51 protein-coding genes are annotated in these 57,671 nt (G+C 36.9%); 29 read left to right on the forward strand and 22 right to left on the reverse strand.

What is annotated here, in order from left to right; translation table 11 throughout:
• Nucleotides 1-754, reverse strand: a 754-nt coding sequence (locus tag ACTF48_RS04450) for a GTP-binding protein (protein WP_438961938.1), incomplete at its 3' end; no start/stop codon positions are given.
• 362 nt (nucleotides 755-1,116) lie between these two features.
• Here ACTF48_RS04450 and ACTF48_RS04455 point away from each other — a divergent pair.
• The 11 genes from ACTF48_RS04455 (at nucleotide 1,117) to ACTF48_RS04505 (ending at nucleotide 13,387) form a co-directional block, all read left to right on the forward strand.
• Nucleotides 1,117-1,449 carry a hypothetical protein gene (locus ACTF48_RS04455; RefSeq protein WP_438961939.1) on the forward strand — a complete coding sequence of 111 codons (333 nt, stop codon included), beginning with the start codon at nucleotides 1,117-1,119 and terminating at the stop codon, nucleotides 1,447-1,449.
• Nucleotides 1,450-1,493: 44 nt separating this feature from the next.
• Entirely contained in the window at nucleotides 1,494-1,850 is a 357-nt protein-coding gene (locus tag ACTF48_RS04460; RefSeq protein ID WP_438961940.1) for a hypothetical protein, read from the forward strand.
• 872 nt (nucleotides 1,851-2,722) lie between these two features.
• On the forward strand, nucleotides 2,723-3,790 hold the full coding sequence (locus tag ACTF48_RS04465; protein WP_438961941.1) for a hypothetical protein: 1,068 nt from the start codon (nucleotides 2,723-2,725) through the stop codon (nucleotides 3,788-3,790).
• A gap of 268 nt (nucleotides 3,791-4,058) precedes the next feature.
• Nucleotides 4,059-4,325, forward strand: a complete 267-nt coding sequence (locus tag ACTF48_RS04470) for a hypothetical protein (protein ID WP_438961942.1) — start codon at nucleotides 4,059-4,061, stop codon at nucleotides 4,323-4,325.
• A 191-nt stretch (nucleotides 4,326-4,516) separates the two neighbouring features.
• Entirely contained in the window at nucleotides 4,517-7,894 is a 3,378-nt protein-coding gene (locus ACTF48_RS04475) for a gliding motility-associated C-terminal domain-containing protein (RefSeq protein WP_438961943.1), read from the forward strand.
• Between the two features lie 61 nt (nucleotides 7,895-7,955).
• Nucleotides 7,956-8,891, forward strand: a complete 936-nt coding sequence (locus ACTF48_RS04480) for a PorP/SprF family type IX secretion system membrane protein (RefSeq protein WP_438961944.1) — start codon at nucleotides 7,956-7,958, stop codon at nucleotides 8,889-8,891.
• 18 nt (nucleotides 8,892-8,909) lie between these two features.
• Nucleotides 8,910-10,892 carry an OmpA family protein gene (locus ACTF48_RS04485; RefSeq protein ID WP_438961945.1) on the forward strand — a complete coding sequence of 661 codons (1,983 nt, stop codon included), beginning with the start codon at nucleotides 8,910-8,912 and terminating at the stop codon, nucleotides 10,890-10,892.
• A 132-nt stretch (nucleotides 10,893-11,024) separates the two neighbouring features.
• Complete coding sequence (gene idi, locus ACTF48_RS04490) at nucleotides 11,025-11,540, forward strand: isopentenyl-diphosphate Delta-isomerase (protein ID WP_438961992.1); 516 nt, start codon at nucleotides 11,025-11,027, stop codon at nucleotides 11,538-11,540.
• Entirely contained in the window at nucleotides 11,537-11,947 is a 411-nt protein-coding gene (locus tag ACTF48_RS04495) for a 6-pyruvoyl trahydropterin synthase family protein (protein WP_438961946.1), read from the forward strand. Before idi ends, ACTF48_RS04495 begins: the two co-directional genes overlap by 4 nt.
• Nucleotides 11,947-12,918 (forward strand): type I phosphomannose isomerase catalytic subunit, encoded by a 972-nt coding sequence (locus tag ACTF48_RS04500; protein WP_438961947.1) that lies wholly within the window; start codon nucleotides 11,947-11,949, stop codon nucleotides 12,916-12,918. Before ACTF48_RS04495 ends, ACTF48_RS04500 begins: the two co-directional genes overlap by 1 nt.
• A 202-nt stretch (nucleotides 12,919-13,120) precedes the next feature.
• The gene (locus ACTF48_RS04505; protein ID WP_438961948.1) at nucleotides 13,121-13,387 is read left to right on the forward strand and encodes a hypothetical protein; all 267 of its coding nucleotides are present in this window, start codon (nucleotides 13,121-13,123) and stop codon (nucleotides 13,385-13,387) included.
• Here the strand turns inward: ACTF48_RS04505 and ACTF48_RS04510 are convergent.
• From ACTF48_RS04510 to ACTF48_RS04530, 5 genes are all read right to left on the reverse strand, one after another.
• A complete protein-coding gene (locus ACTF48_RS04510; RefSeq protein WP_438961949.1) occupies nucleotides 13,382-14,095 on the reverse strand; it encodes a DUF4369 domain-containing protein in 714 nt (237 codons plus the stop codon). The two genes, ACTF48_RS04505 and ACTF48_RS04510, sit on opposite strands and share 6 nt — an antisense overlap.
• A 47-nt stretch (nucleotides 14,096-14,142) precedes the next feature.
• Nucleotides 14,143-15,471, reverse strand: coding sequence for a DUF819 family protein (locus tag ACTF48_RS04515; protein ID WP_438961950.1), 1,329 nt, complete (start codon nucleotides 15,469-15,471; stop codon nucleotides 14,143-14,145).
• A gap of 93 nt (nucleotides 15,472-15,564) precedes the next feature.
• Complete coding sequence (locus ACTF48_RS04520) at nucleotides 15,565-16,512, reverse strand: alpha/beta hydrolase (RefSeq protein ID WP_438961951.1); 948 nt, start codon at nucleotides 16,510-16,512, stop codon at nucleotides 15,565-15,567.
• Between the two features lie 156 nt (nucleotides 16,513-16,668).
• On the reverse strand, nucleotides 16,669-16,965 hold the full coding sequence (locus tag ACTF48_RS04525; protein ID WP_438961952.1) for a TIGR03643 family protein: 297 nt from the start codon (nucleotides 16,963-16,965) through the stop codon (nucleotides 16,669-16,671).
• Nucleotides 16,966-17,123: 158 nt separating this feature from the next.
• Nucleotides 17,124-17,729 (reverse strand): alpha-ketoglutarate-dependent dioxygenase AlkB family protein, encoded by a 606-nt coding sequence (locus tag ACTF48_RS04530; RefSeq protein WP_438961953.1) that lies wholly within the window; start codon nucleotides 17,727-17,729, stop codon nucleotides 17,124-17,126.
• Between the two features lie 75 nt (nucleotides 17,730-17,804).
• Between ACTF48_RS04530 and ACTF48_RS04535 the strand changes: the two genes are divergently transcribed.
• The 3 genes from ACTF48_RS04535 to ACTF48_RS04545 all read left to right on the forward strand — a co-directional run bounded on the left by ACTF48_RS04535 (nucleotide 17,805) and on the right by ACTF48_RS04545 (nucleotide 19,933).
• Nucleotides 17,805-18,812 (forward strand): 3-oxoacyl-ACP synthase III family protein, encoded by a 1,008-nt coding sequence (locus ACTF48_RS04535; RefSeq protein WP_438961954.1) that lies wholly within the window; start codon nucleotides 17,805-17,807, stop codon nucleotides 18,810-18,812.
• Between the two features lie 220 nt (nucleotides 18,813-19,032).
• Nucleotides 19,033-19,287: an IS200/IS605 family transposase gene (locus tag ACTF48_RS04540; protein ID WP_438961955.1), complete on the forward strand. Its 255-nt coding sequence runs from the start codon at nucleotides 19,033-19,035 to the stop codon at nucleotides 19,285-19,287.
• Between the two features lie 283 nt (nucleotides 19,288-19,570).
• Nucleotides 19,571-19,933, forward strand: a complete 363-nt coding sequence (locus tag ACTF48_RS04545; RefSeq protein WP_438961956.1) for a CoA-binding protein — start codon at nucleotides 19,571-19,573, stop codon at nucleotides 19,931-19,933.
• A 128-nt stretch (nucleotides 19,934-20,061) separates the two neighbouring features.
• Here ACTF48_RS04545 and ACTF48_RS04550 read toward each other — a convergent pair whose 3' ends face one another.
• Complete coding sequence (locus ACTF48_RS04550) at nucleotides 20,062-21,543, reverse strand: sodium:solute symporter (protein WP_438961957.1); 1,482 nt, start codon at nucleotides 21,541-21,543, stop codon at nucleotides 20,062-20,064.
• Nucleotides 21,544-21,711: 168 nt separating this feature from the next.
• On the opposite strand from ACTF48_RS04550, the gene recR reads away from it, so the two are divergent.
• The 4 genes from recR (at nucleotide 21,712) to ACTF48_RS04570 (ending at nucleotide 25,344) form a co-directional block, all read left to right on the forward strand.
• On the forward strand, nucleotides 21,712-22,329 hold the full coding sequence (gene recR / locus ACTF48_RS04555) for a recombination mediator RecR (RefSeq protein WP_438961958.1): 618 nt from the start codon (nucleotides 21,712-21,714) through the stop codon (nucleotides 22,327-22,329).
• Nucleotides 22,330-22,331: 2 nt separating this feature from the next.
• Nucleotides 22,332-23,438 carry a glycosyltransferase family 2 protein gene (locus ACTF48_RS04560; RefSeq protein WP_438961959.1) on the forward strand — a complete coding sequence of 369 codons (1,107 nt, stop codon included), beginning with the start codon at nucleotides 22,332-22,334 and terminating at the stop codon, nucleotides 23,436-23,438.
• A gap of 189 nt (nucleotides 23,439-23,627) precedes the next feature.
• Nucleotides 23,628-24,947: a dihydrolipoamide acetyltransferase family protein gene (locus tag ACTF48_RS04565; protein WP_438961960.1), complete on the forward strand. Its 1,320-nt coding sequence runs from the start codon at nucleotides 23,628-23,630 to the stop codon at nucleotides 24,945-24,947.
• A gap of 112 nt (nucleotides 24,948-25,059) precedes the next feature.
• Nucleotides 25,060-25,344, forward strand: a complete 285-nt coding sequence (locus tag ACTF48_RS04570) for a hypothetical protein (RefSeq protein ID WP_438961961.1) — start codon at nucleotides 25,060-25,062, stop codon at nucleotides 25,342-25,344.
• A gap of 387 nt (nucleotides 25,345-25,731) precedes the next feature.
• Here the strand turns inward: ACTF48_RS04570 and ACTF48_RS04575 are convergent, their stop codons facing one another.
• Nucleotides 25,732-26,691 (reverse strand): Fic family protein, encoded by a 960-nt coding sequence (locus ACTF48_RS04575; RefSeq protein ID WP_438961962.1) that lies wholly within the window; start codon nucleotides 26,689-26,691, stop codon nucleotides 25,732-25,734.
• Nucleotides 26,692-26,751: 60 nt separating this feature from the next.
• A complete protein-coding gene (locus tag ACTF48_RS04580; protein WP_438961963.1) occupies nucleotides 26,752-27,891 on the reverse strand; it encodes a glycosyltransferase in 1,140 nt (379 codons plus the stop codon).
• 30 nt (nucleotides 27,892-27,921) lie between these two features.
• On the opposite strand from ACTF48_RS04580, the gene ACTF48_RS04585 reads away from it, so the two are divergent.
• Nucleotides 27,922-28,740, forward strand: a complete 819-nt coding sequence (locus ACTF48_RS04585; protein ID WP_438961964.1) for a glycosyltransferase family 2 protein — start codon at nucleotides 27,922-27,924, stop codon at nucleotides 28,738-28,740.
• A gap of 80 nt (nucleotides 28,741-28,820) precedes the next feature.
• On the forward strand, nucleotides 28,821-29,219 hold the full coding sequence (locus ACTF48_RS04590) for a sugar 3,4-ketoisomerase (protein ID WP_438961965.1): 399 nt from the start codon (nucleotides 28,821-28,823) through the stop codon (nucleotides 29,217-29,219).
• On the opposite strand, the gene ACTF48_RS04595 is transcribed toward ACTF48_RS04590, so the two are convergent.
• The 4 genes from ACTF48_RS04595 to ACTF48_RS04610 are packed head-to-tail and all read right to left on the reverse strand — an operon-like array spanning nucleotide 29,207 to nucleotide 32,486.
• Entirely contained in the window at nucleotides 29,207-30,076 is an 870-nt protein-coding gene (locus tag ACTF48_RS04595) for a glycosyltransferase family 2 protein (RefSeq protein WP_438961966.1), read from the reverse strand. The two genes, ACTF48_RS04590 and ACTF48_RS04595, sit on opposite strands and share 13 nt — an antisense overlap.
• Before the next feature lie 5 nt (nucleotides 30,077-30,081).
• The gene (locus ACTF48_RS04600) at nucleotides 30,082-30,813 is read right to left on the reverse strand and encodes a class I SAM-dependent methyltransferase (protein ID WP_438961967.1); all 732 of its coding nucleotides are present in this window, start codon (nucleotides 30,811-30,813) and stop codon (nucleotides 30,082-30,084) included.
• A 1-nt stretch (nucleotide 30,814) separates the two neighbouring features.
• The gene (locus tag ACTF48_RS04605; protein WP_438961968.1) at nucleotides 30,815-31,498 is read right to left on the reverse strand and encodes a cell division ATP-binding protein FtsE; all 684 of its coding nucleotides are present in this window, start codon (nucleotides 31,496-31,498) and stop codon (nucleotides 30,815-30,817) included.
• Nucleotides 31,499-31,541: 43 nt separating this feature from the next.
• Entirely contained in the window at nucleotides 31,542-32,486 is a 945-nt protein-coding gene (locus ACTF48_RS04610; RefSeq protein WP_438961969.1) for a glycosyltransferase family 2 protein, read from the reverse strand.
• 119 nt (nucleotides 32,487-32,605) lie between these two features.
• Here ACTF48_RS04610 and ACTF48_RS04615 point away from each other — a divergent pair, with 119 nt between their 5' ends.
• From ACTF48_RS04615 to ACTF48_RS04625, 3 genes are all read left to right on the forward strand, one after another.
• Nucleotides 32,606-35,644 carry a tetratricopeptide repeat protein gene (locus ACTF48_RS04615; protein ID WP_438961970.1) on the forward strand — a complete coding sequence of 1,013 codons (3,039 nt, stop codon included), beginning with the start codon at nucleotides 32,606-32,608 and terminating at the stop codon, nucleotides 35,642-35,644.
• Between the two features lie 8 nt (nucleotides 35,645-35,652).
• Nucleotides 35,653-37,389 (forward strand): hypothetical protein, encoded by a 1,737-nt coding sequence (locus tag ACTF48_RS04620; RefSeq protein ID WP_438961971.1) that lies wholly within the window; start codon nucleotides 35,653-35,655, stop codon nucleotides 37,387-37,389.
• Nucleotides 37,390-37,468: 79 nt separating this feature from the next.
• Nucleotides 37,469-39,106 carry an amidohydrolase gene (locus ACTF48_RS04625; protein WP_438961972.1) on the forward strand — a complete coding sequence of 546 codons (1,638 nt, stop codon included), beginning with the start codon at nucleotides 37,469-37,471 and terminating at the stop codon, nucleotides 39,104-39,106.
• On the opposite strand, the gene ACTF48_RS04630 is transcribed toward ACTF48_RS04625, so the two are convergent.
• The 6 genes from ACTF48_RS04630 to ACTF48_RS04655 form a co-directional block, all read right to left on the reverse strand.
• Nucleotides 39,085-39,504 (reverse strand): VOC family protein, encoded by a 420-nt coding sequence (locus ACTF48_RS04630; protein ID WP_438961973.1) that lies wholly within the window; start codon nucleotides 39,502-39,504, stop codon nucleotides 39,085-39,087. The genes ACTF48_RS04625 and ACTF48_RS04630 overlap by 22 nt on opposite strands.
• 192 nt (nucleotides 39,505-39,696) lie before the next feature.
• Entirely contained in the window at nucleotides 39,697-40,242 is a 546-nt protein-coding gene (locus tag ACTF48_RS04635; RefSeq protein ID WP_438961974.1) for a ClpP family protease, read from the reverse strand.
• 75 nt (nucleotides 40,243-40,317) lie between these two features.
• Nucleotides 40,318-41,157, reverse strand: a complete 840-nt coding sequence (locus tag ACTF48_RS04640; RefSeq protein ID WP_438961975.1) for an alpha/beta fold hydrolase — start codon at nucleotides 41,155-41,157, stop codon at nucleotides 40,318-40,320.
• Nucleotides 41,158-41,166: 9 nt separating this feature from the next.
• Nucleotides 41,167-41,310: a hypothetical protein gene (locus ACTF48_RS04645; protein ID WP_438961976.1), complete on the reverse strand. Its 144-nt coding sequence runs from the start codon at nucleotides 41,308-41,310 to the stop codon at nucleotides 41,167-41,169.
• Entirely contained in the window at nucleotides 41,310-41,708 is a 399-nt protein-coding gene (locus ACTF48_RS04650; RefSeq protein ID WP_438961977.1) for a hypothetical protein, read from the reverse strand. The genes ACTF48_RS04645 and ACTF48_RS04650 overlap by 1 nt, the downstream gene beginning before the upstream one ends.
• 68 nt (nucleotides 41,709-41,776) lie before the next feature.
• Complete coding sequence (locus tag ACTF48_RS04655) at nucleotides 41,777-43,294, reverse strand: helicase HerA-like domain-containing protein (protein WP_438961978.1); 1,518 nt, start codon at nucleotides 43,292-43,294, stop codon at nucleotides 41,777-41,779.
• A gap of 93 nt (nucleotides 43,295-43,387) precedes the next feature.
• Between ACTF48_RS04655 and ACTF48_RS04660 the strand changes: the two genes are divergently transcribed.
• The gene (locus ACTF48_RS04660) at nucleotides 43,388-44,020 is read left to right on the forward strand and encodes a 7-carboxy-7-deazaguanine synthase QueE (RefSeq protein WP_438961979.1); all 633 of its coding nucleotides are present in this window, start codon (nucleotides 43,388-43,390) and stop codon (nucleotides 44,018-44,020) included.
• Here ACTF48_RS04660 and ACTF48_RS04665 read toward each other — a convergent pair.
• On the reverse strand, nucleotides 44,017-44,556 hold the full coding sequence (locus tag ACTF48_RS04665; RefSeq protein WP_438961980.1) for a DUF2911 domain-containing protein: 540 nt from the start codon (nucleotides 44,554-44,556) through the stop codon (nucleotides 44,017-44,019). The two genes, ACTF48_RS04660 and ACTF48_RS04665, sit on opposite strands and share 4 nt — an antisense overlap.
• A 171-nt stretch (nucleotides 44,557-44,727) precedes the next feature.
• On the opposite strand from ACTF48_RS04665, the gene gyrB reads away from it, so the two are divergent.
• The 5 genes from gyrB (at nucleotide 44,728) to ACTF48_RS04690 (ending at nucleotide 55,235) form a co-directional block, all read left to right on the forward strand.
• Nucleotides 44,728-46,668, forward strand: a complete 1,941-nt coding sequence (gyrB, locus tag ACTF48_RS04670; RefSeq protein WP_438961981.1) for a DNA topoisomerase (ATP-hydrolyzing) subunit B — start codon at nucleotides 44,728-44,730, stop codon at nucleotides 46,666-46,668.
• Nucleotides 46,669-47,359: 691 nt separating this feature from the next.
• Nucleotides 47,360-48,280: a malate dehydrogenase gene (gene mdh, locus ACTF48_RS04675; protein ID WP_438961982.1), complete on the forward strand. Its 921-nt coding sequence runs from the start codon at nucleotides 47,360-47,362 to the stop codon at nucleotides 48,278-48,280.
• A 147-nt stretch (nucleotides 48,281-48,427) separates the two neighbouring features.
• The gene (locus tag ACTF48_RS04680; protein ID WP_438961983.1) at nucleotides 48,428-49,033 is read left to right on the forward strand and encodes a hypothetical protein; all 606 of its coding nucleotides are present in this window, start codon (nucleotides 48,428-48,430) and stop codon (nucleotides 49,031-49,033) included.
• Nucleotides 49,034-49,198: 165 nt separating this feature from the next.
• A complete protein-coding gene (gene secDF, locus ACTF48_RS04685; protein WP_438961984.1) occupies nucleotides 49,199-52,258 on the forward strand; it encodes a protein translocase subunit SecDF in 3,060 nt (1,019 codons plus the stop codon).
• A 304-nt stretch (nucleotides 52,259-52,562) separates the two neighbouring features.
• A complete protein-coding gene (locus tag ACTF48_RS04690) occupies nucleotides 52,563-55,235 on the forward strand; it encodes a gliding motility-associated C-terminal domain-containing protein (protein ID WP_438961985.1) in 2,673 nt (890 codons plus the stop codon).
• A gap of 605 nt (nucleotides 55,236-55,840) precedes the next feature.
• Here the strand turns inward: ACTF48_RS04690 and ACTF48_RS04695 are convergent.
• Both ACTF48_RS04695 and lgt read right to left on the reverse strand, forming a co-directional pair.
• Nucleotides 55,841-56,317, reverse strand: a complete 477-nt coding sequence (locus tag ACTF48_RS04695) for a DUF192 domain-containing protein (protein ID WP_438961986.1) — start codon at nucleotides 56,315-56,317, stop codon at nucleotides 55,841-55,843.
• Nucleotides 56,310-57,269 carry a prolipoprotein diacylglyceryl transferase gene (lgt, locus tag ACTF48_RS04700; protein ID WP_438961987.1) on the reverse strand — a complete coding sequence of 320 codons (960 nt, stop codon included), beginning with the start codon at nucleotides 57,267-57,269 and terminating at the stop codon, nucleotides 56,310-56,312. Before lgt ends, ACTF48_RS04695 begins: the two co-directional genes overlap by 8 nt.
• Nucleotides 57,270-57,671: the final 402 nt, after the last annotated feature.

The raw sequence follows: 57,671 nt of genomic DNA on the forward strand, positions 1-57,671 counted from the left end.
ATACAGGCTGTTGTTTCCCAGCTAGATAGTCTTCTTTGCTGAATGGAGGATAAATTCCCGTGACTAGTTCTAGGTCTTCTCGTAACGCTTTCGCGAAAGCGGACCCCACAACATCATCCAGCTTATCATCACTTACATCATTAATAGCTACAGCTACAGCGGGTTTTTTTTGATCCTGCTGGGTAAATAATTGCACATTACTATCTATAATATTATAAATCCCTTTCAAGTCATAACCCATTCCTATAGGAAAGCTTAAGGGGCACACGCTTAAACCTAGTTTTTGTTCTATTTCATCTAGTAGGTCAAAGGCGTCTTTACCTTCTCGATCTAGTTTATTAATAAAAACGATCATAGGGATCTCACGCATTCTACAAACTTGGACTAATTTTTCTGTTTGCTCCTCCACACCTTTTGCTACGTCTATGACCACGATCACACTATCTACTGCGGTGAGTGTTCTATAAGTATCTTCAGCAAAGTCTTTATGTCCTGGCGTGTCTAGTATATTTATCTTTATACCGTTATACTCAAACGCCAGTACAGAGGTGGCGACAGATATACCTCGCTGCCGTTCTATTTCCATGAAATCACTCGCGGCGCCTTTCTTGATCTTATTAGACTTAACCGCACCAGCCTCTTGTATCGCACCACCGTAGAGTAATAATTTTTCTGTAAGGGTGGTTTTACCAGCATCAGGATGCGATATGATGCCAAAGGTTCTGCGGCGTTTTAATTCTTTATCTATGCCCATGTAAATTTTTATAGGCTACAAAAATAGCGTTCTTTCTGCGATTGTTCATGGGTGACGGTTATTTGTTAATTCTTATTTCTTAATGGTTGCCACTTATCCTTACCTCAGATCATAAAAAAAAAACTCAAAGCCCACCACTCACAAACCTAAACCTAAACTTAAATTTAAACTAAAATCAAAATCAAAACCAACCATAGAGCATTGAGGCTCTCGAAGAGCAGCATTATCAACTCAAAAACTCAAAAACTCAAAGACTCACAACTCCCAGCTCAAAGCTCACCACTCAAATCTAAACGTACATAGAGGTTCTTAAATTCAAGCGCCCTTTGCTTACATTTGCAATAGTAATTTATAGATTTTTCATGATTCATATATTAGTAAGTAAAGGAATGCGTCCTGGCTTTTGGTTTGGGCTATTGTTTGTAGCGGTAATGTCATTACATGCGGCACCTGTATGTGATGGGGTTTCAGTTAATGCTCCACAGGATGTGATATATGGCGCAACGGTAGATATAGAGATTGTAAACACTTCTCAAAAAACCGTTCGTTGGGCGATTTATGGCAGGGATCTGGAGATGATTAGGAACGGTAATGGTAGTGCTATGGGAGAAGTAGTGTTTGCGATCCCAGGTACGTATCATGTTATCGCTTCTATTGAAGAAGTTCCCGCTGTTTTCAAGAGCCTAACGAGTTAACCCATTTTACAGATTCGGCCACTATTACAGTACACCCAGTAAATATGACTTTTCTGTTTGATGAACTGCAGCTTTCTGCCTTCCCGCAAAAAGGGGTAGATACTAAAGGGATTACGGTTACGGTACCGGTAGAGGTAGAGACTTATAATGGTAAACCCATACCTTTTAATCCTGCCACTGGGATGGTGACTGCCGGTATTCAAACTTATATAAAAGGTGATTTAGTAAGGGATTTTAAGGTTCTTAAGCCTGGCATAACGCTACTCACCTATCAGTTAAGTGGTGTGGCTAAAGTAGAAGCTTATATCATGCTGGATTTTACCAATGCTAATGGACTACAGCAGAGTTATAGTTTGTTAAAAAGATTCAGTAATAGAGGTGGTTTCATCTATTTGATATAAGTCCTCTGATTATATCTCTAGTAGTTCTTTTTGGGCGGTATTCTTTTTTGCTATCGATTCTAGTATGGATGGAGTGGTATAAGATATGGTTTAGAACGCCTTTTCTTAGGGTGCTTCTAGTGCAGTTAAGGCGCTGTTCATCTGCCTTAAATAGCGGGCGCAATTCCCTGTCTAAGTGCTTTAATAGTGATTAGAACATCAGTTTTATGTTGTTCTCGTTCCTCGGCCACTTATAGGAATTTGTCTTAATACCTCAAAGGTGTAAAAAGAATACATTATTGGTTTGCAAACTCCTTCCCTCAGGGAAGGCTGGGATGGGTGTTCTGTTCTTTGTTTCGGTTAGTGTTTATGTCGGTTCGAGCGCAGCCTAGAATGGTTTAAAGAAACATATCATTTTCATTATTCCATAATCCATAATCCATATTCAAGTTCAAGTTCAAATTCAATTTCATCATTCATCATTCCATAATCGATATTCGTTATTCAAGTTTAAGTTCAAGTTCAACTCCTGTTCTTTTCATGAAATCTTCATTAGCTATAGATCTTGGGACAAGTGTTTTTAAGCGTATTTTATTGTGTTTGATCGTTTTTTAAACAGCTTGTTAGTTTTGTTTCAATAAAACACCTTATTAATTTTTTTATTGTAATATTTGTTTTTTGTTAATATTGTATAATACAATATTGAGTAAGATTACAAATTATTTATGGCTTAGTTTTTTAACTGTCAGTAATAATATATTTAAATTAGGAATAATATTTTTAAAAAAGGGTTGTTTTTATTTCTGAGTCTCATGTTTGCATATCAAACTTCGGCGCAAACATGTTCAGGTACAGTAAGTATTCCTCCAAATGGAAGTGTAACTTTGAATGGGGTGGGGATTTCAACTACTAGTACTGGTTCTGTTTCGACTTTTTCTAGTTCTTATACACGATGTTCAGGTGCTGATGAAACAACTGTATCACCTGGCTCTTTATGGGTAGGTCGATATGGTTCTTATTCGGTTACTTTTGATTTTGATCAACCGGTAAACGACTTTCTTTTTGTGATCAATGCAGGTGGTTCTGGTGGGAATGAAAACTTTATTTTTACTGTCGATGGTGCTCCTGCGTCCATTACAGAGCTATGGTCTTGTTACAGTAGTGTTAATGGTAATGAAGTTTTACAAGGCGCTGGTGCGCCGGGTAATGATAGTGGTGGTGGTGGATTTCTAATTTCAGGAGCTTCTGCTTATACCCAAGTAGTGGTTACGGGTAATGGAGGTTTTGAGGGTGGTTTTATGTCTATTTGTGAATCTTCTATTATGCCTGCGCCTCCTTGCAACGCAGGTGCTACAGCTCCTTCACTAAGCGCTGCTACAGCGACCAATTCCTGCCCTACAGGAACAGTGAATTTAAATGCCTTGCATACGGGAACTACTCCTTCTGGTACTGGTTTAGTTTGGAGTACAGATAATGATAGTAGTGATGGTTTGTCTTCTACAGAGTCTATGCCAGCTGCTATTGCGGCAAGTGGTACTTATTATGCTTATTATTTTGATAATGTAAATAATTGTTATTCTCCTGTGAGTAACTCGGTATCCGTGACTATTTTAGATTGCTGTATAGCAGGCGCAGCCGCTCCCTTGTTAAGCTTGCCTTCTTTAGGTAATGCCTGCCCTGCAACCACAGCAGACTTAACAACAGTTACGGCGATTAATTCACCTGGTGGTGGTGCCGTGTTAACCTGGCATACTGCCACTCCAGCAACTAACGCAAATAAAATTGCTACGCCTAATAGTCCTAGCGATCCTACCGCAGTAGGAGCAGGTACCTATTATGCGGCTTTTTATGACGGTTCAGTAGATTGTTACAGTGGTGTGGCTGGTGATGGTACAACGGCTATTACCGTGACTATTACAGCACCTTGTTGTGGTGCAGGTGTGGAGGCTCCAGGGTTTTAACAATTATTCTTAATCTTTTTATGTGATGGCGGTTTTTTGCTTATTTCATTTCTAGATGATTACTTGGGCGTGTGCAGGTCTTTCATTTAATTACTTAAACATCTTTTTATCGTATATTAATGTCTGTTGTCGATCAGTGATCTTTGTTGTTGTCTTTTATTTTTTGTGTAGTTGTTTCTTTTACCTTTGAATGCTGAAATTCTTTCTGTTTAGAAGGTTTTCGATTGACTTGAGATAGTCTATATGGACTATTTAAATTATTGGAATTATGAGTTATGTAAATTACGGGTCTTTATTAGTTAAACCTGTTTTTCATTTGTCCGTATTTCCCTTGTTGGGTTTGCCTCTGTTTGCTATTTCCGGTGTTACAAGGAGCGGTGCGTTTGGAGTTGTTTTTTATGCTTCGCAGACAGTTGGATCTAGTGTGGGGTCAGTGCTGAGAAATATGATAGTGGCTTCAAGTGTTTATGGTGCTTCTGGTTCTTGGGGTGTTGTTTCGTTTGATGATACAGCTTTTGATTTGTTATCTGTTTAATTTGTTTGGGCCTCGTCTTTGTGATTTGGCCTTTTGTTTTTAGAAATATAATATGTTTAATATCAACCAATTTTAAGGTTATGCGAGAAAGATTTAAAAACATTAAAGTTTTCATCCTTCTGTTTTTAGGGGTGTTTATTAGTAATGTTGTTATTGGGCAAAATGTAGATTTAACCACTGTAAATTCAGAAGTGGCTAATAGTCCAGGCCCTGGTAATGTTATCAGTTGGCATACAGGTACACCTGTTACTTCGGCTAATGAGGTGTTGGATCCTACTGATGTTGTGGCAGGAGTTGTTTATTATATGGCGTTTTACAATGCCGGAGATGATTGTTACTCACAAAGTTCAGGGGTTTATACCACAGTAAATACCTGTCCGGCGACAACAGTTGATTTAACCTCTGTTAGTATCGCTTCTGTTCCTTCAGGTACAGATCTTAGTTGGCATGATGGTGTTCCGGTGTCGTCAGGAAATGTTATCGCTGATCCAACCAGTGTTGGTCCTGGTGTTTATTATGTCGCTTTTTATGATGCTCTAAACATGTGTTATTCCCCAGCTTCAGCTGTTGTAGTGGGATCGCAAACCTGTCTGGATCCTTGTGTTCCTACGGGAGTGGTAGGCGGAGTTACTGTTGTTGATGATTTTGATGGAGATGGTGTTAGTAATGCTTGTGATGATGATGATGATGATGATGGGGTTTTAGATGAAGCTGAACAAGGTTCGTGTGCCGTACGTATTTATGTTTCAGATTCTGATAGCTTAGGTTATGTAGATTTGAATACCGGAGAATTTGTAGAGGTAGGTGATGTGACAAATGCAGATCCAACTCGAGATCTTATGGGTACAGCAGATGGTCGTATCTGGGCTACTGGAAGTGTGAGTTTGTCTCAGTTAGATTTAAGTAGCGGAGCGGTTATTGATGGCCCTTTTACCTCTCAGAATGGTTGGGGAAGTGATGCTTTACCAGATGGTAGTTTGTTTGTTTTAGCGTCCCTTAATAATATTTATACTGTTGATCCTGCAAATGGTACTACCAATTTACATAATAGTTATACAGAGTTTGATACCATAGTTGGTGATATTCAAATAGTGGACGAAGGTAGTAGTCTTACCGCTTATATAACGGCTCTTGCATACGGTACTCCTAATACTACTCTTCTTGTGGTTATCTCAGATTTTATGGGACCCAACGAATCTGTTGCTGTAGTGACTCTTGATCCTAACGATGATAGGGTTTGGGGTTTAGCTTATATTGATGGTGTTTTGTATGGTTCAACTAGTACTAACCAAATAGTTACTATCGATACAACTACAGGTGAACAAACAATTGTGTTTGATTTTTCTTCTGATCCTAATGCGAGTAATTTTAATGGGTTTAATGGTGCTTTTAGTCCTTGTAATACTACATTAGATACTGACTCAGACGGCTTTCCAGATTACCTTGATCTTGATAGTGATGGGGATGGAGTTACTGATAGTGATGAGGTAGTTGATAGTACTGACGGTACAGATCCTTGCTCATTCGAGACATCAAGCATTAGTCTAACTCCTGATGCCGCATGGAATGCGTTGGATTGTGATAATGACGGAGTAACTAACGGAGATGAACTCACTAATGGTACAGATCCACAAGATGATGACACGGATGGAGATGGAGTTACGGACGGCGATGAGATCGCTGATGGAACTGATGGAGCTGATCCTTGCTCATTCGATATTTCAAGTGCAAGTATGACTACAGATCCTGCATGGAATACTGCGGATTGTGATAATGACGGAGTGACTAACGGAGCTGAACTCACTAATGGTACTGATCCACAAGATCCAGATACTGATGGAGATGGAGTTACGGACGGTGATGAAGTAAATGATGGTACTGTAGGAACTGATCCATGTGATTATTTACAGTCAAGTGTAACTGTATCGCCAGATGCTGCGTGGAATACTGCCGATTGTGATAATGATGGAGTTACTAATATAGATGAGAATACCAATGGTACAGATCCACAAGATGAAGATACTGATGGAGATGGAGTTACGGACGGTGATGAAGTAAATGATGGTACTGTAGGAACCGATCCTTGTTCATTCCAGACGTCAAGTGCAAGTGTAACGCCAGATGCTGCATGGAATGCATTAGATTGTGATAATGACGGAGTAACTAACGGAGCTGAAATCGCCAATGGTACAGATCCACAAGATCCAGATACTGATGGAGATGGAGTTACGGATGGTGATGAAGTAAATGACGGTACTGATGGTACGGATCCATGTGATTATGAATCTGCAAGTGTTACTTTAATACCTGACGCTGCTTGGAATACTGCCGATTGTGATAATGATGGAGTAACAAATGATGATGAGCTTACCAATGGTACAGATCCACAAGATCCAGATACTGATGGAGATGGAGTTACGGACGGTGATGAAGTAAATGATGGTACTGATGGTACAGAACCATGTGACTATGAATCTGCAAGTGTAACGTTGCTAGTAACAAGTACTGTAGATTGTGATGGAGATGGAGTAACAGATGCAGATGAGGTTAACGGACCAGATGGTGATCCAACCACAGCAGATGGCTCCAATCCAAACGATCCATGTGACTTTATAGATGGTGCTGCGACAGTTCCCGCATCAAGCACAGGTGATTGTGACGGAGATGGAGTAACAGATGCTTTTGAGATTAACGGGCCAGATGGTGACCCGACAACAGCAGATGGTACTGATCCAAATGATCCATGTGATTATGATCCTGCTTCTCAAGATCTTGTCTCTGCAAATGATGATTGGGCTGCTTTGGATTGTGATGGCGATGGAGTGTCTAATTTTGATGAGTTATTCCCACCTGATGGTGGAGAACCTACAGATCCTCAAGATCCTTGTAGCTTAAATTTAGATGATCAAATTTTAGCTTTAGTTCAATCATCTTGGTTAGAAGGAGACTGTGATGGTGATAATGTGCCAAATGGTGTTGAAGGTCCTGCAGGTGATACTGATGGAGATGGTGTACCTGATTATTTGGATATAGATGATGATGGCGATGGTGTTGCTACAATTTATGAGGATTATGATGGAAATGATGACCCAACAGATCAGGATTCTGATGGTGATGGTATCCCAGATTATTTGGATACAGATGATGATGGTGATGGCCTGTTAACGATTGATGAAACTCCTAATCCTGATGGTGATTTGGATCCTAATACTGGGGATACTGGAGATTTTGATAATGATGGTATTCATGATTACCTTGATCCAGATGCGAGAAGAATAACGGTTTGGAATGCTGTTACACCAGATGATGACGGTAGAAATGACTTTTTATATTTGGAAGGAATTGAGTATTTTGAGAATAAGGTAACCATTTTTAATAGATGGGGTGTTGAAGTATACAACGCTACTAATTATGACAATGCTGATGTTAAATTCGATGGTATCTCAAATGGAAGAACGACTGTTTCTCAAGGAGAACGACTACCTTCTGGTACTTACTTTTATGTGATAGAATACGTTGATGATTTTGGTAAAGCACAACAATTATCAGGATATTTATATATTAGATAAATAAAGTTTTCTAGCTCAATGAAAAAATCGTTGAGCTAGATCATTTATAATACATGAAAAAATGAAGAAAATAATAACTATTATTTTATTGTTAGCGGTTACTTTAGGAGTAAGCGCTCAACAGGATCCTCAGTTTACACAGTACATGTACAACCCAGTTGTGATTAATCCTGCTTATGCTGGTAATCGTGGTGTGCTAAGTGTTGTAGGTTTACACCGTAGTCAGTGGGTTGGTTTAGATGGCGCTCCTAGAACACAAAGTTTGTCAGCTCATGCCCCTATAAGTAATTCCAGGGTTGGATTAGGTCTTTCAGTTTTGAATGATGAAATTGGGCCAGCTGATGAAACGTATCTTACCGCTGACTTTAGTTATACCATACCGGTGGGTGATGAAGCTAAATTTAGTTTCGGTATTAAGGCTGGAGCGCATTTGTTGAATGTTGATTTTAATCAATTGGATATATTTGATCCTTCAGATCCGAGGCTTCAAGGAGGTGGTGTTGATAATTTGCTCTCCCCTACGGTAGGTTTAGGATTATATTATCATTCTAAAAAATTCTATATCGGATTGAGTGTTCCTAATTTATTACAAACTGACCATTTTGATGAAAGCAGAAACAGTGCAACATCATTCATTGCTCAGGAGCGTATGCATTATTTTATGTCTACTGGTTATGTGTTTAATTTGAGTGACTCTGTTAAATTTAAACCTGCTACCATGTTTAAGATGGTTCCAGGCGCGCCATTGCAATGGGATGCTTCCGCTAACTTCTTATTCAACGATAAGGTTACAGTTGGTGCTGCCTATAGATGGAGTGCCGCAGTTAGTGGTTTAGTAGGGTTCCAATTAAACGATCAATTAATGATCGGTTTTGCATACGATAGAGAAACAACAGAATTAGGTAATGCCGTCTTCAATGATGGTAGTTACGAATTATTTATGAGATTTGAATTGTTTAATAATGTAGATAAAATTATTACTCCTAGATTCTTCTAATATCAATATTATAAAATTATGAAAAATAAAATATTATTACTTCTAATAGTACTTTTGACTTCGTCAATTGTTTTTGCACAAAATAGAAGTATCAAATCTTCTAATGAAGAGTTTAGTAATCTATCTTATATTGATGCACAACAAATGTATTTGAATATAGTAGAGAAAGGTTATTCAGATATTGAGTTATTTCAAAATCTTGCTGATACTTATTACTATAACAATGATTATGTTAATGCAAACAAGTGGTATTCAAAAGTGTTTGAGTTTGATAAGCATGATATAAAGAAAGAATATTTTTTCAAATATATTCAAACTCTTAAATCGGTTAAAGACTACGAGAAATCAAATGAGATTGTAGAACAATATATCGAGGTAAAAGGAGAGGATCAGTTCATTAAGAATTATTCGAATAACGTAAATTACCTGGATCAAATTAATCTCCAATCCGGAAGGTTTGAGATTAAGAAATTGGAGATGAATAGTGATGCTCAGGATTTTGGGGTGGCACTATATGAAGGAGGGGAAAAAGCAGTTTTTTCTAGTTCTAAGGACACTTCCTCTGTCTCAAAGTATGTTCATAAATGGAGTAATAGAGGCTTTTTAGATTTATACACAGCCGATGTTGACGCTGCCACAGGTGAGTTTTCAAACATTGAAAAGTTTGGTGATAAAAATATAAATACTAAATTTCATGAAAGTAATGCTGTGTTTACTAAGGATAACAAGACAGTTTACTTTACTAGAAATAATTTCTATAAAAAGAAATTTAAAACAAGTTCTGATCATATCAATAAATTAAAAATTTATCGTGCCACTAGGAAAGGTGAAGGCGATAAATGGGGTGATGTTGAAGAATTGTCTATTAATGGCGAGGGATTTTCTACGGCGCACCCAGCATTGAGTCCTAATGAAGATAAATTGTACTTTGCTTCTGATCGTCCAGATGGAATGATCGGTTTAGATGATTCAAAAGCATCTTCTGATATATGGTATGTGTCATTAGACGAGAATGGTGTTTTAGGTGCTCCTGTAAACGTTAAAGAGGTAAATACCCCAGGTAATGAGTTGTTTCCTTTCATGAGTGATAATGGTGATTTGTATTTCTCTTCTAATGGCCATCAAGGTCTTGGAGGTTTAGATGTCTTTGTTTCTCAGTCAGTTGATGGTAAATTATCTAAAGACATTATTAACGTAGGTAAACCAGTTAATGGAACTCAAGATGATTTTGCTTTTGTGTTGAACCAAGAAAAACAATTGGGATACTTTAGTTCAAACAGACTATCAGGAAAAGGTTTAGATGATATTTACTTTTTTAAACAAACAAAAGATTTGCCAGGTTTAATTGAAATTAATGGAGTGGTAACTAATCAAGAGACTGGTGAATTACTTCCAGAAGCAAAAGTTTCATTAGTGGATTCAGAGAATAAGGTGCTCAAAACTATGGTAGTAGGAGACGATGCGTTATATAAGTTTAAATTAGAGTTTGATAAGAATTATTCTATCAGAGCTGAAAAAGCTGATTTCTCAACCGTAGAAAAGTTTGTTCAAACATCAAGTGAGACTTCTGTGATGGAGCAACCTATCGCAATTAGCCCTACTATGGAAAGTAAAATTGCTAATTTGAAAGTTGGTGTTGATTTAGCAAAGATTTTTGATATTGTTATTTATTTTGATTACAACAAGGCAAATATCCGTTCAGATGCTCAGGTTCAATTACAAAAACTAGTAGAGTATATGAATAAATATCCATCTACAGTTGTGGATATTAAATCTCATACAGATAGTAGAGGACGCGATAGCTATAACTTAAAACTATCTGATCGTCGTGCTAAGAGCACTAGGGCTTATTTAATTTCTCAAGGAATTTCTCCTTATAGGTTAACAGCTGCTGGTTATGGAGAGTCACAACTACTCAATGAATGTTCTAATGGGGTGAAATGTTCTAAAGAGCAACACCAGTTAAACAGACGTTCAGAGTTTATCTTAATGAAAAAATAAATCTAAAATATTTCATTCAAAGACAGTTATAAAGATCCTTTCAATCGAAGGGATCTTTTTTGTTTACAAGATATTATGAATCTATTAATAGTTCCTAGCATCTGCTTTTGTAATTTTGATGGATACATTTGAATTATGAAAGAACAGGTAGTACTTGTAAACGAACTTGATGAGAAAGTAGGTCTCATGGAAAAGATAGAAGCCCATGAAAAAGCTTTACTCCACAGAGCATTTTCTGTTTTTATTCTTAATGATAAGAATGAGATCATGTTGCAGCAACGTGCCTGGTCTAAATATCATTCCCCTGGATTATGGACTAATACCTGTTGCAGTCACCAGCGTGATGGAGAGTCTAATATTGATGCTGGTAAACGTAGATTGATGGAGGAAATGGGTTTTAGTACTAATCTCAAGGAATTATTTCATTTCATTTACATAGCTCCATTTGATAATGGACTTACAGAACATGAATTAGATCATGTCATGATAGGGCACTATAATAATGATCCAGTAATTAATCCAGATGAGGTTGCTAGTTTTAAATGGATGACGGCACAAGATATTAAGGAAGATATGGACCAGCGACCAGAGGACTATACAGAATGGTTTAAAATCATCTTTGATAAATATTATAAACACATCTCATGAGACTAACAGCATACCGTAAAGCGCACTTTAATGCCGCCCATAGATTACATAAACCAGAGTGGAGTGATGAAAAGAATGCAGCTATTTTTGGTAAATGTAACAACCCTAATTATCATGGTCATAATTATGATTTAGAAGTAGGCGTAACGGGTGAGGTAGACCCAGAAACTGGTTACCTCATAGATCTTAAGATATTAAAGGATGTTATTAAATCTGAGGTAGAAGACGCCTTTGATCATAAAAACTTAAATATAGAAGTTCCCGAGTTTTCAACCTTAAATCCTACTGCTGAGAATATAGCTTATGTTATTTATAACAAGATAAAGGCAAAACTTGACCCTAAATACGACATTGAGATTAAACTTTACGAAACAGAACGTAACTTTGTCCTTTATAAAGGCGATTAATGAATTTATATCCTATTTTTTTTAAACCTATTCTCAAAGATAAAATTTGGGGTGGAACGGCTCTTAATGAAATTAAAAAAATCAATCCAGTAGTTCCTCAATTAGGAGAAAGTTGGGAAATATCAGTCGTAGAAAATGACATTAGTCTTGTGGATAATGGTCATTATAAAGGGTTTAATCTTAATGAGCTTATAGAAAAACACCCGTTATCCTTGCTAGGTAGTAAAGTCATACAGCAGCATGGTCGTCAGTTTCCACTACTTATTAAATACATTAACGCTGCCCAGGACTTATCGATTCAAGTCCATCCAGATGATGCAGTAGCCATTAAAAAGCACAACAGTTTTGGTAAGACTGAGATGTGGTATATTATGGATGCCTTACCAGATTCTCGATTGATTCTGGGGTTTAAAAAAGATGTTGATAAACACGCTTTCGCGAAAGCGATATCTCAAAAATCTGTGCTGGATTTATTAAATCAAATTGAGGTTCAGGAAGGAGATGCGTTTTTTATTAAGCCAGGCTTAGTTCATGCCATAGGTGCCGGAATTACACTTGCCGAAATTCAACAATCTAGTGATATAACTTATCGAGTTTATGATTTTGATCGTAAAGATCATCAAGGTAATACTCGCGAACTTCATATAGAAGATTCTATTGAAGTCAGTGATTATAAAAAGGCGACAGATCATGTGATTGATTATCAACCAGGACTGAGTGGAGCACAAAACCTTGCTGATAGTCGTTATTTCACTACAAATTATTTGAACTTTAAAGGTTGTCACAGGCTAGAAGTGGCTCCTCATCATAGTTTTATGGTTCTTATGAATGTAGGCCAGTCCTGTGATATTATTTGTGCAGGAAAATCTTATACTTTAAAAACTGCTCAAACGGTTCTTATTCCTGCCGCAGTACCTTATGTACTATTAAAAGCCACTGGTGTTGCAAAATTATTGAGCATTCACTTATAATACCAATTTACATTCCTAATGTCGCATATAATTCGTTTGTTTTTCGCCTATATTTCAAAATAAAATGAAACCGTAGCTTAGGCTATGCTTTAATTTTCTTTATCATCTAGTTAAAAAATAATTCAAATTAAGAATACGGCATTAGAAACATAAATTGGAATAAAGGCTAATTTTGGCGTATTTTTGCAAAAAATAATTTACCATGGCAAGCATTAGAGACCTTAAACAAGATATCAATTATGTATTAGGAGATATTATAGAAGCGGCATTATTACATCAAGCTACAAATCCAGATTCAGATACAAAAGCATCTGAAGCGGTAGTGGATGATAGCATCACAACTTTTGATGAATTAATCGCAAAAGTAAATGACAAAAATGTAGAAAATCGCAAAGCTCATTTAAAAAGTGTAAGAGCTGAGTTAGAATCTAGAGGTACTGAACTTATCGCTCGTATCAACAAGTTATAAGTTTTTCTTCCTTTCTTTTATAAATTCAGAGAGTTGTTTTCCATAACGACTGCTCTGAATTTTTTTTGGCATCATATGATACGCACTATCTAAGTAAACCGGATTTGCCTCATATCCTTCTTGGAGCAATGCAAATGGTGCTACCTCATAGTCTTTATGGCGCATCGCAAAATTAATCACATATCCTACTTTTTTCTTTATGTGCTTGTCTATGTCCTTAGATAAAGCATTTATAGAATCTTGATCAGGTGTTTCGGCCTGAGAAAGTAAGAGGCTTCTTTTAAAAAGGTCTGTATAACGATTAGATAATTGTTTATTAATGGCAGTAAATTCTTGAAAGAGCTTTTGATTTACAGATCCAGTTATAGTCGCACCAGTTTCAAATTGATCTAATGAGGTATGAATGGTGATGACAGTGTCTTCAGCAAAGAATTTTAATCGATCATCATAGATGGTTCCGTCTTTTTTATCTAAGTAAAAATACATAAGCTGTGGCTCATCTATAGTGGCTGTCATTTTAAATGGTGCCTCTCCATCCACGATAACAGAATCTACGTTTACTAGAGTAGTGTCCTGTAATTTTTGTAAATAAAGCTTGCCTATTTTAAGTCCGTCTACGGTTCCAGTAACGATAAGGTTGCCTTGTTGTTCTTCACTACAAGAAGTTAAAATAGCAATAGTGAGTAAAGTGACTATTATGTTTTTCATGAGCTTGTTTATAAGGCTACAAATATGATATATAACTTTTAAATAATCTAAGAAGTCGCTACCATTTGCATGAGGACAGTACATGCTATAGCTCCTATAGTTCCTACTACGTAACCAAAAACAGCTAGCAATACACCAACACTGGTGAGCGATGGATGAAATTCTGATGCTACAATAGGAGCACTAGCTGCTCCACCTACATTTGCCTGAGAACCTACCGCAAGGAAAAAATAGGGAGCCTTTATAAGTTTTGCCATAAGAATAAGCAGTCCGGCATGAATGGCCATCCATATAATACCTACCAGAATCAATAATGGATTCTCAACTATTTGTGTTAAGTCCATTTTCATTCCTATCGTAGCGACTAGAACATAAATAAAAATACTTCCTATTTTACTGGCGCCAGTTCCTTCATAACTTTTAGCAGGAGTAAATGATAATAAAATCCCTATAAATGTTGCGATAGAGATCATCCAGAAAAACTGGCTGGTTAGAAAGCTTAAATAAATATTCTTAGAAATACCTTCCATGCCAGACATGAGGTCTGATAAATAATTTGCTCCATAATGTGCTATCGCCACCGCACCAAAACCTATTCCCAGCATGACCATTGTGTCTGTAAAAGTAGCTTCGCGCTTTACACTAGCCGTATAATCAGATACTCTTTTTTTAAGGTCTTCAATAGCAGAACTATCGGCACCAAACCAGCGGTCTATTTTTACCGCTTTCCCGATCCCAAAAAGTAATATTCCCATCCACAAGTTAGCGACCACTATATCCACGAGAACCATTCCGCCATATTTAGCTTGATTGAATTGATACACCTCGAGCATGGCAGTTTGATTTGCGCCACCACCTATCCAGCTTCCAGCAAGTGTAGAAAGTCCACGCCATACTGCGTCATAACCTTCACCACCTACAGTTTCTGGTGAAAAAGAACCTATGATTAAAATAGCAATAGGACCACCTATGACGATTCCAGCTGTACCCGTTAAAAACATAATTAAGGCTTTAGGTCCTAAATTAAAAACGGCTTTTAAGTCTATAGATAAAGTCATTAAAACCAGTGCTGCTGGTAATAAATACCGCGACGCCATGTAATATAAAGAAGAGTTGCCTTCTTTAATAGTTCCATATTCACCGACCGTAATCCACTCAGGAGCGATAATTCCTAGAGAGCTCAGTACAGAAGGCAATAAGTAACACATCAATAGTGCTGGAACAATTTTATAGAACTTAGACCAGAAACCTTCTTTTAATGATGAAGAATAAAAGACTAATGCTAAACAAATCATCAATAACCCAAAAACAATGGTGTCTTTTGTTATTAATGGTGTCGTGTCGTGTACCTTTTCTATTACCTCTTGAAAAATCATAAAGTCGTATTTTGAATAATGGCAAAATACGACTTTATAAATTTTTGATTGGAATAAACACGCTTTCGCGAAAGCGTACTTATCAATAAAATATCACTTCATAAAGGCAACCATTTTCTCAACCAGTATAGGATGAATAGGGAAGTTCACATCAGTATAACTTTTTGCGGCCTCAATATCATCTTTACCTACTTTTTTAAGAACGTGATTTAATCCTTCTATGATTTCTAACTGACTGGAAGGAGCTGCGGCATGCAGTATATTTGCTTGTTCAACAGATACTTGAAAATCTCTGTCGCCGTTAATAATAAGAATAGGCGTTTTTAATTTTGCAATCTCTACTGCTGGATCATACTTCATCCATGATTTCATAAAAGGCTGTATTTGTGGACCTTGTAACTGCATTAAATAAGGATTTACATCTTCTACAATTTCCTCTTGAGCACGCATTTTATCAAAGGTAGCTTTGGCCATTGTATCCAGTCCAGGACTCTGAGCTGCTATTTGTGAAACGATTACATTATCTATAGGTTCTCCAGCTCCAGCTAGTGAGATAAAACCATCTACGTTTTCATTAACAGCCAGCATACCTACTAAGGAGCCTTGACTATGTCCAGCAATATAAATTTTAGAAAAACGACGGTCTTCTTCAAAGTGAGTAACCACATCTTTTGCGTCAGTAATAAAATCATCAAAACTTGTGTCAGGATCTACCTTTTTCTTTTTCATTTGTGTGACCACACGCTTGTCATATCGATAAGTAGCTATTCCTTCTTTTAAAAGTGCTTGTGCTAGTTGTTTGTGACTATCATTTTTAGTCATGACGCTATTTCCATCACGATCGTTAGGACCGCTACCGGTAAGCATGATTAAAAGTGGCGGTTGTTCCACATCATCTGGAATCCATAAGGTTCCTTGAATATTTTCATTAATATTGAGTTCTGTGGGGTCTTTTTCTTGTTCTTTATTGCCTTTATCAAAAAGCGTTTGAGAGAATCCTAAGACTGGTGCGAGAACAAGTAATAAAATTATTTTTTTCATGTTCGATGTAGCTTTTAATGATTTAATGGTTTTGTAATTTTAAATGTAATACAAATCATATACCTAAAACTGTATGATGATTATTATTTTATTGTTTCTTCAACAAAAAAAAGAGCAGATGATGGTCTGCTCTTTTTGAATTTATGTACTTATGCTTTATCGCTTAGAAATTTTATTTCCCGAAATATGTCGTTGCCTAGAACAGCGGAAACGATCCATCTCAGGATCACGATTAGCACGATGCTTAGTAGAACGACCTTGCACACGTGCTCTCCACATGCGGAAACTGCTTTCCTTCATCTGGTTGCGCATGATTTTAATGACCTGACTTTCTGTGACGCCAAACTGGGCTTCAATTGCATCAAATGGTGTGCGGTCTTCCCAGCCCATTTCTACAATACGATCTATCGCGCGTTCATCTAAGTTTGCTAAAATGTCTTTTGCTCTTGCCATGTTTATGGAGTCGTAATTAAGGCAGCCAGTTTACAATTGAGAAATAAACATTTGCTGTTTTTGAGAAAACTTTAGACTTTTTTGATGAAATAGACTTTCTAAGGAGTCTGTTGTCGTTAGTCATTATGCGTAGCGGTCATGAGTCTTATGTCATCATTTTAAAACGCTACAATCTTCCTAAAAGTAAGATTGATACGTTCGCTGATCGTTCTTTTTGTTTTAGGGATCTGGTGCTTGTACGTATGTTGTGTTGCTCCAGCCATGACTAGTAAACTACCATGCTCGAGTAAAAATTTAAAACGCCATTCTTTATTCTCATTGTGTTTCAAATGAAAAAAGCGTTCTTGCCCTAGAGTTATAGATGCAATTATTGGATTCTGGCCTAGTTCTTTTTCATTATCGGCATGCCAGCCGTTTGAATCCTGTCCGTCTCGATAACGGTTTACTAAACATATATTAAAGGTGGTGCCGGCAGCTTTTTCTACGTCTTCCTTGATGGATTTTAAGGTAGCGGTCCATGGTAGTGCATTATAGGTAATTCCACTGTATCCATAGCTTATCCCAGTATCTCCGTACAGTTGTGTTAATCTAGGCTCGTCATATTCTTTACCGAATACGGTAATTTTATTTTGCCGCCATGGTGTTTCTTGGAGCAGTTGTGTTTGTAGTTTGTGCGCTTTCGCGAAAGCGTAAAAACCACCGTCATACCACACCTCACCATCTGGAATCTCAGGAAATTCTTGCTCAAATAAATTACTATGCATGCATGTTAAATTAAACAAAAGCTACTTTAGAAAATAATTCTAGGGCTTATCTTGCAGTTCTTACAAATATAAAATATGTACACTTCTCGCATTACTGGAATGGGAAAATATGTCCCAGAAAACGTGGTTACTAATGATGACCTTTCTAAATTAATGGATACTAACGATGCCTGGATCCAGGAACGAACTGGAATTCAAGAGAGACGTCATATTAAAAAAGGTGATGGTAATTCTACTGCAATTATGGGTGTAAAAGCTGCTCAAATTGCTCTAGAACGCGCCCATGTTTCTAAAGATGATATAGACATGATCGTGTTTGCCACCTTGTCACCAGATTATTATTTTCCAGGTTGTGGTGTGCAAGTGCAGGATCTTATGGGAATTCACACTTGTCCTGCGTTAGATGTCCGTAACCAGTGTAGTGGCTTTGTTTATGCACTGTCTGTGGCAGATCAGTTTATAAAAACAGGAATGTATAAAAATGTTCTCGTTATAGGATCAGAAAATCATAGTGGTGGACTAGATATGACTACTCGTGGTCGATCAGTTTCGGTAATTTTTGGCGATGGTGCTGGTGCGGCTGTGGTGTCGCGCAGTGAAAAAGAAGGACATGGAATTTTATCTACACATTTACATAGTGAAGGGAAACATGCTCTGGAGCTTTCTTTAAAAGGACCATCTACTAATCATTGGGTTCCTGCCTTAATAGAAGAGAATCCGCAAGAGGATATTCCTTATTTTCCCTATATGAACGGTCAGTTTGTGTTTAAAAATGCCGTAAGACGTTTCAGCGAGGTGATTATGGAAGGTTTACAGACTAATGGTTTAGAGGTGAGTGATATAGATATGCTTGTGCCACACCAGGCTAATTTGCGTATTTCACAATTTATACAAAAGAAGTTCCAGTTAAGCGACGACCAGGTCTATAATAATATTCAGAACTATGGGAATACAACAGCAGCGTCTATTCCTATTGCTCTTTGCGAGGCATGGGAAAATGGAAAAATAAAGGAAGGCGATACGGTCGTTCTAGCGGCTTTTGGTAGTGGATTTACATGGGGTAGTGCGGTGATCAAGTGGTAACATTTATAGGTGCGGACATTCATAGGTGTGGACTTAAGTCCGCACCTATGAATAATATTTTTAAACCATTTCTAAGAACAATTTACAGATATATCTTCATATCGTTTTTGGAACAAAAAATCGTGATCCTGATATCAAATTTGCTATTGAATCTCATCTCTATGCATATATCTGGCAAATCATAATTGAATAAGGTTGCACGCCATTAGTCATTAATCGAATGTCAGATCACGTGCATATTTTATTAAAGTTAGAGTCTAAAATCGCCATAGGGATGTTATTAAAACATATCAAAGGAAAAAGCTCCCGATGGTTAACGGCTAATTATCCATTTTTAGAGAATTTTCAATGGCAACGCGGCTATGGTGCGTTTTCAGTTAGCAGCTCGCAAGTAGCAACAGTTGTTGCATATATCAAAAATCAAAAACAACACCATCAAGAGGAATCGCTACAATCAGAGTTTGAGATCTTATGATTTTTAAAAATATAATTGTTTGATGATCCATAGGTGTTTACATCCATAGGTGCGGACTTAAGTCCGCACTTATGGATCATCACAAAAAACAAAAACCCGAGCCTGCAAGCTCGGGTTTTCTAAACCGTACAATAACACTAACCATTAATTATGAATTATACGATTGTTAGCATGAATTTTTCTTTTTCAATAAATTCAATTTTTCAAATAAATCAAAGGGTCATCACTCCTTCATCTAAAAGACGATACATTTGTAGTATTGTTACAGCTTTAATCTTAAAAAATGTCTAAAAAAACGCTTGTGTTAGGAGCTTCTCTAAATGAGGAACGGTATTCAAATGTAGCGATCTATAAATTGCGCAAGAATAATATTGAGACCGTAGCCATAGGATTGCGAGAAGGATTAGTGGATGATGTAAAGATTCATAAGGAATGGATTCCGTTTCAAGGAATTGATACGGTGACCTTATACTTAAATGCTAAAAGACAGCCAGAATACTACGATTATATCATTAGCCTAAAACCTAGTCGTGTGATTTTTAATCCTGGAACAGAAAACCCAGAATTCTACAAGCTTCTTGAAGAAAACAAGATTAAATCAGAAGTAGCCTGCACCTTAGTTCTTTTAGGTACTAAACAGTATTAGGTTGTTAGTGATTCCGCTTTCGCGAAAGCGTAATTCAATCAACATTATGTATTAATAATTCTTTCCTTCAAACGACTTCTTTTACCTAAAAATGTAGCTGTCATCGTCGCATGTGGAAACCGCACCCTTTAGGGTTTGGGAAACGGTCTCGATGAATGAATATCATTACCCAAAAATGATGCAACCAACAACCCTAAAAAGGTAATTGCGCCATTTAATAAGAGTACAAAAAAGCCAAATTCAAATTCATAAACATACTGTGCAAAATAACTGATACCATAGGCTATAAATGGAGAGGTAATTGCAATAACTGGTGTCGCTAGGTGATGTACCTTACGTTTAGTTAAAATTCCAAAACCAAATAAACCCAATAACGGTCCATAAGTATATCCTGCAAAGGTGAAAAGCTTATTGATTACACTAGCATCTTTGATGAGGTATTCAAAACTCACGATCACTAAAATAAGTAACACAGAAAAACCTACATGAATCAGCTTTCTAGTGATGTTTTGCTTTTTCTCACTTAAGTTCTTTTCAATATTTAAAATATCTACAGAAAAAGAAGTAGTTAGTGAGGTCAGTGCGCTGTCTGCACTAGAATAAGCCGCAGCGATTAACCCTAATATAAAAACCAAGCCTAGTCCTATTCCCATATTAGACTGTAATGCGATACATGGAAATAATGAATCCTTGAATCCACCTGTTTCTGTGATTGCTGCGTACTCGGTTAGTAAAACTCCCAATCCTAAAAATAATAAGTTCACAAAAGTCAGTACAATGGTAAACCAAAACATATTTTTTTGAGCATCTTTTAAACTGCGACAGGTTAAATTCTTTTGCATCATGTCTTGATCTAATCCTGTCATAACTATGGCTATAAAAGCACCAGCGATAAACTGTTTCATAAAATGCTGACCACTTTTCCAGTCGTCCCAGAAAAAGATCTGTGAAAACTCGCTATCACTTAGAAAAGAAGTGATTTCTCCTATACCATTTAAATTTAAACGGTCTGAAACAAAGTAAATCGCAACTCCTACCGCTATGAGCATGAATAGTGTTTGTAAGGTGTCAGTCCAGACTATTGTTTTAATGCCTGACTTAAAGGTGTACAACCAGATCAGTACTACCGTTAAAGTTACCGTTTGCCAGAACTCTATGTCCATACTGTCAAAGACAAAGGTTTGCAATACTCCTGCAATAAGGTAAAGTCTAAAACTCGCACCGACGATTCTAGAAAGTAAAAAGAAACTAGAACCAGTATATTGAGCAGCACTTCCATATCGATCATTCAAATAACTATAAATAGAAGTTAAGTTCATGCGGTAATACAGTGGTAGGAGCACTAAACCTATCACAGCATAACCTACGATATAACCCAGCACCACTTGAAAATAGTTCATCGCGCCTTCCTCTACAGCTCCAGGAACTGAGATAAATGTAACACCACTCAGAGAAGCACCTATCATCCCAAAGGCCACGATATACCACGGCGAGCTGCGATTACCTCTAAAAAAAGTAGCACTGTCACTTTTACGACCTACTAAAAAGGAAATTAAAATAAGCATCGCAAAATATGCCGCAATCGCAATAAGAATTTGGGTAGAACTCACTAGAATTATTTTGCTGCTAAAGTAGGCATACAAACTGATACTGCAAATGTCAGTTTGAGCGCTGCATCAAACAATTTATACAAACTACTAAAAGTGTTGAATTTGAGTTCAAAAAACCTCATACCACATACCTCATACCTAATTCCACTTCCTTTATCTTTGTAATTCATGAATTTCTCCTCAAAAATATTAGAAGAAGCTGTAAATCAAGTATCGCAATTACCTGGAATCGGGAAGCGCACTGCGTTGAGGTTAGTACTGCATCTCATGCGGCAGCCAGCAGACCAGACAGATGTGCTCGCTCAAGCGCTCATTAACATGCGCCATGATTTAAAATTTTGTCTGAACTGTCATAACGTGAGTGATGTAGATGTATGTGAGATTTGCGCTAGTCATAATCGCGATAAAACCATCGTTTGTGTGGTTGAGGACATCCGCGATGTGATGGCTATAGAAAACACAAGTCAGTATCGTGGATTGTATCATGTTTTAGGTGGTAAAATTAGTCCTATGGATGGAATAGGTCCTCAAGATTTGAATATAAAATCCTTAGTAAATCGCATAAAAAGTGATGGAGTTCAAGAACTTATTTTTGCACTCAGCCCAACTATAGAAGGAGACACTACAAATTTTTATATCTTCAAACAACTCGATGGGCTTGAAGTAAATACATCTACTATAGCAAGAGGAATAGCCGTAGGAGATGAACTGGAGTTTGCAGATGAGGTCACGCTAGGCCGCAGTATTTTACATCGAGTACCTTATGAAAATTCGCTGAAAAACTAACTGTGGATTTATCAATCATCATACTCAATTATAACGCGGCAGCTTTTTTGGAGTTGTGTCTAGATAGTGTTTTGAGAGACACTAAAAACCTGAATTCAGAAGTGATCGTGGTGGATAATAACTCTACAGACAGCAGTTTACAAATGCTGCACTTTGTTTTTCCACAAGTTAAGGTTATCGCAAATGACGAAAACGTAGGCTTTTCTCGTGGTAATAATATCGGTGTGCAACACGCGCAAGGAGAATATCTATGCATTTTAAATCCAGACACGATAGTAGGTGAAACAGTGTTTGATGAGGTACACGCTTTCGCGAAAGCAAATTCTCAAATAGCATTCACAACCACACAACTCATAGATGGCACAGGAGCATTTCTACCAGAGAGCAAGCGTAATGTGCCTAATCCAAAAATCGCACGTCAAAAAATCCTAGGAAACGATTCTAATTACTATGCAAATCATTTGAAAAAAGATGAAAATGGTGAAATAGAAGTGCTGGTAGGAGCGATGATGTATGTGAAGAAAGAAGTTTATCTAGAATTAGGCGGTTTTGATCCTATGTACTTTATGTATGGAGAAGATATAGATTTGAGTTATACCGCATTACAGCAAGGGTATAAAAACTACTATTTAGGTAGCCAGCAAGTCATTCATTTTAAAGGAGAAAGTACCGTAAAAGATAAAAAGTACATAGAGCGATTTTACGGCGCTATGGGGTTGTTTTATGATAAACACTTTAAAAAATCTAAACTAGAAAAAGCTCTAGTAGACCTCGCCTTAAAAGGAATTATCGTGACTAAATCTATGGAGATCAATCAAACAGACCGAGATTTAGAAAGATATCAAGTCTTAGTAACTAATGATACTGCTTTAAAACTTAGTGGTTTTAAAGAGCAGTTCACATTTGAAGGATTAATAGAAAAAGAATTGCCTTTAGAAATTCAAATTGTCTGGGACACACCATCACTCGCTTACAAAGATATCATTGCCTTTATGTCGCAAAATAAAGGTAAGAAATGGACTTATAGATTTATAAATTCTAAAAGAGACTTCATGCTAGGCAGTGATAATAGTACTTCTCGTGGTGTTATAAAGCCACTGAAGATGTAATTATATGGGGTAGAGTTGTTCTTCTAGAGTCTATGGAACTATTTTTTTACTCATAAAATGGGTAATCATTCATTCTTTTGAAAATCTATAGTTATTAAATTCATCCTAAGGACTCTTAAAACATTCTTTTCTTATTCTATAATTCTTACTTTTGCAACTTCTTAGAAAACGTTATAGTAACTTTACGATATGGCAAAATTTGAACTTAAATTACCTAAAATGGGCGAGTCAGTAGCTGAGGCTACGATTACTTCATGGCTCAAAAATATAGGTGATACTATTGAAGCTGATGAGGCAATTCTAGAAATTGCAACAGATAAGGTGGATAGTGAAGTCCCTAGTGAAGTAGATGGAACACTAGTTGAAATTCTTTTTCAAGTAGATGATGTCGTTCAAGTAGGTCAGACTATAGCCATTATAGAAACAGATGCAGATAGTGCTTCTGCTCCAGCACCAGCAACAACTGAAGTTCCTAAGCAAGCTGAAATAGCAGTAGAAATCGCTGCTCAACAAATAGAAAAAGGTCAAGAAACAGCTGCGCCAGTAGATTATTCAAATTCTGATGGTTTCTACTCACCTCTAGTGAAGAATATTGCTAAAGAAGAAAATATATCTATCACAGAACTAGAATCTATAAAAGGCACCGGAACTAACAACCGTGTGACTAAAAACGATATTCTAACTTATGTAGCAGATAAGAAAGCTGGTAAAACAGCTCCTGTTCAAGCAGCATCTAAAGTGCCAGCTGCAGCGCCTGTAACAACTCAAAAAACAAAGGCTGCACCAGTAAGTGTAAACGGTGAAGATGAGATCGTAGAAATGACACGCATGGGAAAACTCATCGCGCATCACATGGTGGCATCAGTCCAAACGAGTGCTCACGTGCAAAGCTTTATAGAATGTGATGTCACAAACATCTGGAACTGGAGAAAGAAACATAAAGAGACCTTTGCAAAAAGAGAAGGAGAGAACCTTACGTTCACACCTATCTTTATGGAAGCAGTAGCCAAAGCTTTAAAAGAATTCCCGATGATGAATATCGCTGTAGATGGTGATCACATCATCAAGCGTAAAAATATCAATCTAGGAATGGCAGCAGCCTTGCCAGATGGTAACTTAATTGTGCCAGTTATAAAAAATGCAGACCAGCTCAATCTTATGGGAATGGCTAAGGCTGTAAATGACTTGGCTAACAGGGCAAGAAATGGTAAATTAAAACCAGATGATACGCAAGGCGGAACTTACACGGTAACTAATGTAGGAACTTTTGGTTCTGTGTTAGGAACTCCTATTATCAATCAACCGCAAGTAGGGATACTGGCGCTAGGAGCGATTAGAAAAGTGCCGGCTGTGGTAGAAACTCCACAAGGTGACTTTATAGGAATACGCATGAAGATGTTCTTATCTCATAGTTATGATCATAGAGTAGTAAACGGAGCCTTAGGTGGACAGTTTGTACAGCGAGTAGCGCAGTTACTAGAAGGATTTGATCCGGACAGAGAAATATAAAAATAAATGATGTGGTAGAAAAACGTTTCGATAATTAGATTGTTGAAACGTTTTTTATTTTACCACATACCACATACCACATACCACATACCACATACCACATACCACAATCATGGAAAAAGACCTCTATCTAGAACAAATCGATTATTTCAAAGGTGCTCGGGTATTACACTATTTTGAATTTGTAGAACCACAAGAAATAAAAGATGAATATTTTAATGTTCACGAGATCCACGCACTAGTGATTTGTGACTATGAAGGTGAAGAAACCATGCTCTTCTATCTAGATGACGGACTTGAAGTCGCACTAGAATTTGAAGTGATGATTCCTAAAATGGCCAAAGAAAAAGTAAGCGAAGATTTTTCAGGAATCGACGTTCAGTGGAAAAATAGGTAGTTTATTCCTTTTGGTATTACTCATCAGTTCTCAGCCTTCAGTCTGAGCATGTCTAAATAAGGTTGCCTTTTTTTCTGGTTATAATTAACTTTTAGCTATAAAGCGAATTGGTCATTTACGTAGAGAAAGCTAAAACAATTCTTAGCATATCAAATCTCAAAGACACTGGTAAGCTATAATCATCTTTTCTTCTAGAATGGCTTAACAATAGATTAAAAATACCTATGTCATATCTCGACGAGCGTAGTGATGTCCATCTTGAATCAACTGGTATAAGGTGCTTTCTTTTTGATGACTTTTATTAAAACTTCATGCCAATTCTAAAGAAACCTTGCATTTTCAACTAATCAACTAATCAACTAATCAACTAATCAACTAATCAACTAATCAACGTTTCCTCTTCCTGCCTGCTATATATTCTTTAACAGCCTTTTCAGTGGTGTACCACACACGACCTTCTTTGTAAGCGTCTATTTTACCTTGGCGAGCAAGTAAACTCACGTATTCCTGACCATATTTAATAGACGGCTCTTTCACGATGTTAGAAATAGGAGCGTAGTCTCCAGCAGTATCATCTAGGTTGCTCAAATAAATATCTAAGGAACGTAAAGCGGCCTGACTAACCAGATAAAATAGTTTTTCAAACTTGCCCTTATTTGCATCGTTAAGTGCTGTATAATATCGTTTACGATCCACTTTTAAAATAATGGCTGGTGGAAAACCATCTTTCATGAGCAAAAGATTATAGATCAATCGCACCGTGCGACCATTACCATCAAAAAAGGGATGGATCCATACAAACCGATGATGGAATAATGCGGCCTTTATAACTGGATGTAATTCTTTTCTAGCATGGTTTGCCCAGGAGATAAGCTCTTCAAATAAATCAGGAACCTTTCTAGCATTAGGTGGGACAAAGTTTGCGCCACTTATTCTCACACCAGCATTACGTATGCGACCGGCAAATTCTTTATCTATTTTATCGAGAACCAGCTCATGAACGTTTAGAATATCTCGTTCTCTAAGCACATAATCTGGTGTGACAATAGATTCTACATAACCTATCGCATCGTGGTGATTAACCGTTTCAAAATGTTCTCGTAGCGGTTTACCACTTACAGTAAGTCCATCTTCTAGAACCATTCTTGTTTCTTGTAAGGTAAGTGTGTTACCTTCTATACTGTTAGAATTATAGGTCCATTCTACAGTAAGGCTTTCTTTAATACTATGAAGCACATAGCTAGGAAATGGTCTATAAGAATCTAGCCGTTTCTTTTTATCGTCTATTTTCTTTAGGACTTCTTTTATGTCTTGCGACACCTCAATATCATTCCATTTTTTTTCCACACTCCAAAGATACTTCTTTTTTCTTAATATCGGTAAAATTAAAAAACATAATTACCGATATTAAGAGTTGTAAAGCTCTAAGTATTTTTTTGCTATTTTAATAGAATCATGATGTTGTGCTATGAATTCTCTAGCTTCTAGACCTAGGTTAAAAATAATTTCTGGATGATCGATGAGCTTAGATAGTTCTTGCACGAGATAATCAACATCTGGTTGTGCATCTATGAGAGGTGCTTCTTTTAATCCATAAGCTTTTAAAAAAGGCGCGCCAGCTCCTGCAAAAACCACTTTCCCTTGAGCCATTGCCTCAAGTGCATTATAACCTTGGTCATAGCTTAGTACTTGATCTAATAGGATATGGCATTTTTTATAAGACTTGATATACTGTTGATAGGGCAAATTTTCTGCAATGGTAATATTTACCTGGTCAGCATACTTAATTTTTATAATTTCCAAAGCTTTTTCAAAATAAGGAATCCCTTTTTTATGATAATTTCCACGATTGATACCCATAAAAATTTCAATGGGTTGTGAAATATGATTTTGCTGTAATTCAAAATTTTCAACTACAACAGCACTTGGAATGATATCAGTACATTTTATTTCTTCCTTGAGAGCCATTTTAAAATCGGTATGCGATGGGATAATGGCTTTACACTGCTCTAAAAGACGCTCATAATTTTCTTGATAAGGCCGTTGCAGGTACTTAAAAGTATGAGCAAACCTATTTTTTAAACCAACATTTTCATGATATGGAGTTAGAATACTATAACCTTCATGGGCTTCAGTAAGGTATTTTGCATAAGGATAATCATCTCCACAAGCTACGAGAAAAGCTTTTCCATTATGTCTTAAAAGATAATCGAGCATCTTCCATTCTACTGGAGCTTCACAACTAAATGGATTTGAATTAATGAACTGCACGATGTCGTGGTTAGTTATTAAATGCTCGCTTTCGCGGAAGCGTGCTAAACGTATATAATCCTCTAGATTACGACCCGTAAGTTTCCACCAGCCTACTTTTATCTTCTCACGTAGCCAGTCACGTCTGAAATAGTCGCTACCGACATTTATATCTACAGGGAATCTTTTAAAACTGTCACCACTACCTACTAGAGTGACCTCATGACCTAGTGCTTGAAGTCCATGTTTTAAGGAATTATGAAAACCACTATACTCGCCTATGAGCAAAATGCGCATAAAAGTTATCTTTGGCGTAAAGATACGCTGTTGAATTCATACTCAAATCACGACTTACAAATCCTTATCGCTACTATGAATAGGAGTGATTTGTCTTTTCTGGAAGAAATGTTTCAGTGTAAAGTAGCCGATATTAAGGAGCAGCTTATTATAGTGAACCAATCTAAAGAGGCTGTTCTTGTGTCCTCTTACGAGAATATTAAAGTTGTTAATGATAGTAACTTTGGCCTTTCTCGCAGTCGTAATAGGGCTATGTTTAGTTGTGAGGCTAAATGGGCATGGATTTTAGATGATGACGTTGTACTCTTGCCTGGTGCGGTAAAATTCCTCAAGAAAGTACTTAATGAAAATGAGCAACATTGCTTGACAATTGTAAAAGCAATTGATTTTTCTCATAATGATAGGCGCACATATCCTGATCAAGCAGGTTTTTTGAGAACTCAGAAACAAATCGAAAACATTTCGTCTATTGAAATGGTAATTCACGTGCCTACCTTTAAAAAACTAAATTTAGCCTTTGATGAGCGGTTTGGTTTAGGTGCTTCATTTCCCATGGGAGAAGAGTATATCTTAGTAAAGGATATTATAGAACATGGAGAGCACATTTATTTTATTCCCATTTCCTTAGTACAGCACGATGTGTTTAGTTCTGGAAAAAATCCTGCCTATATTAATGCTATTAAGACTAGAGGTGCTCTGGCAGCAAAATATTATCCTAAGTTTACCTTTTATTTCAAGATTAAATATCTTTTTTTTCTTTTCAGAAAAGGTTTTGTGACTGATTATAAAAAGCTTTTAGAAGGTTATAAAGTTTTTAGTGGTGCCGTGCGCGCATATAAATCCAAGTAAAAAGTAAGTAAAAAAGAAACTATTTATTAAGATTTTATAAATTCAACTATGTATTTCTTTCAATTCACTATTTTTACTTTATGGATATTAAAATTATAGACATTCCTAAAATTACAGATCCGAGAGGTAATCTTGCGGTAATAGAAGGCGATACTATTCCTTTTAAAATGGAGCGCGTCTACTATTTATATGACGTTCCTAGTACTTCACAACGCGGTGGACATGCTCATAAAGAGCTTTGTCAGTTAATAATTGCTTTAAGTGGCAGTTTTGATGTAGTTCTCGATGATGGTAAGCTTAGAAAAACCGTGACACTTAATAAACCTGATAAAGGTTTACTCATTCCCACGATGGTATGGCGTGAATTAGAAAATTTTTCTAGCGGTGCTGTGTGTATGGTAGTTGCTTCAATGGAGTTCAGTGAAGCTGATTATATAAGGGATTATGAAAAGTTTGTAGGGTTGTTTCAATCTTTGTAGAAATAGTCTATGAAGTGTTCTAGCTTTAATAAATCAAAACCTAATAGACTAGGATTGGTGCTATTCATATTACGTAGTAACATAAATTTTATCATACGTATAAAACAAGCTGTTAATCTATCTATTTTTATTTGATGTAAATTGTAGAAAACAGAAATGATAGGTCTAGATTCTATGGCTATTTTGCCTGTTTTATATAAGGTTACAGTGTTTTCTATACCAATCAACGTTTTCTTGTAAAAACTGTCATTACTTTCTAAACCCATGTGAATTACAGGATTGTCTATATGTTTAATCTGTATACCTAAACTATTAATTATAGAAGAAATAAGAATATCACCGCCGTAACCTACATCATGAATCCTATCGTATACTTTATAGAAGATATCTTTCTTGATTAAAAACCCCATAGAAATAAGGTTTTGATAACTCAACTCCATTCGTTGCGTGGCTTTTTTTGCTTCACGAGATTTACCGTACTTCCACCGCAGTATGCCTTCTAATGGTTTTTCTGTTCGATAGCTTATACCGCCATAGATAATTTCATAACTAGTGTTCAAAAATCTAACGTATTCTTTTAGAAAGTTTTTTGTCCCAAGAAGAACGTCTGCATCTAAAAAAAGTAAATTTTCATACTTGGCTTTTTGAGCTAATTGTTTTCTTCCATATATGCTTCCGTAGTTTCCAGTGCTAGTAATTAAAGTAATCTCAGAATTTTTTATATGAATTGGTGGTGCAGAAAAGTCATCATAAACTAAAATTTCAATGCTGAAATCAAATTGCTTTTTTTGAAAAAGCAGTGCGTCAATAAGAATTGAGACATCATAATTGTAAGTTGGGATGCAAACAGAAAGCATAAAGTTTAAGTTTTTTCAATTACAATTATATTATCCTTTGTTAATCCATAATGAGGATCCTCTTGAGTAATATGATGCTTTATCGATGATGCTGGGTTTACTTCTTTAAACCTATTGATCAATCCGTTTAGACTATAAATTCTAACATGGTCTGATTGACCAAATGCTCTTAACCGTTCTTCTTTTGAAGTGATTGAACTGTCTTCATAAATATCACCTTTTTTAAATGGTGTCTGAATGAGTAAAGTCCCATTATCAGAGAGAACACGATAAAGTTCTTTCATTGCATTTCTGTCTTCTTCAATATGTTCTAAAACATGGTAGCAGATTATTACCTCAAAGAAGTTATCATCCTTAGGTATGTCAGTTATATTAAATTGATACTTGGATTGAAATTCATTCAAGTAATCAGTTGGGAAGTAGTCAATTGAGTTAATGCCGTTGTATGTATTAAATAAGGATTCAGGTGGTGAAAAATGTAGCACCTTATCCTTCATTAGGTTATTTGATAACAAATACTTGTGTAAATTACGGGTGCGACTTAAACTACCGCAAACTGGGCACAATAAATTATTTTTGTGAATAATAAATCGTCTTAATCTAGATTCACAAATATTACAACGATGTTTATTTCCGAAATAAAGAAGTTTATTCACTCTTCTCAGTTGAGTAGCATATTTTTTGATAATTGTATTAGGAGTCAATGTTTTTAATATCCTTTTTAAAATCTCGTACATGCTACAGCGTTTTCTGAACCACTTCAAATACCTCACCACCATCACACTTTAGTGTTTTAGAAGGGTATTTTAAGAGCAAGGCATAGTCATGAGTGGCCATGAGTATAGTATTACCATTTTTATTAATAGTTTGTAGAACTTCCATAATTTCTACACTTGTCTGTGGATCCAGATTACCGGTAGGCTCATCGGCTATGATGAGTTCTGGATCATTAAGTAAGGCTCTTGCTATGGCAATGCGCTGCTGTTCTCCACCAGAGAGTTCATGTGGGTATTTAAAGCCGGTGGTTTTCATACCTACTTTATCGAGAACTTGCTCGATTTTTTCTTCCATTTCCTTTTTATTTTTCCAGCCGGTAGCTTTTAAAACAAACTTGAGATTCTCCTTAATAGTGCGATCAGTAAGTAATTTAAAGTCTTGAAAAACTACACCTAGTTTGCGACGCAAATAGGGAATGTCACGCTCTTTTAATAAAGCAAGGTCATATTCTACAATGGTTCCTTCACCTTCTTTAAGAGGAATGTCACCATATAATGTTTTCATTAATGAACTTTTACCACTACCTGTTTTTCCTATGAGATATATAAATTCCCCTTTATTAATAGTGAGATTAACGTCTTTAAGAATTAGGTTTTCTCGTTGGTAAATATTAGCTTTTTTCAGGGTTAAAACTGTTGAACTCATATTATAAATAAAGGCATTTAATTGAATGGTCTAATATAATTATTTAGCGGTAGGCAGTGAGGTAAATACCTCGTTTAATTAAAAAATCTTGTAGCAATTGTAACTGTTTTAACACTTTTACCGGTAACCACAGTAAAAAGCGCTGTTTTTTATTCAGGTTAGTCATCTTGATTTGATGTACTATGTTGTTATAAAAATCAAGATCACCAGCAAGTTTTGCACTGATAGCGATAGCATAACGGTTTAAATCTAAAAAGCTTTTTAATGACTGGTTTATTTTCTCTTGCTTAGTGAAATTATCTAGCATTAGAGCTCGTGCTTTATATAGTTGAGCACTGGATAAACTAGAGTTATCAAAGGAGTTATAGGTCATGGTGATTGCTGGATGGAAGGCTGTTTTACCTTGTAAAGCAACCTTGATCCATAAGTCAGTGTCCTGGCCGCTTCTGATCCTAGTGTCATAACCACCAGCTTTTTTAAAAGTTTCTTTTCTGAAAGCTGTAGAAGATGAAGTCGCTATCCCGAATTGTTTCATTCCATCAAAAAAATCATCGATAAGCAGCGGTTTTTGATGGTATGAAAAGCTAAATCGGGCAGGTATCATAACATCATTTTCCCGTCTGAGTTGATAATTTGTACAGTACATGACAGCCTCAGGGAAATTTTCTATAAGTTCTTTTAAGTGCTGTAAGTGAAGTGGTTCCCAGCTGTCATCTGCATCTAGGACAGCAATGAATTTTCCGTTACATTTTTCTATCGCTGCATTACGAGCCGCAGACGCGCCTTTATTTTCTTGAGTATATAACCTGATTCTAGAGTCATTTAACTCTTGCACCTTTATCGCGCCGTTATCAGTACTGCCATCATCTACTATAACTACTTCAAAATCATTGAACTCTTGTGCAAAAATATTCTTTAAGGTGTCTGTAATATAACTTTCCTTGTTATACAAGGGAATAGCAACTGAGAAAAAAGGTTCAAGACTCATAATTAGCACAATTATGCAACGTGTCAAAGTTACACAATGCTGTGGATAAGATTATGAATAATTAAACAGACTTTATAGCGTTATACTCTAGTAACATTTTAATTTTACCCTTCTATTTAATGACAGGATCCGTTATGAAAAAAATCGTGCTCACTCTGTTGCTTGCTGCTAGTTCTCTTATAGAGGTAAGCGCACAACAGTCTAAAATATTTACAGACGACTTGCGTGCTTATAATCAAGCTATTGATTTATATCAAGAACAGCAGTATATCGCTGCACAACGCCTTTTTGAAAAGGTAAAAGATCAAGCTCAGGATGAGACTATCTTAGGAAATGCGGCTTATTATATTGCAAACTGTGCGGTACGGCTCAACCAGCGCAATGCAGACGCGCTTATGGAATCGTTTGTTGAAGAATACCCTACTTCCACTAAACGCAATACCGCTTATATAGACGTGGCAAACTATTATTTTGATAATGGTAAATATAATCTAGCCGCTAAATGGCACGAGAGAGTTGATGAGAGCACACTTTCGCGAAAGCAAAAAAACAAATACTATTTCAATACAGGATATACCTTAGTTCAAAGCAAAAAGTATGATCAGGCTAAGCCTTTCCTTAATCGTGTAAGTGATGACCCAGAATATGGATCGCAGGCTAAATACTATTTAGGCTACATCGCCTATGAAGGTGATGATTATCAACAGGCGAGTGATTTATTTGATGAAGCTGGAGAATCTCCTGAGGCAGACGAGAAACTGTCTTACTATCAGGCTGACTTGAATTACAAACTTGGTAATTTTGATAAAGCCATTGCGCTAGCCAGAGAACAATTGCCTAAATCTTCAAAACAAGAACAATCTGAATTGAATAGAATCATAGGGCAAAGCTTGTTCAACCAGCAAAAGTATAATGAAGCCTTACCTTATTTACAAGAATATAAAGGAGTGCGCGGTCGCTGGAATAATAATGATTACTACCAGCTAGGATACACCTATTACCAGCAAGGTGATTACCATAAAGCGATTGAAACCTTTAATAAAATAGTAGATGGCGAGAATAAAACTGCTCAAAATGCCTACTATCACCTAGCGCAGAGTTATATAAAACTTAATCAAAGTGAAGACGCACTTAATGCCTTTAAAAAAGCAAGTGAGATGGATTTTGATGCTCAGATCCAGGAAGATGCTAGCTATAATTATGCAAAAATAAGTTATGAATATGGTAATCCTTATGATAGTGTTCCAGCTGTAATTCTAGCATTTCTTGAAAAATATCCAGACACTAATAAGGCTGCCCAGATGAATGAGTATCTCATAGATTCTTACTTCTCTTCTAAGAATTATACAGAGGCACTAGCTCTTATGGAAGATGGCCGTATTAAGGGTAATGAAAATGTTTATGGAAAAGTAGCGCTGTATGAAGGGTTGAACCAGTTTAAAACTGGAGATTATGCAAAGGCAATCGATAATCTAGATAAAACCATAACTTATGCACAGTCTGTTGAATTAAAGAAACGCGCGACGTTCTGGAAGGCAGAGAGTTATTATGAACTTAATAATTTCCCTGCGGCTTTAAATAGTTTTAACGCAGCAAAAAATATGAACGCCAGTATAGAAGAAGACGATCTATTGAACTATGATCTCGCTTACACGCAGTTCAAGCTAAAAGATTATGAGAATTCTATAAAAAACTTTACCGCATATACTCAACAATCAGGTGTAAAAAAACAGCCAGCGCGATTGAATGATTCTTACCTGCGTATAGGTGATGCAAACTTTGTGACTAAGCAATACTGGCCAGCTATGGAGGCTTATAATAAGTCCATAGCCATGAACGGTTTTAATGCAGATTATGCTGCCTTCCAAAAAGCTATTTCTTATGGATTTGTAGGTAAGAACGATCGCAAAATAGAAGACCTTAATGCCTTTTTAAGAAACTTTAAAAGCTCAGTATATAGAGATGATGTGCTTTATGAACTAGGAAATACTTATATAAACACTAATAAGGTTAGTAACGGAATTCAGACTTATGATCGCTTGATCTCTGAGTTTCCACAGAGTAGTTATACCTCTCAAGCCATGATGCGCAAAGGGCTTCAACTCTATAATGACTCTAAGCTAGATGCAGCACTAGTAGTTTTTAAAGATGTAGTAGCAAACTACCCAGGAACACCACAGGCAAATGAGGCAGTAAGCTCAGCACGATTGATTTATGTAGATCAAAACCGTACAAATGATTATGCCGCTTGGGTACGCACCCTAGATTTTATAGACGTGAGCGATTCTGAACTAGATGACACTGCTTATGAAAGTGCAGAGCAACCTTATCTTCAGAATGATATGTCTGGTACAACACGTTCCATGAAGAAATATTTAAAAGAATATCCTAACGGGAAACACGCTTTACAAGCTCATTTTTATCTCGCTCAGGCATTATTTGCTCTAGATAAAAAGCAAGAATCTATACCTAGTTATCAGTACGTGATTGATAAGCAACGCAGTGAGTTTACAGAACAAGCACTGGCTCGTTTGAGTGGGATATTCTTGAGTGATTCCGCTTACGCGAAAGCGGTTCCAGTATTAATTCAATTAGAACAACTGGCAGACTTTCCTCAAAACGTTATTTATGCACAGTCTAATTTGATGAAAGCATATTATGAACAAGAGAATTATGATAAGGCTGTAGATTATGCAAATAAAGTGCTTAGCGATATAAGTATAAATGATAATGTAAAGTCTGATGCACAAATTATTATCGCACGTTCTAACTGGAAACAAGGAAATGAAACCGCAGCAAAAAGCGCTTATGAAGCCGTAAGAACAAACGCAAGTGGAACTCTAGCGGCCGAGTCTCATTTCTATAAAGCATATTTTGAGCATAAAGAAGCAAGTTATGAGGCAGCTATAGCCACGGTTCAAGGTCTTACTAAAAATTATGCAGGATTTAAACTCTGGACCTCAAAAGGACTTGTGATTATGGGTAAATCTTATAATGCACAAGGACAAACCTTAAATGCTACCACTATTTTAGAATATGTGGTGGGCAACTTTAATCAGTATCCAGAAGTAGTTTCTAGCGCACAAGCAGAGCTAGACGCTATTAAAAATAACGCTGCCAAAACAAATTCATCAGTAGTTCCTACAGATAAAAACTAAATCACATCATGAAATTATTTCAATCATATATTTTAGTTGCAACAGCATTGCTCGCATTCAGTAATGGTAACGCGCAAGGTGGAGAAGAAGGTGAGCTTAACGGTGGAACCATTACCGTGGTTAAGCCTTATGACCCTACTATAAGTGATGCTTTTAAAGTAAAAAGCATGCCTTCTATTAATGATACTACTACCATTAAAAAGAAACCGGTCACTTATAGTATTTTTTCGGTTCCAGTAGCATCTACTTTTACTCCAGCAAAAGGGAAACTATCTAGAATTAAAACTCCTAAACGAGTAAAATTCTATGATAATTATGCGCGACTAGGGTTAGGAAACTATGTAAATGTCCTAGGAGAGTTTGCAGGAAATTTTGAAATCGATAAAAACACAGATTTAGGCGTATTTTTTAATCATAACTCATCCCAAGGTGGAATAGATGAAGCAACTCTTGATGATGATTTCTCAGACACATCACTAGATCTTTCTTACGGTAAACGTAATCGTGACTTTAATTGGGGAATTACTGCTGGTGGAAGATATCAAACTGCAAACTGGTATGGAGTAGCTCCACTAGCACTGCCTTCTATCCCATCTGGAGTTGAGGTAGATGCCGCGACTTCTTATCTGACCATAGGACTGTCTGGTAAAGCGCAATTTTTTGATTCTGTTTTTGAGGATATGGAGTTGAAGCTTACAAATATCAGTTCTGGCAGCGATGCCTCAGAGACTAGAGTGCGTTTAAGACCACAGTTAGCCTTTGAAGTAATGGAAGAAGAAATAGGACTAGGTGTTGAGGTAGATTACTTGACAGGAGCCTTTGATACACAAGGAACCATTCCTGCGGCTACTGATTATTCTTATTTGAACTTAGGGATCAATCCTAGTATTAATCTTTATGGCGATAAATATAAAGTAGAACTAGGAGCACGATTAAATTATATAACCGATAATGAAAACTCAGAAAGTGATTTTAAAGTTTATCCAGATATAAATGCTAGTTATATCTTGATGGATGAAAAGATGGTTGCTTATACCGTTATAGGTGGTGGATTAGACATGAACACCTTACAAAACTTTGCAGATGAAAACATTTTTATAGCTCCAGCTATTAATGTGGCGCCTACCAGCAGACAGATAGATGCACAATTAGGAATCAAGGGAAACCTGAACTCTAACTTTGGTTATAAGGTTTATGGAGGATATCGTTTAGAAGAGAATCGTTATTTCTATACTAAAGATAATACGGTTTTATTAACCGCTGTGCCACGTTTACCTTATGAGTTTGGAAATACATTCTATACACAATATGGTGATTTGAGCACGCTTACCGTTGGTGGATCAGCAAGTGTAGATTTAAATACACAGTTTAATTTAACCTTGAATGCACAATACATGAACTATGATGTCACTAATGGCGTTGCGTTTAATAATGTCGCATCACAACTACCATCTTTTACTGCTGATCTGGTAGGGAACTATGATATCAATGAAAAATGGAACGTGGGAACTACGTTATACTTCGTAGGAGAACGAGAAGTATATAGAACCGGCGGTATTCCAGAGACTCAAACCTTAGATTCTTTTATAGATTTAAATCTAGACGTGAATTATAAAATCAACCCTAAGTTAACCGCTTTCTTAAGAGGCCACAACCTTACCGGTGGTAATTATCAATATTATTTAGATGTTCCTGTTCAAAATCTACAGATTCTAGGTGGTGCGGTGTATAAGTTTGATTTTTAATAATTTATATTCATAGCTGCTGACTTAAGTCCGCAGCTATGAATAGTGGTTTAAATAACAGAATTCCTACCTTTATTCCATGAAAAGATTCCTTCTACTTATCACAGCAATTACATTAATTGCCTGTGAAAAACAACCTACCACAGACTTACTAATTACTAACGCTACGATTTATACTGTAGATAATGAGTTTACCACCGCAGAAGCTATGGTCGTAAACGATGGTAAGATCATCGCAACAGGAACAACCACAGAGTTACTAGAAAAGTATACTGCTTTAGAAACCATCGATGCATCGGGTAAATTTATCTATCCAGGATTGATTGATGCACATTGTCATTTCTTTGGTCTAGGACAGCAAGCACAACGTGTAGACCTGGTAGGAACTAGTAGTTATGATGAGGTGATCCAGCGTGTGATTGACTTTCAAAAAGAAAATAACCGCAAGTTCATCATAGGTCGTGGCTGGGATCAGAACGATTGGGAAAACAAAGAATTCCCTACTAATGAGGAATTCAATAAGCTGTTTCCAGATATTCCGGTAGCCTTAACACGTATTGATGGTCATGCAATGATTGCAAATCAGGCAGCGTTAGATGTTGCAGGAATTGATGCAAGCACTCCATCAGATGGTGGTGCAATTATCATTAAAGAAGGAAAACTTACAGGTCTTCTGGTAGATAATCCTATGGAATTAGTAGAAGCAGTTTATCCTAAACCATCACGTCAGGATATGATTGATGCCTTATTACTAGCACAACAGGAAAATGTAAAGTACGGTTTAACTACCGTAGATGATGCAGGATTGCACCGCGATGTGATCGAAGTGATCGATAGTTTACAGCAAGCTGGTGATTTAAAAATGAAGATGTATGTGATGATTAGTAATACTCCAGAGAACCTAGATTATTACTTAGATAAAGGAATCATAAAAACAGATCGCTTGAATGTACGATCTGTTAAATTTTATGCAGATGGCGCATTAGGAAGTCGCGGTGCGGCATTAAAAGAACCATATCATGATAAGCATAATCATTATGGTGCTTTATTAAGTCCTATAGAAAAGATTAAAGAAACGGCGGCACGTATCGCAGCATCAGATTACCAAATGAACACACACGCCATAGGTGACAGTGCTAATTATGTAGTGCTAAAAACTTATGAAGAGTTATTACGTGATAAAACAGATCAGCGCTGGCGTATTGAGCATGCCCAAGTAGTAAGTCCTGATGATTTTCAGTACTTTAATGCAGGAAATATTTTACCATCAGTGCAGCCTACGCACGCTACTAGCGATATGTACTGGGCACAAGATCGAGTAGGACCAGATCGTATTAAAGGTGCTTATGCTTATAAAACCTTACTCAATCAATCAGGAATACTCGCACTAGGAACAGATTATCCTGTAGAACAGGTGAATCCGTTTTTAACATTTTATGCAGCGGTAGCTAGACAAGATGTTAGTGGTTATCCAGAAAATGGTTTCTTGCCAGAGCAAAGCCTTACTCGAGAGGAAACATTAAGAGGTATGACCATCTGGGCAGCTTATTCTAATTTTGAAGAAGAGGAAAAAGGAAGCCTAGAAGCAGGAAAAGCAGCAGATTTCATCATCACTAGCAAAGATTTGATGACCATTCCAATAACTGAAATTCCAGATTTTAAAGTAGATGCCACGTATATCAATGGTGAGCTGGTTTACTCTGCCGCAAACAACTGATCCATATCTTTAAAAGCCTTAAACTCTAAAGCATTTCCACTAGGATCTAGGAAGAACATAGTGGCCTGTTCGCCAGGTAGTCCTTCAAATCGTATGTAAGGTTCTATGATGAACTCGATACCTTTTTGAGATATCGCTTTCGCGAAAGCGTGAAACACATCCCATTCTAGTACCACACCAAAATGCGGAACAGGAACAGCCTTGCCATCTACATCGTTATGTGATGCGCCAGGTGCATTGTCTGAAATATGAATCACTAGTTGATGACCAAAAAAATCAAAATCTACCCAATGATCACTACTACGGCCTTCTGTACAGCCTAAAGTATCGCGATAAAAATCACGAGTGGTGGTAATTTCTTTTACAGGAATGGCTAGGTGGAATGGTGTGAGTTTCATGATGATAATTTATGATTTTTCTAGTGTCACCTTGAGCGTAGCCTGCCTGCTGGCAAAGGCAGGTCGAGAGGTCTCTGACACTAATTTTGAAACGAATTTACAATTAAGTCTCGACTGGATCAGACTAAATTTAATACTAAAAAAAAGCCACCCTAAAGATAAGGTGGCTTTTCTAATATGTAAGTTAATGTATTAAATGATACCGTCTACGATACCATATTCTAGAGCTTCATCTGCACCCATCCAGTAATCACGATTAAAATCCTTCATTACTTTTTCAAAGGGCTGCCCACAATTATCTTCATAAAGTCTTGCGAGAATCTCTCTAGTTTTTAATATCTCGGCAGCCGTTATCTCTATATCTGTGCTGGTACCACGTGCTCCACCGCTAGGCTGGTGAATCATTACACGACCATGTTTTTGAATGAAACGGCGTCCTTTTTCTCCACCAGATAATAATAAAGAACCCATTGAAGCAGCAAGACCACTGCATACAGTACTTACAGGACTTTTAATCTCTTGCATGGTGTCATAAATAGAAAATCCAGCGGTTACATAGCCACCAGGACTGTTAATAACAAAGGTGATTTCCTCATTACTTAAAGAGTCTAAATAAAGCAATCGATCCACACAATGTTGCGCGGTTTTATCGCTTACCATACCCCATATAAAAACCTTGCGCTGTTCTATCAGGGCATTATCTATTTTATCTTGTAGTTTACCAGTTGTTTTACTCATGTATTTTTCTTTGGTCTAAAAGTAAGCAATAATCACAAGTGATTAAAGCAAGAATTTCTTAAAGCTTGGTCTTTTTTATGATTTTAAAAAGTTAACGATATGTTCTGTGTTCTCGTTAGTGTGTAAACTATGCCCACCAGTTGAGGTTTCAATAAATGTGGCGTTTTTCATTTTTTGTACAATCTGCTTTCCTGCAATAACAGGAACAATGGCGTCACTTTTTTCATGTAGGATAAGTGTCGTGGCAGTAATGTTTACCGCAAAGTTTTCAGTTTTAAAATCGGCTATTTTATAACCAAATCGCTTTTGAAGCAGTGCATCTAGTCCTTTATAGACACGGTTGTTAAAACTGAGCAGTTGCTGGTAGCCACGCATGATCACTTCAAGTGAATTAGGACTTCCTAAAAGAACTAGCTTTTTTAAACTTGGTGATGGATGGTGATATTCATTATACACCGTAGCCATAGCGCCTACACTGTGAGATATAATAATCTCAGGTTCATAAAGTGCAATGGTAGATTTAATGAGTTTAGAATATTTAATGGCTGTAAATAAAGTGCCGTCGCTATTACCGTGAGCAGGTCCATCTATCGCAATAATATTTAAATCCAGTCTTTTTAAATCTGGAAAAAGGTACTTCCATCTAAAGGCGTTTGATTCCCAGCCATGGTTGAGCAGCACAGTAGGTCCATTTCCTTTCCAGTGGTAGAGCATATATAGCCCATCTTCAGAAGTGATGCGCTGTTGTCTAGCGCTGTTTAAAAATTCTCTCTGATGTTCTAGAATGCGTCCACGTCGTGGCGTGCTAAAAACTTTAAGAGCGATTGATGCAGCTTTGTCTTGTGAAAAGAGGCTTAATAAATTAAAATAAAAGCCATACAGTTTAGGTATGGCTTTTTGTAAAAATCGTTTCATGAAATGGTTTTACCAGCTTACAAAAACATATTTAGGTTGAGCAGTGTCTGGAATCATAGTTTTTTCAATGGTAGCAGACATGTCAAATCGTACTTCAGATGGTAATAACTCTTTATCTACGGTATAATAAAAGTTTTGGTCATTTACTCGCACTACAGAATTATAATCATATTGTCGATACTGGAAACAGGATATGCAGCACTTATGGTTTTAAAGTCACTTTCAATAGTGATTCCATCTAGCGTTTTAAATCGATTGTCTCTTATCCTAATATACTCTATAGTAGAAGTACTGTCTTCTTCAAGAGGAGTAAGCGTTAAAAGATGTTTGCCGCCTTTTTCATAAACTTCAATAGAGCTAGGACCATTACTAAACTCGTCTCCTTTTATATTCTTAACTAAGCTGTCATTTGCATATAAGCTGTCCAGTTGATATACCATCATTTCCTTAGTGAGATGACCTACACGATCTTTGCTCCATTCAAATGGATCTTGCTGCTTAGAACAAGAAGCTATGGTGATGACTAGTAGTAATAAAAATATGTTTTTCATAATGTGTTATTAGTGATTACAAAATTACTTTTAGTTATGATAACAAACCATTAAAATGAAGATAAATTTTACTTAAGTGCTTTTGCTAATATTCCCATCACACCTCTTATAAAACTAGCACTGGTTAACACTTTTACGATCGGGTTTTGACGTGTGCTAGTTCTTCTTGAAGAGCTGCGTTTAGCTTTGGCTTTTTCTTCTTGCGCCTTTTGTTTGATCTCGTCTTCGTTTGCTTTTTCTATTTTTTCTTGAAGAATTTCTTCAGCGCTTTCTCTGTTGATTTCCTCATTGTACTTATCGGTAAGTTCTGAGTCTGCGATCAGGTCGCTGAGCTCACGATCTGTAAGTATGTCCATTCTACTCGCTGGTGCTCGTAATAAAGTTGCCGCTAGTGGACTAGGTCTGCCTTTTTCATCTAGGGCAGAGATTAATGCTTCTCCTATTCCTAGTGAGGTAAGGACTTCGGCAGTGTCATAAAACTCTGTTTCTGGATAGTTTTGAGCGGTGAGTTTAATGGCTTTACGATCCTTTGCTGTAAATGCTCTAAGAGCATGTTGCACCTTTAAACCTAGCTGGCTTAGTACACCTTCTGGGATATCAGTAGGGTTTTGTGTTACAAAGTAAAGCCCTATTCCTTTAGAACGTATTAGTTTCACGATACTTTCTATTTGATCTAATAAAGCGCCACTTGCTTGATCAAAAATCAAGTGCGCTTCATCTATGAACATAATAAGTTCTGGCTTATCAGCATCTCCTTGTTCTGGGAATGTGCTGTAAATTTCGGCCAGTAAGCTTAACATAAAAGTAGAGAACAGCTTAGGTCTATCTTGAATATCTGTAAGACGTATCACGTTTACATATCCTCGTCCTTCACGATCTTTACGCACTAGATCTTTTACCTCAAAACTGCGCTCTCCAAAGAATTGATCAGCACCTTGTTGTTCTAATTCGATAATTTTTCTGAGAATAGCGCCGGTAGATGAGGTAGATATACGTCCATATTCTGCTTGAAATTCTTCTTTTCCTGCTCCTGTAGCATATTGTAATACCTTTTTAAGATCTTCTAGATCTAGTAATGGTAGCTTATTATCGTCACAGTACTTAAAAACTACAGAGATGATTCCTGCTTGAGTCTGAGTTACATCTAGAATTCGCGAAAGCAAAACCGGTCCAAATTCACTTACCGTAGCACGCATTTTTATTCCATCTTGCTCAGAAATGGTCATGATTTCTACCGGTGAATTATGAGCGGTGTATTCCAGCCCTATTTTTTGGTGACGTTCATCAATTTTAGGATGTCCATCACTAGCCGCTGCAATTCCTGATAAATCTCCCTTAATGTCCATTAATAAGGACGGGATTCCTTTTTGAGAAAGTTGCTCTGCAATAATTTGAAGTGTTTTAGTTTTTCCAGTTCCTGTTGCTCCAGCGATAAGACCATGGCGGTTCATGGTTTTTAACGGAATTTTTACGTGAGCACCGGTAAGCGTTTCTCCATTAAGCATGGCTGCTCCCATAATAATGGAATCTCCTTTAGGGCTATAACCTTCGGTAATTACTTTATGTAAAGCATCTTTGTCAGTCATGAATATAAAATTTTGTGTAAAGTTAATTAATTCTACTAGTCTTTATTAGCGACTCTATTCTTGAATCTGAATTTTAAAAAGTACCTTTGCGACATGTTAGAAAAATCAATCTCACAGGCTGTTGAAAAAGGGGAAATGCTTCCTCTTATGGAAGAATTTTACACGATTCAAGGTGAAGGTAGTCATACAGGAAAAGCGGCTTATTTTATAAGAGTAGGCGGCTGTGATGTAGGTTGTCACTGGTGTGATGTTAAGGAAAGTTGGGATCCAGAAAAGCATCCACCTACGGCGGTTACTCAAATTGTTGAAAATGCTGCAAAATATAGTAAAACGATTGTGGTGACTGGTGGCGAGCCATTAACATGGGACATGAATCCATTAACGGCTGGTTTAAAATCTCAAGGAATGCAGGTGCATATAGAAACCAGTGGTGCTTACCCATTAACAGGAACTTGGGACTGGATATGCTTATCTCCTAAGAAGGTGAAAATGCCACTTCCTGAAGTTTATACCGCAGCGCACGAGTTGAAGGTGATTATCTATAATAAACATGACTTCGCTTTCGCGAAAGCGGAATCAGAAAAAGTAAGTGCTACTTGCAAGCTTTATTTACAGCCAGAATGGTCTGTACGGGAGAAAATGATACCACTCATTACGGAATTTGTAATGGAAAATCCAGAGTGGCATGTGTCTTTACAAACGCATAAATACTTGAATATTCCTTAAGCTTTAGTAAGTTCTATAGGTAAGTTTACTAAAGTATCATCCCAGCCCATGAATAGAATTAATCCGTCGGGTTGAGCTACAAAACTTATAGAGAATTCCTCAATGGTTTGAGGAGATAACATACTTTCCATAGTTACTTTAAGTACATCTTTTGAGGCGTCGTACTTCGTTCCCCATTGGTTAGTTTGAGAGTTTAAAATAAAGGTCCATTCACCTTCTGTAGGAATGGTGTAAATGGAGTAAGCTCCTGCTTTTACTATAGTTCCATTTATGGTAACATCTTTAAAGAAATCTATTTCAGTAGCTTCATTTGCGCCTGTGCGCCATACTTCACCATATTTAACGAGTTTTCCAAAGATAGTTCGTTCTCTTTTAGAAGGTCTGCTGTAAATGACTCTAGCGATGGCCTGGTTGTCATCGTCTCTGTGAATGACTACATCCAGTGGGCTTTTATCTATTTTAGAAAAAGAGATTTCTTGTGCTTGAACTGTTAAAAAGGTGGTTGTTAATGCTATTATAAAAAGGAAATATTTCATTTGCGATTATTTAAGTTCTTCTAAGATATAAAAATGCACCAATAAATGATCGCTTGCTATTAATAATTTGTTAATAACTTAAGTGCATAAATAAGGCTCTAAAGCCTATAAACCTTGATGGTTCCTTATATTTGTTTGTTACGGAAATAAAGTAAAATTTACACTCAAATTATGAGCGAAGAAAAAGATAGAAGCGGTTACGGCGCAGACCAGATTCAAGCACTAGAAGGAATGGAGCATGTGCGCATGCGTCCATCGATGTATATAGGTGATGTAGGAGTGCGTGGTTTACACCATTTAGTGTATGAAGTAGTAGATAACTCGATTGATGAAGCCCTTGCTGGCCACTGTGATAATATTACTGTAGCTATCAATAAGGATAATAGTATCACGGTGACTGATGATGGTCGTGGTATTCCTGTAGATATTCACAAAAAGGAAGGTGTGTCTGCATTACAAGTGGTAATGACTAAGATAGGTGCTGGAGGGAAATTTGATAAGGACTCTTATAAGGTATCTGGTGGATTACACGGTGTAGGTGTGAGTTGTGTAAACGCATTATCAGATCATTTAAAAGCTACGGTTTATCGCGATGGTAAAATATGGGAACAAGAGTATGAACGTGGTAAAGCCATGTATCCTGTTAAGGCTATAGGAGATACAGATAAAAGAGGAACAGATGTGACTTTCCTGCCAGATCGCAGCATCTTTACTCAAAGTACAGAGTATAATTATGAAACTCTTGCTAACAGGCTTAGAGAACTCGCCTTTCTTAATAAAGGAATTAAAATTATTCTTACTGATAGGAGAGAGCAAGATGAAAAAGGAAACGATAAAACTGAAGTGTTCCAGTCTGAAGAAGGATTGAAAGAATTTATACGTTTCTTAGATGACACGCGCCAGCCTATTATTGCTGATGTAATCTCCATGGAAGGTGAAAAGAATGGTATCCCTGTAGAAGTGGCAATGGTTTATAACGATAGTTATGCAGAGAATCTACACTCCTACGTAAATAACATTAATACACATGAAGGTGGAACGCACTTAGCCGGTTTCCGTCGTGGATTAACTTCTACACTTAAGAAATATGCAGACTCTTCTGGGCTTTTAGATAAACTAAAATTTGATATTGCTGGAGATGATTTCCGTGAAGGGTTAACGGCTATTATCTCTGTAAAAGTTCAAGAGCCACAGTTTGAAGGACAGACTAAAACTAAGCTGGGTAACCGTGATGTAACCAGTGCAGTTTCTCAAGCAGTTTCTCAAATGCTAGAAGATTATCTGGAAGAAAATCCTAGTGATGCCAAAACAATTGTGCAAAAAGTAATTCTTGCGGCACAGGCACGTCACGCAGCTCGTAAGGCTCGTGAAATGGTTCAACGTAAAACGGTTATGAGTGGTGGTGGATTACCAGGAAAGCTATCAGATTGTTCTGAAACTGACCCTACTTTATGTGAAGTATTCCTTGTCGAGGGAGATTCTGCAGGTGGAACTGCTAAGCAAGGTCGTGACCGTGAGTTTCAAGCGATCATGCCACTACGTGGTAAGATCTTGAACGTAGAAAAAGCCATGACCCATAAGGTTTTTGAGAATGAAGAAATTAGAAATATTTACACTGCCCTAGGTGTAACCATAGGAACTGAAGAAGATTCCAAAGCCCTAAACCTTGAAAAACTACGCTATCATAAAGTTGTGATTATGTGTGATGCAGATATTGATGGATCTCATATTGCTACCTTAATATTAACCTTCTTCTTCCGTTACATGCGTGAGATGATTGAAAAAGGATACATCTACATCGCCACGCCACCGTTATACCTCGTTAAAAAAGGTGCTAAAAAACGCTATGCATGGTCAGATAAAGAACGTGATGAAATAGCAGAATCTTTTGGTGGTGGTGCAAACATTCAGCGCTATAAAGGTCTAGGAGAAATGAATGCAGACCAGTTATGGGATACTACTATGAATCCAGAATTTAGAACACTACGTCAGGTAACTATAGATAGTTTACCAGAGGCAGACCGTATCTTCTCCATGTTAATGGGTGATGAGGTGCCGCCACGTAGAGAGTTTATTGAGAAAAACGCTATTTATGCAAATATTGATGCATAGATAATTTTCATATTATTTCTACAAAAGCCCTCATTAGAAGGGCTTTTTTATTGGAATAAAGTGTAGATATGAATCATATTTAATTTCTAATGCCGAATTCTTAATTTGAATTATTTTTTCACTAGATGATAAAGAAAATGAAAGCATAGCCTGAGCTACGGTTTCATTTTGAAATATAGACGAAAAAGAAACGGATTATATGCGACATCAGGAATGTAAATTGGTATAAGTGTATAAAGGTAAAAAGCCATAGCATAGCAGTGGTAACGGTATTATTTAATAAGACTTTATAAATTCAATTTGGTATATTCTTCAACTGGGTTCAGATTATCTAACGACACTTGTCGGTATTAATAGAGGTGAAATAGATGATATTTTAGGGTTTGTAAAGCGGTACTTTCATTTTGTCTTACCTGCCATTACCTCTTTTAAATTTGATAAGCTTTTTGCACCGTTTTGTATTATAGATACATGGTATAAAGCTTTTTTAAAAGTCATAACGCCATGTATCGGTAGAGGTTATGGTTATTGAATAGCTTTTTCATTTGTTGAATACTAAGAGATGTTAATTAATTCCTTAAAACGGTGCCAGTTTCTCTTATAAATCCTTATCGTTTTGTATTTTTACAATCTACTGGAAGTCCAGTAGATAGACCATTAATTTCAATCAATTTTATAAAAACATATTAAAATGAAAGTAACCGTAGTAGGAGCAGGCGCAGTAGGTGCTAGTTGTGCAGAGTATATCGCTATTAAAGACTTTGCAAGTGAAGTAGTTATATTAGACATTAAAGAAGGATTTGCAGAAGGTAAAGCCATGGATTTAATGCAAACTGCTTCGTTAAATGGTTTTGACACTAAAATCACTGGTTCTACTAGCGATTATTCTAAAACAGCTGGTAGTGATATCGCAGTAATTACATCTGGAATTCCTCGTAAACCGGGAATGACTCGTGAAGAATTAATCGGTATTAATGCTGGGATCGTTAAATCTGTAGCATCTAGTCTTGTAGAGCACTCTCCTAACGTGATTCTTATTGTGGTTTCTAATCCTATGGATACCATGACTTATTTAGCTCATAAAGTAACTGGATTGCCTAAGCACCGCATCATAGGAATGGGTGGAGCATTAGACAGCGCACGTTTCAAGTACCGTCTTGCTGAGGCTCTAGAAGCGCCTATCTCTGACGTTGACGGAATGGTAATCGGTGGGCATAGTGATAAAGGAATGGTGCCATTAACACGTCTTGCTACTCGCAACTCAGTGCCAGTTAGTGAATTCATAAGTGATGAGCGCTTAACGCAGGTTATGGAAGACACTAAAGTAGGTGGAGCAACTCTTACTAAGTTATTAGGAACTAGTGCATGGTATGCGCCAGGTGCTGCTGTGTCTGGGTTAGTTCAAGCGATCGCTTGTGACCAGAAAAAAATCTTCCCTTGTAGCGTCTTGTTAGATGGTGAGTATGGTCTTTCTGATCTTTGTATAGGAGTTCCTGTAGTCTTAGGTCGCAGCGGAATTGAAAAAATCGTAGAGATCAATTTAAGCGACGCAGAAAAAGCAAAACTTCAAGAAAGTGCTGAAGGTGTGAAAGCAACAAATGGACTGATCTAATTAGATTCCTTAATCATACAGGATAAAGCCGCTTCTATTATATAAGGAGCGGTTTTTTTATGCGTAGTAGTGAGGTTGTATTTACGCTTTCGCGAAAGCGCAGTTCAAACAATCATTTAAATGATAAATAGGTATTATATTTGACGCGTGAGTATAAAATGGTACATAGGAGTTTTAATTAGCTTAGTTACAATCTTTTTAGTCCAGCAACGAGACGTTGTTGTGCCTAATCAAGAGATTGTGGTGAACTTCTCAAGCGGTGTAGTGAGTGCAGAAGACGCTCAATACTCTGTGGAACTTCTAACCCAGCAACTCCTAGATGCTGGAGTGCAAGAAATACAAGCTGTATTACTTGAAAACGGTCGTTATAAAATAAGCTACCATAGCGAGCTTAACGTCGCTGGAATAAAACAGCTTATAAATATAGATACTTTTACTGCCTTTTTAAAGGATCTACCTCAATCACAAACATTACCTATTGAGCAACAGTCTCTATGTGAGCTAGATGTTTATGACTTACTGCAACATACTAATGATATATCAGACACAGAGTCTGCACTATTTATAGAAATAAAACAAGATGTTCATCGAGGTTCGCAGGTGAACTATTCTATTTATTCAATGGTGTCATCTACGAGTCTATATGGCTTGGTAGAGATGGACTTAAAAGGTTCTAATCAAGCGCTAGGGCTTACTGTGGTAAGTAGGGCACATGCTATTCCAGCGGTGAGAGCTGGCCCTTTACTGGGTTAAAAAGGGAATATCTATCCCATTTCATTTAAGAACTTGTCTAAGTTCTATGTTCTAATCTGTTTATAAGATTAGAGTTATCATTTATTTATATTAAAAAACAATATACAATCCTATGGCACACCATATATTTGCCGGATTGAAAAATTCTATTAAAAACAATTAATTATGCAAAATAAAGGACTGATCAGAGTGTTTGCGATCGTTTTTGCACTGGTAAGTATTTACCAGTTAACTTATACTTTTATCACTAATAAAGTAGAAGCAGATGCAGAGACTTATGCAAATTCAATCGTAAACGCAGATGATCCAAACGCTGCAGCATTAAGAGATGATGCTACAAAATCTTATTTAGATTCTATTTCTTCAAAAGAGGTATGGGCTGGATACACTACCTATGCCGATGCGAAAAACCAAGAACTTCAAAAAGGACTAGACCTTAAGGGAGGAATCAATGTGATCCTTCAAATTTCAGTAAAAGATCTACTAATAGGTATGGCTGATGGTTCTAAAGATCCAGATTTTCGTACTGCGCTAGAGCGTGCTGATGAAAGAGTTAAAGATGGTCAGGCAGACTACTTTGATTATTTTATTGAAGAGTTTAACGCTATAGATGGAGCTCAGTTAGGTTCACCAGATATTTATTCTAACCAGGAGATGGATGGTGTTATAGATTTTAATATGTCTAATGCTGAAATCGAACCATTATTAAGAGTGAAGCTTAAGGAATACATGGTGAGTGCTTTTGAGGTATTGAGAAAACGTATAGACCAGTTTGGTGTAACACAACCTAATATCCAGCAATTAGGAGATTCTGGACGTATCTTAATTGAGTTGCCAGGAGCTAAAGATATCAAGCGTGTAGAAGAACTTCTTACTGGAATGGCAGAGTTAGAATTTTGGCATGTTTATAAAGCCTCAGAAATATCAAGCTATATAATGCAAGCTGATGCGTACTGGGCAGAAAAACTGAAGGCAAAAAGTGAACTAGAAACAGCGGTTGATGCTACCGCAGAAGACGCTGCGACTGCTGTAGATTCTACAGAGACTTCAGGGCTTGATAATATCTTAGGTAATGATGCAGTGGTAGATGCTGAAGGTGAAGAAGATGCTGTAGATTATGATCAGAACCCGATCTTATCTAGAATGCTTGCTCCAGGAAATGCTACTGGTCCAGTAATCGCTACTTTTAAAGTTTCTGATAAAGAAACTATTTTAGGTTATTTAAATGACGCTCAAGTACGTTCTAATTTACCGGCAGAGATGCGTCACGTGAAATTTGCATGGGGTGTTCCTGTATTAAACGATGAGCTAGGCTATGAAATTACAGATTTATATGCGATACGTTCTAACCGTGAAGGAGAGGCGCCGCTAGGTGGAGCTGTGATTACTGATGCTCGTCAAGATTTTGAATTAAGTGGTAAAGTAGTAGTGAGCATGTCTATGAACTCTGAAGGAGCAAAGACATGGGAAGATATGACTACTGAGGCTTATCAAAATGGTACTCAAATAGCAGTAGTCCTGGATAACACCGTTTATAGTGCACCAGGAATTACAAATGGACCGATTACAGGAGGAAATAGCCAGATTTCTGGAAGTTTCTCAGTGACTGAGGCAGAGGATCTTGCAAATGTTTTACGTGCTGGTAAATTACCAGCTGGAGCAGAGATTATCCAAAAAGCAGTAGTAGGACCATCATTAGGTAAAGAAGCTATCAGCAGTGGTTTGTGGTCTTTTGGTATTGCATTATTGCTCGTACTTGTGTGGATGATTTTCTATTACGGTAGAGCAGGTCTTTATGCAGATGTTGCTCTTGTGGTGAATATTTTATTCATCTTTGGTGCATTAGCATCACTAAAAGCAGTATTAACCTTACCTGGTATAGCTGGTATCGTTTTAACTATAGGTATATCGGTAGATGCAAACGTTCTTATTTTTGAGCGTATTAGAGAAGAATTAGCTAAAGGAAAATCTCAGGCAGATAGTATTAAAGATGGTTTTAATAACGCTTTAAGCTCTATTCTTGATGCAAACATTACGACGTTCCTAACGGCATTGATTCTATTTGTTTTTGGAACAGGTCCTATTCAAGGATTTGCTACGACTTTAATGATCGGTATTTTAACGTCTTTATTTACGGCAATATTTATTACAAGATTGTTTATTGATGGCTACGGTAAAAACGGTAAGTCACTTGCCTTCTCTACACCTATTACTAAGAACTGGTTTAGAAACGTAAACATTGATTTCTTGAAAAAGAGAAAAGTAGCTTATGTGGTTTCTGCTGTAATTGTTCTGGCTAGTATTGTTTCTTTAGGAACTAAAGGGTTGAATTTAGGGATTGATTTTGCTGGAGGTCGTACTTATACGGTGCGTTTTGAACAACCAGTAAATGCCACCGAAGTGACTAAAACGCTTTCTGCAGAAGATGTTTTCGGTAGCGCTGAGGCAAAAACTTATGGTTCTGATAACCAGCTTAAAATTAGTACTAAATACGGTATTAATGGAGTAGATGCTGAGGTTACTAAAGATATCGAGTCTAAACTTTTTGAAAACTTAAAACAGTACATGCCTGAAGATATGGACATGGCTACGTTTGTAGATGTAAGTAAAGAAGATAAGCAATATGGTATTATGTCTAACTTTCAAGTAGGACCTACTATTGCTGATGATATTTTAACCGGATCCTTATATGCTATTTTTGGTTCACTTATAGTGGTGTTCCTTTATATCTTAATACGTTTCAGTAAGTGGCAGTTCTCTTTAGGAGCAGTAGCAGCGGTATTCCATGATGTAATTATTGTACTAGGTGTATTCTCACTTACTTATGATTTCCTTCCATTTAACATGGAAATAGATCAAGCCTTTATAGCAGCAATTCTTACGGTAATAGGGTACTCGCTGAATGATACCGTTGTAGTATTTGATAGAATACGTGAGTTTATAAATGAGCGCACTAACTGGGAATTTGCTCGCACGGTTAATGCCGCTATTAGCAGTACGATTTCCAGAACCTTAAACACCTCGTTAACTACTTTAATCGTGCTTCTTGCGATATTTACCTTTGGAGGTGAATCTATCCAAGGATTTATGCTTGCCTTAATTATAGGTGTGATAGTCGGTACATATTCTTCTGTATTTATTGCCACTCCTGTAATGTTTGATACCATGTCTAAGTCTAAAGGAAAATTACTTCCTAAAGAACCTAAACCGGTTAAAGAGGCTTAACCAAAAGCTTCATAAATTTTTTCAAAAAGTCGTTTAGATTTAAGTCTAAACGACTTTTTTTATGCCTTTTCAGCTCGTGACTGTCTTTGTCATGTTAAAAGAATGCTTTTAATGCCAATTTGAATTTATTAAGACTTTATAAATTCAATTTGGTGTAAGTCTTATTAGTGACTCTTTTTGATTTGATCTACTAGGCTGGAATTTCTTAATAATAGGTTAATAGATTTTCAAACTAAGTGCGGTCTTGTTCTAAGATTTTCTTACTTTGCATGATTGAAACTAACTGACATTAAATTATATGATAATGAAAAAACTATTATTCTTTGGATTGAGCCTGTTCTTTATGGCTACAATAGCTAGTGCTCAACCACCTACTACAGATTTGTTAATGGGTGATGGTGGTGCTGTAGTGTGTTCAGGTAATTTTGTTGATTCTGGTGGAGCAACAGGAGATTACGGTAATGATGAGAACTCTGTATTCACTATATGTTCTCCATTTGATACAGATTTTATATCTTTAGATTTTACGTTTTGGGATCTAGCTATTGGAGAATTACTTTTAGTTTATGATGGAGATCAAGCTACTGGAGCTCCTTTAGGAGTTTTTACTGCAGGTAATGTGCCAGGTTTAGTAACTTCAGCAAGTACTAACTGTTTGACCATGAGGTTTATATCTAACCCATCTGGTGTAGCAGACGGATGGCAAGCCACTATTTCATGTATAGATAATTGCCAGACCATATCAAATACCATTACTTCTACTCCTGCGGCTGATGGCGATGGTGTTACCCGTATTTGTCAAGGTGAAACAGTTAACTTCTCAGCTTCAACAGTTTTTAGTATTGATGGTGCTGGAGCTACTAGTGAATGGAGATTTGATGATGGTACGATTGTTCCTGGAAATACAGCTTCTAAAACTTATCCTGATGAAGGTATTTATAGAGCCGATTATGTGACATTTGATGCGAATGGTTGTAGAGATCGTTTTTTTGATGATGTAGTTATTCAAGTCTCTACAACGCCAGACTTTACCGGTACTGAAGCAGCGGATACTTCTATATGTTTTGGAGAGTCCACAGTCATTACTGGTGTAGTAGAAACAGTTGAGTTTGTAGCAGATGTTGCTCCACCTATTGCTGGTACAACTTTTTTACCAGATGGTAGTGGAGTTTCTTATCAAACCTGTATAGATGTTAGCGGATTTGCTGCTGGAGCAACTTTTCAAAATGTGTCAGATTTAGTTAGTTTCTTCATAGAAATGGAGCATTCATATTTAGGTGATTTAGACATCTCTTTAACCGCGCCTAATGGCTCAACGATTCAAATAATTACTTATCCTAATGGTGGTGGTAGTACGTTCTTAGGTGTGCCTATAGATATAGATACTAACCTTAACCCAGGAACTGGTTTTGTGTATAATTTTACTGAAGGTGCTACGGCTACAGATACTATGGCGCAGGCTGCTGGTGGTTTTGGAACCACTTTGCCGGCTGGTGATTACCTTACTGAAGATCCATTTAGTACCTTTATAGGTTCTCCTCTTAATGGGTTATGGTGTTTAACCATTATAGATAACCTAGCTAGTGATAATGGTTTTATATTTGAATGGGGAATTAATTTTAATCCTGCTATTATTCCAGCAGCAGGTAGATTTCAACCAGGTGAAGTAACAGATCAGTGGCTTGCAAATTCTGATATAACAGCAACAAATGGATCAGATATTACAGTTGTTCCTACGACTGCAGGACAGAACTGTTATGATTTTGAACTTACAGATAGCTTCGGTTGTACTTATGTTGAAACTGTTTGTATAGACGTAGCCCCAGAGATTACAAGTGTTCAACCTACTGATATTATTGTGTGTCAAAACTCAGGTTCTGTAACAGTAGATTTAACAACTAACGATGATGAAATCAGAAATGGTCTTGTGGCAACTGATTATGATGTTACTTACTTCAATAGTGATTCTGATGCACAAGCAGATACCAACCCTATTTTAACACCTGACGCCTTGCCTGTAAGTGCAAATACCACTGTTTGGGCACGAGTATTTGATAATGTAAATAACTGTTTCACTACAGAACAAGTGAACGTAGTATTTCAAGAGGTTATTTATAACAGCGTTCCGGCTATGGAGAGTTGTGATGATTTATCGGGTGATGAAATCGAGTCTTTTGACCTAACCACCCAAATCGCAGGTATTTTAGGAACTCAATCACCAGCAGATTTTAACGTAGCGTTTTTTACCAGTCAGCAAGATGCAGATGATAATATGAATGCTATTACAACACCAGCAGCTTATGATAACCTTTCTAATCCAGAAACTATATATGTACGTATTTCAAACGCACAAGATCAAGATTGTTACCAGACAGGTTCATTTACTATTGAAGTGTTAGGTGCTCCAGCGATAGGAACCGTGGCAAATGTTTCTGACTGCGCTACTAACCCTACAACTAATGAGTTAGATTTAACGCTCGCTGACTATGATGCAGCTGTTCTTGATGGCCAGAGTGCTGCGGCATATACCATTACTTATTATAATAGTGAGTCTAATGCACAAAGTGGATCCAGTGCCTTGAACTCGCCTTATGCGGCTGGAGATCAAGAAACTATCTATGCGCGTATCACTGATAATGCAACAGGATGTTTTGACTACACATCATTTTCAGTAACCGTTGAGGTTTGTGAAGTGTTTATCCCAGAAGGATTTTCACCTAACGGTGATGGAGTAAACGACACATTTGCAATGCCTAATATAGAGCAGTTTCCTAATTTTGAATTGACTATTTTTAATAGAAATGGTAACAAAGTTTATGAAACTACCGCTTCTAACTACGTAGAGTTTGCTGGTATTCCTAATGCAGGAGCGCTTGCTGGTGACGGTTTACTTCCTGTAGGAACTTATTTCTATGTCTTAAAGTATAACGACGCTCAGACTGAGGACGTAACAAGTTGGATGTATATTAATTATTAATCACGCTTTCGCGAAAGCGAATACAACTGAACATATTTTTAAAAAGAGCTTCTCGATAGAGAGGCTCTTTTTTTTGTTGCTATTTTTTCAATGAAATGATTGCAAAAGAAACGATCTATACAAAGTGTTTCAATGCTTAATCCAATTTATGTTTATAATGTCGTTAAATTAAATTTGGTATTATTTGCCAGCAAAGGAAAGTCGAGAACTAAACTCAAATGTTTTATTGAACCAGCATTAAAAACCTCTCGACTAAGCTCAACAAGACATATTTTCAAACCTGTCATTACGATGAGCGCAGCGAAGAAGTAATCTGCTGGTAATGGAGAGCAAGAGAATGTCCCACGTCGCGCGCGTTTGTAACGCGTTCGTTATAACTTAGCATTTATAATGCGCAAAGTCTTAACAAGAAATTGTTTTAAAAAAAATCAGAAAAGACTCTCCTTTTTATGATTTGGAGATGTTAGGTTAGTGAGTTGTTTATAATTACTTTTTCGCAATAGCGTATAGAAAACTTCAACAAGTCGCAAGGGTGCAATGGGTAGGTTTTGACCTGCCTTTGTCGGCAGGCAGGTTGCCCTTGAGGAGACAAAATTATCATGTCTTTATTCCCAAACCAAAGAATCCCCTATATCCAGTCCCCATTTTTCTGCAAGGCCGGCTTTGATCTCTAGTGTGTATTGTGCAGGACCAGCGCTAGGTAGTAGTGTTTCATCCATAGGTTTTGCGTTTTTGGCAAAGCTATCTATGGTTCCGTCTGCTTTAAGGTAGATAATATCTAGTGGAATCAGTGTGTTTTTCATAAAAAAAGAAAGCGGTTGCTCTTCTTGAAAAATGAATAACACAGCCTGATTATTTTTCATACTCGTGCGGTACATGAGTCCAGTTTGAACATCATAATCGGTATCGGCTATTTCTAGATCTAATGTTTGAATCGTGTCTTGAGTTCCCTTTTTAATCAGGTATCCTGTCGCTTCTTTCGTAAACGTGATATCAGCATCGGTTAAGATATTTGCTTCTTTATGGCGACAGCTAGATAGAGCTGTTATTGCAAAAATAGAAATGATGATTGAATTACGCACCAGTTTCGACTTTTGGGTTTTTGAACAAGCCTTTTGGACTAAACATTAGGAAAAGCCCAATAAGTATAAAAGGTATGCTTAACAGCTGGCCTGTATTTAATCCATATTCAAGGAGTAGTTCTTGGTCTGCACTTGTTTGAGATGCTTTAATAAACTCTATAAAGAAACGTACAGTAAATAAAAGGACAAAAAACAATCCTAATAAATAACCCAGTTTATGACGTTTCTCGGTTTTCCAGTATACTAAATACAAGATGATAAAAACACCTATATAGCATATAGCTTCATATAACTGTGCAGGATGTTTAAATGGAATAGATTCTAGGACTTCTGTAAATTGTGGGTTGTTAACAATTGTTTCAATCGCTTGATCAGGATCAGTATAACCCGTTTTTTGTAATGCAGCGGCGACATGAGGATCTGAGGTGTCGCGTACAAACTTAAATCCAGCCCAGAAATCACCACTTTCTTTACCGTTAATCTCACTATTAAATAAATTACCTAATCTGACAAAGGTTCCTCCTATAGCGGTAGGGATAACGATACGATCTAGAATCCAGAACATGTGTTTTTTTAAATGCTTTCTACTATAAAAAAACATCGCGATGATAATCCCAAGTGCAGCGCCATGACTAGCCATACCTGCAAAGCCAGTCCATTTAAATGGGTCCAGTTGAAATGGTAATAAAACATGTAAAGGATCTGAGAATAGTACACTTGTTTCATAGAATAAATAATGTCCTATACGTGCGCCAACCAGACAACCTATAACCGTATACATAAATAATGGATCCAGTTTATCCAGTCCCATCTTATCGCGTTTAAAAATAGGTTTAATGATATACCAGCCCAGTACAAAGGCGATCACATAAGACAAGCTATAAAAATGAATGGTAAAAAAACCAAGGTCAATTCCTTCTAACGGATTCCAAACTACCTTTAATGAATACATATACTTTTATTAGGCGGCTAAATTAAGGATTTTAGTTGTGAGCTGTATGTTTTTGTGCTGTGAGTTTTTGAGCTGTGAGTCTTTGAGTTGTGAGTTTTTGAGTTGGTTAGTTTTTGAAGAAGGAATGAGGTATGAGGGATTCAGGATGAGGTTGTTTGTGTTTTAAATCAATAATGGATAATAAAATTCTAATGAAGTAAAAACAATGGGCAACTTTGGAGTTTGGAAAAGCTTAGCTGGCAAAGCCCCAATGTCCTGCGGGCATTACCCTACAGGTGAAAATTTGGGATTTGGAGCTTGGAGTGTTGGCATTTGAAATAAAAAATAGGCAATCTATTTTTGCATTAGCAAAAGTCAATCGGCAAACTTGAAACTTGAGCTTATTGAAGTTTAAATAACAGT

This window comes from Nonlabens sp. (assembly GCF_965660805.1).
Lineage (GTDB): Bacteria > Bacteroidota > Bacteroidia > Flavobacteriales > Flavobacteriaceae > Nonlabens.

Excerpts from the sequence above, each read along its gene's own strand:
- ACTF48_RS04455 (WP_438961939.1), top strand. The coding sequence starts at position 1,117 with ATGATTCATATATTAGTAAGTAAAGGAATGCGTCCTGGCTTTTGGTTT.
- ACTF48_RS04460 (WP_438961940.1), top strand. The coding sequence starts at position 1,494 with ATGACTTTTCTGTTTGATGAACTGCAGCTTTCTGCCTTCCCGCAAAAA.
- ACTF48_RS04470 (WP_438961942.1), top strand. The coding sequence starts at position 4,059 with ATGAGTTATGTAAATTACGGGTCTTTATTAGTTAAACCTGTTTTTCAT.
- ACTF48_RS04480 (WP_438961944.1), top strand. The coding sequence starts at position 7,956 with ATGAAGAAAATAATAACTATTATTTTATTGTTAGCGGTTACTTTAGGA.
- ACTF48_RS04485 (WP_438961945.1), top strand. The coding sequence starts at position 8,910 with ATGAAAAATAAAATATTATTACTTCTAATAGTACTTTTGACTTCGTCA.
- ACTF48_RS04495 (WP_438961946.1), top strand. The coding sequence starts at position 11,537 with ATGAGACTAACAGCATACCGTAAAGCGCACTTTAATGCCGCCCATAGA.
- ACTF48_RS04500 (WP_438961947.1), top strand. The coding sequence starts at position 11,947 with ATGAATTTATATCCTATTTTTTTTAAACCTATTCTCAAAGATAAAATT.
- ACTF48_RS04505 (WP_438961948.1), top strand. The coding sequence starts at position 13,121 with ATGGCAAGCATTAGAGACCTTAAACAAGATATCAATTATGTATTAGGA.
- ACTF48_RS04510 (WP_438961949.1), bottom strand. The coding sequence starts at position 14,095 with ATGAAAAACATAATAGTCACTTTACTCACTATTGCTATTTTAACTTCT.
- ACTF48_RS04515 (WP_438961950.1), bottom strand. The coding sequence starts at position 15,471 with ATGATTTTTCAAGAGGTAATAGAAAAGGTACACGACACGACACCATTA.
- ACTF48_RS04520 (WP_438961951.1), bottom strand. The coding sequence starts at position 16,512 with ATGAAAAAAATAATTTTATTACTTGTTCTCGCACCAGTCTTAGGATTC.
- ACTF48_RS04525 (WP_438961952.1), bottom strand. The coding sequence starts at position 16,965 with ATGGCAAGAGCAAAAGACATTTTAGCAAACTTAGATGAACGCGCGATA.
- ACTF48_RS04530 (WP_438961953.1), bottom strand. The coding sequence starts at position 17,729 with ATGCATAGTAATTTATTTGAGCAAGAATTTCCTGAGATTCCAGATGGT.
- ACTF48_RS04535 (WP_438961954.1), top strand. The coding sequence starts at position 17,805 with ATGTACACTTCTCGCATTACTGGAATGGGAAAATATGTCCCAGAAAAC.
- ACTF48_RS04540 (WP_438961955.1), top strand. The coding sequence starts at position 19,033 with ATGTCAGATCACGTGCATATTTTATTAAAGTTAGAGTCTAAAATCGCC.
- ACTF48_RS04545 (WP_438961956.1), top strand. The coding sequence starts at position 19,571 with ATGTCTAAAAAAACGCTTGTGTTAGGAGCTTCTCTAAATGAGGAACGG.
- recR (WP_438961958.1), top strand. The coding sequence starts at position 21,712 with ATGAATTTCTCCTCAAAAATATTAGAAGAAGCTGTAAATCAAGTATCG.
- ACTF48_RS04565 (WP_438961960.1), top strand. The coding sequence starts at position 23,628 with ATGGCAAAATTTGAACTTAAATTACCTAAAATGGGCGAGTCAGTAGCT.
- ACTF48_RS04570 (WP_438961961.1), top strand. The coding sequence starts at position 25,060 with ATGGAAAAAGACCTCTATCTAGAACAAATCGATTATTTCAAAGGTGCT.
- ACTF48_RS04580 (WP_438961963.1), bottom strand. The coding sequence starts at position 27,891 with ATGCGCATTTTGCTCATAGGCGAGTATAGTGGTTTTCATAATTCCTTA.
- ACTF48_RS04590 (WP_438961965.1), top strand. The coding sequence starts at position 28,821 with ATGGATATTAAAATTATAGACATTCCTAAAATTACAGATCCGAGAGGT.
- ACTF48_RS04595 (WP_438961966.1), bottom strand. The coding sequence starts at position 30,076 with ATGCTTTCTGTTTGCATCCCAACTTACAATTATGATGTCTCAATTCTT.
- ACTF48_RS04600 (WP_438961967.1), bottom strand. The coding sequence starts at position 30,813 with ATGTACGAGATTTTAAAAAGGATATTAAAAACATTGACTCCTAATACA.
- ACTF48_RS04605 (WP_438961968.1), bottom strand. The coding sequence starts at position 31,498 with ATGAGTTCAACAGTTTTAACCCTGAAAAAAGCTAATATTTACCAACGA.
- ACTF48_RS04610 (WP_438961969.1), bottom strand. The coding sequence starts at position 32,486 with ATGAGTCTTGAACCTTTTTTCTCAGTTGCTATTCCCTTGTATAACAAG.
- ACTF48_RS04615 (WP_438961970.1), top strand. The coding sequence starts at position 32,606 with ATGACAGGATCCGTTATGAAAAAAATCGTGCTCACTCTGTTGCTTGCT.
- ACTF48_RS04620 (WP_438961971.1), top strand. The coding sequence starts at position 35,653 with ATGAAATTATTTCAATCATATATTTTAGTTGCAACAGCATTGCTCGCA.
- ACTF48_RS04625 (WP_438961972.1), top strand. The coding sequence starts at position 37,469 with ATGAAAAGATTCCTTCTACTTATCACAGCAATTACATTAATTGCCTGT.
- ACTF48_RS04630 (WP_438961973.1), bottom strand. The coding sequence starts at position 39,504 with ATGAAACTCACACCATTCCACCTAGCCATTCCTGTAAAAGAAATTACC.
- ACTF48_RS04635 (WP_438961974.1), bottom strand. The coding sequence starts at position 40,242 with ATGAGTAAAACAACTGGTAAACTACAAGATAAAATAGATAATGCCCTG.
- ACTF48_RS04640 (WP_438961975.1), bottom strand. The coding sequence starts at position 41,157 with ATGAAACGATTTTTACAAAAAGCCATACCTAAACTGTATGGCTTTTAT.
- ACTF48_RS04650 (WP_438961977.1), bottom strand. The coding sequence starts at position 41,708 with ATGAAAAACATATTTTTATTACTACTAGTCATCACCATAGCTTCTTGT.
- ACTF48_RS04655 (WP_438961978.1), bottom strand. The coding sequence starts at position 43,294 with ATGACTGACAAAGATGCTTTACATAAAGTAATTACCGAAGGTTATAGC.
- ACTF48_RS04660 (WP_438961979.1), top strand. The coding sequence starts at position 43,388 with ATGTTAGAAAAATCAATCTCACAGGCTGTTGAAAAAGGGGAAATGCTT.
- ACTF48_RS04665 (WP_438961980.1), bottom strand. The coding sequence starts at position 44,556 with ATGAAATATTTCCTTTTTATAATAGCATTAACAACCACCTTTTTAACA.
- gyrB (WP_438961981.1), top strand. The coding sequence starts at position 44,728 with ATGAGCGAAGAAAAAGATAGAAGCGGTTACGGCGCAGACCAGATTCAA.
- mdh (WP_438961982.1), top strand. The coding sequence starts at position 47,360 with ATGAAAGTAACCGTAGTAGGAGCAGGCGCAGTAGGTGCTAGTTGTGCA.
- secDF (WP_438961984.1), top strand. The coding sequence starts at position 49,199 with ATGCAAAATAAAGGACTGATCAGAGTGTTTGCGATCGTTTTTGCACTG.
- ACTF48_RS04690 (WP_438961985.1), top strand. The coding sequence starts at position 52,563 with ATGAAAAAACTATTATTCTTTGGATTGAGCCTGTTCTTTATGGCTACA.
- lgt (WP_438961987.1), bottom strand. The coding sequence starts at position 57,269 with ATGTATTCATTAAAGGTAGTTTGGAATCCGTTAGAAGGAATTGACCTT.